This is a genomic window from Micromonospora sp. WMMD754 (genome assembly GCF_049315235.1).
GTDB lineage: Bacteria > Actinomycetota > Actinomycetes > Mycobacteriales > Micromonosporaceae > Micromonospora > Micromonospora sediminicola.
The window spans coordinates 622,568-679,166 of sequence record NZ_CP186058.1; the positions used below are offsets into that span (position 1 = coordinate 622,568).

Here is a 56,599-nt window from a genome sequence, read left to right on the forward strand (position 1 = left end):
CGTGGAAGCCGGAGAACTCCAGCCCCTGCTGCACCATCTGGCCGACGGTGGTGATCGACCGCTCCCGCACCGGACGGGTGATCATGCCGGCCTGGCAGAACCGGCAACCCCGGGTGCAGCCCCGGAAGATCTCCACCGCGTACCGCTCGTGGACCGTCTCGGCGAGCGGGACCAGGGGCTTCTTCGGGTACGGCCAGGCGTCCAGGTCCATGGTCGTGCGCTTGTGCACCCGGAACGGCACGTCCGGGCGGTTCGGCACGACCCGCTGGATCCGGCCGTCGGGCAGGTAGTCGACGTCGTAGAAGCGCGGGACGTAGACGCTCTCGGTGCGGGCCAGCCGCAGCAGCAGCTCGTCCCGGCCACCCGGGGAGCCCTCGGCCTTCCACTCCCGGACGATGGTGGTGATCTCCAGCACCGCCTCCTCGCCGTCGCCGAGCACGGCGGCGTCGACGAAGTCGGCGATCGGCTCCGGGTTGAACGCGGCGTGCCCGCCGGCCACGATCACCGGGTCGGCGTCGGTGCGGTCGGCGGCGAGCAGCGGGATGCCGGCCAGGTCGATCGCGGTGAGCAGGTTGGTGTAGCCCAGCTCGGTGGAGAACGAGACACCGAACACGTCGAAGTCGCGCACCGGCCGGTGGGCGTCGACGGTGAACTGCGGCACGCCGTGGGCGCGCATCAGCTTCTCCAGGTCCGGCCAGACCGCGTACGTGCGCTCGGCCAGCACGTCGGGCAGCTCGTTGAGCACCTCGTAGAGGATCTGCACGCCCTGGTTGGGCAGGCCCACCTCGTACGCGTCCGGGTACATCAGCGCCCAGCGCACGGTCGCCGCGTCCCAGTCCTTGACCACCGCGCCCAGCTCCCCACCCACGTACTGGATGGGTTTGGTCACCTGCGGCAGCAGCGGCTCCAGCCGGGGCCAGACCGAGTTGTCGGCGGTGGGACGTGGGGTCGTGGACGGGGCACTCATGATGCCCAAGGGTACGCGGTCCCCCGCCCCGACCTCCCCCACCGCCACCCTTCCCCCACCCCACACCCGTTGATCAAGGAGTTGGCGCGCCGATCCGCGCTCCCCGCCCACGCGAACTCCTTGGTCACCCGCGGGAGCGGAGGCGGGGGCGAGGGTCGGGGGTGGGCGGGGATTCGGCGGAGGTGGCGGGGCGGTACTAACCTCGCAACGGGCGCGAGAGGAGATTGCCGCGATGTCGCAGCCGCAGCCGGGGGCGGGCCGGCCGGCCGACGGGACCGAGGAACGGGTCGTCGCCGAGCCGCCGTCGCCCGGGCCGAAGCAGGTCGACGCCGAGGGCTCCGCCGAGGCCGCCGGCCAGCTCGCCGACCCCGCCCCGGACAGCTCCGCGCCGGAGCGCGACGCGCCGGGCTCGGAGCCGCCGACGGACGGGGACAGCGACCCGAACGCCGCCACCGCACCCCCGGCCGACACCGCACCACCGGAGCCGAACGCCACCCCTGACCCGCCCGACCCGGACAGCACTGCCCACCCGGACCCGCAGGACACCCCCCGCCCGGGCCCGGAGGACACCGGCCGTCCAGACCCGCAGGACACCGCCCGCCCGGCCCCGCAGGACACCGGCCGGCCCGACCCGGACGACGCCGCCCCGCCGGGAGCGGCCGACGCCGCCGAGGCGCCCGCGGTATCGGCCGACCCCGTCGCCGCGCAGCGGGGGACGGACGCCGACGACACCCCGCCCGCGCCGGCCGGACGCGCCCGGGGCTCCGCCGCCGTGCCGGGCCGCACCGCGCCGACCCCGTCGGCCCCCGACCCGACCCGGGTCGAGGACGCGCCGGCCCCCGCCCGCGCCGAGGACGCGCCGGACCGGACGAAGGTCGAGCACGGGCCGAACCCCACCCGGGTCGAGACCGCGCCCCGCTGGAGCGGCTCCGCCGCGGTCCCGCCCCCGCCGGCCCGGCGCCGTGCCTGGGGCGAGTCGGCCGAGCCCACGCCGGTGCCGCCGGTCGAGTCCCCCGAGCACGCCACCCCGGTCGACCCGTGGGCGGGCGTGGACACCACCGGCTGGGACCTGCACTCGGTCGAGCTTCCGGCGTTGCCGCCGACGCTGCCCTACACCGCGCCCTGGCCGGCCCACCCGGCGCCGCCGCACCCGGCCGCCGCCCACCCGGGGCCGCCGCCGCACCCGGCCGCCGCCCGACCGGTGTCGCCGCCCGCGCACACCCCGCCGTACCCGGGTCCGCCGGCCGCCCGGCCGGTGTCACCGCCGGCACACACCCCGCCGCCGGCCCCGGTCGCCCCGCCGCGGCCACCGAAGCAGGCGCGCCCGCCGAAGCAGCGCCGGGGCAGGACCCCGCCGCCGGTGGCGCCGCCGCCGGGCTGGCAGGCCCCCAAGGGGTACGTGCCGGTGCCGGTACGCCGGCGGCGTCGCTGGCCCTGGCTGTTGCTGCTCTCCGTGGCGTGCTGCTGCGGCGTGCCGCTGTGGTGGGCCCAGCCGCTGTCCAGCCAGTACCCGGCCAGCGCCAGCCTCCCCGACCAGCTCGACTCGATGCGGCTGCGCCAGGACCAGGGCAGCCAGGCGGCGGCCGAGGACCTGAAGAGCCGGGTACGCCAGGCGGACTGGCTCGCCGAGGACACGTTCGCCGGCATCTACACCACGAACGACGGCAAGCGGGTGACGCTGTTCGGCAGCACCGGATTCCGGTTCAGCCCGGAGTCCGACGCCGAGGCCGAGCTGAAGCGCCTCGCCGGCGACTACGACCTGCAACCCTCGGTGACCGTGGACACCGGCGTACGCGGCCGGCACGAGCGCTGCGCGGTGGGCCGGGCGGACGGCGACGCGGTGGTGGTGTGCACCTCGGTCGACCACGGAAGCCTCACCACCGGCGTGTTCACCCGACTGTCGGTGGACGACAGCGGCCGGCTCCTCGACGAGCTGCGCCAGCGGGTCGTGGTCCCGAAGCAGTCCTGAGCGTCTCGCTCAGGCGGCCGCCTCACCCGGCGTCTGCTCGCTGCGCTTCGGGGCGTAGCGCGGGACGTACTCCTGGCCGGTGAGCTTCTGGATCTCCGACATCATCTCGTCGGTCATGGCGCGCAGTGAGGTGCGGTCGTCCGGCCGGCCGGTGAAGTCCAGCGGCTTGCCGAACCTGATGGTGATCTTGGCGCGACCGGGCCGGGGCACCCGCGTACCGATGGGCTGGGCCTTGTCGGTGCCGGTCACGCCGACCGGGATGATCGGCACTCCGGCGGCCACCGCGAGCCGGGCCGCGCCGGTACGCCCGCGGTAGAGCCGCCCGTCCGGGGAGCGCGTGCCCTCCGGGTAGACGGCGACCAGGTCGCCGGCCTTGAGCACCGGGATCGCCGCGTCGAACGCGGACAACGCGGCCCGCCCCCCGGCCCGCTCGACCGGGATGGCGCCGAGCCCGGTCAGCACGAACTTGGAGAAGCCGCCCTTGATCCCGGTGCCGTTGAAGTACTCCGACTTGGCCCAGAACGCCAGGTGCCGGGGGACCACCGTGCCGAGGAGCAGCTCGTCGGCGACGGAGAGGTGGTTGCCCGCGAAGATCGCCCCGCCGGTCGCCGGGATGTGCTCCAACCCCTCCACGTGCGGACGGAAGGCCAACCGGAGCGCGGGCGCCACGGTGAGCTTGCCGATGGTGTAGAGCAGGGGCACGGGTCCTCCGGCGGTCGTACGTGAGACAGGCGCTGTCACGGTAGCCGACGCTGCCACCCCCGGCCGAGCGGGTGGCCCGCAGTCCACCCGCCGGTGCGCGTGTTAGGAAGGGGCCCTTCCTATACCGAAAGCGTTAAGAAGGGCCCCTTCCTTACATCTCACACGCGGCGGACGCTCACCACCACGCGCTCACCGTCGCCCGCCTCGCCGGCGAAGCCCTCGAGCCCCTCGGCGAAGTCGACGGTGTCGGCCAGCACCTCCCGGGCCACGAACCCGGTGTACGCGGCGACCGCCGCGCGCACCTCCTCGGAGGCCGAGACCGCCACCGCGATCCGGTCCGAGACGTCCAGGTCGGCGTCCCGCCGGGCCTGCTGCACCACCCGGACCACGTCCCGGGCCAGCCCCTCGGCGGCCAGTTCCGGGGTGACCTCGGTGTCCAGCACCACCACGCCCTCGCCGCCGGGCAGCGGCGCGGAGTGCTCCGCGTCGGCGGCGACCAGGCGCAGCTCGTACTCGCCCTCGGCCAGGGTGACCCCGGCGGCCACCGGGGCGCCGTCACGCAGCTCCCAGTCCCCCGCCTTGACCGCCTTGATCACCTGCTGGACCGCCTTGCCGACGCGCGGGCCGAGCGCCCGCGGCACCACGGTCAGCACCTGCTGGCAGTAGGCGTCCAGGTCGCCGGCGAGCACGACCTCCTTCACGTTGACCTCGTCGGCGACCAGGTCGGCGAACGGCCGGAGCTGGGCCGCGACCGGCGAGGCCACGGTCAGCTTCGCCAGCGGCAGCCGCACCCGCAGGCCCTTGGCCTTGCGCAGGGACAGCGCCGCGGAGGCGACCGCCCGCACGTTGTCCATCGCCGAGACCAGCTCGTGGTCGGCCGGGAACTCCTCGGCGGACGGCCAGTCGGTCAGGTGCACCGACCGCTCGCCGGTCAGCCCACGCCAGATCTCCTCCGCGGTCAGCGGCGCCAGCGGCGCCACCACCCGGCAGAGCGTCTCCAGCACGGTCCAGAGCGTGTCGAACGCGTCCGCGTCGCCGGCCCAGAACCGGTCCCGCGAGCGGCGCACGTACCAGTTGGTCAGCGCGTCCAGGTAGGACCGCACGGTCGCGCAGGCGCCGGAGATGTCGTACGCGTCCATCTGCGCGCCGACGGTCGCCACCAGCTCGTTCGTCTTCGCCAGCACGTACCGGTCGAGCACGTTCACCGAGTCGGTGCGACGACGCGCGGTGTGGCCGTCGGCGTTGGCGTAGAGCGAGAAGAAGTACCAGACGTTCCACAGCGGCAGGAGCACCTGCCGCACCGCGTCCCGGATCAGCGTCTCGGTCACCGCCATGTCCCCGCCGCGCAGCACCGGCGAGGACATCAGCATCCAGCGCATCGCGTCCGACCCGTAGGAGTCGAACACGTGGTAGACGTCCGGATAGTTGCGCAGGCTCTTGGACATCTTGCGCCCGTCCGAGCCGAGCAGGATGCCGTGGCTCAGGCAGTTGCGGAACGCCGGCCGGTCGAACAGCGCGGTGGCCAGCACGTGCATGGTGTAGAACCAGCCGCGGGTCTGCCCGATGTACTCGACGATGAAGTCACCCGGGTAGTGGTGCTCGAACCACTCGCGGTTCTCGAACGGGTAGTGCACCTGGGCGAACGGCATCGAGCCGGACTCGAACCAGCAGTCCAGCACCTCCGGCACCCGGCGCATCATCGACCGGCCCGTCGGGTCGTCCGGGTTGGGGCGGACCAGGTCGTCCACCGCCGGCCGGTGCAGGTCGGTCAGGCGTACGCCGAAGTCCCGCTCGATGTCGGCGAGTGAGCCGTACACGTCCACGCGCGGGTAGTTCGGGTCGTCCGACTTCCACACCGGGATCGGCGAGCCCCAGAACCGGTTCCGGCTGATCGACCAGTCCCGGGCGTTGGCCAGCCACTTGCCGAACGAGCCGTCCTTGATGTGCCCCGGCGTCCAGTTGATCTGCTGGTTCAGCTCGACCATCCGGTCCCGGAACGACGTCACCGCGACGAACCACGACGACACCGCCTTGTAGACCAGCGGGGTGTCGCAGCGCCAGCAGTGCGGGTACGAGTGGGTGTAGACGTCCTGCCGCAGCACCACCCCCCGCTCCTTCAGCTCCCGGATCACCGGCTTGTTCACGTCGAAGACCTGCTCGCCCTGGTACGGCGGCACCAGCGCGGTGAACCGGGTGTGGTCGTCCACCGTGACCACGGTGGGGATGCCGGCGGCGTTGCAGGTGTTCTGGTCGTCCTCGCCGAAGGCGGGGGCCAGGTGGACGATCCCGGTGCCGTCCTCGGTGGTGACGAAGTCCGCGCCGAGCACCTGGTAGGCGTTCGGCCCGGCCGGCTCGACCAGGAAGTCGTAGAGCGGCGTGTAGCGACGCCCGACCAGGTCGCGGCCGTACACGGTGCCGACCTGCTCGTACCCCTCCAACTCCTTGGCGTACGCGCCGAGCCGGGCGGCGCCGACCACATGGCGGTCACCGTCGCGCTCCAGCACCGCGTACTCGATGTCCGGACCGACGGCGAGTGCCAGGTTCGACGGCAGCGTCCACGGCGTGGTGGTCCAGACGCCGAGCTTGACCGGCCCGCGCAGCGGCTCCGGCGCGCTCTCGTCGGCGGTCAGCTCGAACCAGACGGTGAGCGTCGGGTCGTGCCGGTCCCGGTAGACGTCGTCCATCCGGGTCTCGGTGTTGGACAGCGGCGTCTCGCACCGCCAGCAGTACGCGAGCACCCGGAAGCCCTCGTAGACCAGACCCTTGTCGTGCAGGGTCTTGAAGGCCCACATGACGCTCTCCATGTAGTCCAGGTCGAGCGTCTTGTAGTCGTTGGCGAAGTCGACCCAGCGGGCCTGCCGGGTGACGTACCGCTCCCAGTCGTGGGTGAACTCCAGCACGGAGGTGCGGCAGGCGTCGTTGAACCGGGCCACGCCGAGGTCGAGGATCTCCGCCTTGCTGGTGATGCCGAGCTGCTTCTCGGCCACCACCTCGGCCGGCAGGCCGTGGCAGTCCCAGCCGAACCGGCGCTCGACGTGCCTGCCGCGCATGGTCTGGTAGCGCGGCACCACGTCCTTGACGTAGCCGGTGAACAGGTGGCCGTAGTGCGGCAGGCCGTTGGCGAAGGGCGGGCCGTCGTAGAAGACGTACTCGTTCTCGCCGTTCCGGCCGGCGTCGCGGGCCTCGACGGACGCTTCGAAGGTCTTGTCGGCGGTCCAGTGCTCCAGCACCCGGCGCTCGACCGCGGGCAGGTCCGGGCTCGCCGGGACGCCGACGCCGGTCGGGTCGTGCAACGGATAGGCCATCGGGGGTCGCTCTCCTCGCGCAGCTCACTCGTCGGTGGGTCTGCGAGGACGAACCGTCCGGGGTACGCCTGGAACGGCGCTCCCGGGTGGTCCGCGGTACCACCCCGCTTGGCGGTCAGGATCGACCGCCCGCTCATCGGTCGGCTGTGACGGGCCGTCCCGTCCGGTTCTACTGGGCCGGTTGCCCGGCTGTTCTTCCGGAGGCTCACCGGTGATGGCCGGGTCGTCGCCTGTGCGCCCAAGCTTACCCGCCCCGCCCCCCGCTCCGCCTCCGAGTAAGGACGGGCCCCTTCTTATCGCCTACGCGATAGGAAGGGGCCCCTCCTCACACTCAGCGGCGGGTGGGCGCCGGCAGCGTGGTGCTCCAGAGGGAGGCGCCGGCGCGGTCGCGCAGGTGCACGGTCAACGCGCCCGACTCCCCGTCGATGTCGACCTCGCCGAAGTGCTGGAAGCCCTCCGCCGGCGAGGTGTTCGCGGCCGGCGGGGCGTGCACGAAGACGGCCTTCGGGCCGAAGGTGCCGTCCAACGCGTTCGGGCCGAACGCCCCGGCGTGCGCCGGGCCGGAGACGAACTCCCAGAACGGGCTGAAGTCGCCCACCGCCGCGCGGGCCGGGTCGTAGTGGTGGGCGGCGGTGTAGTGCACGTCGGCGGTGAGGAAGACCAGGCCGGTCACCCCGGCCCGGTGGGCCGCGCGCAGCACCTCGGCGAACTCCAGCTCACGGCCGGCCGGCGCGCCCGGGTCGCCCTGGGCCACCCCCTCCTGCGCGCCCGGGCCGTCCGGCACCACCACACCGATCGGCAGGTCGTTGGCGATCACCTTCCAGGTCGCCCGGGACGCACGCAGCTCCCGGACCAGCCACTCCCGCTGCGCCCGGCCGAGCAGGCCGCGCGCCGGGTCGGCGTACGTGTTGCCGTCGTTCGGGTCCTTCCAGGTGCGCATGTCCAGCACGAAGACGTCCAGCAGCGGCCCGTACGACAGGCGTCGGTACAGCGGCCCGCCGGCCGGCGCCGGCAGCCACTCGTGGAACGCCTGCCGGGCCCGGGCGGCGAGCACGTCCACCCGCTTCTCGGTGTACCGGTCGTCGACCAGGATCTCCCCCGGGTACCAGTTGTTGACCACCTCGTGGTCGTCCCACTGGTTGATCTGGGGCACCTGGGCGGCGAAGGCCCGCAGGTGCTCGTCGAGCAGGTTGTAGGCGAACTGTCCCCGGTACTCCGCCAGCGTCTCGGCGACCTTGCTCTTCGCCGGCGTCACCAGGTTGCGCCAGAGCCGCCCGTCGGGCAGCGTGACGCGCTCGGCGAGCGGGCCGTCGGCGTACACCGTGTCCCCGCTGCACAGGAAGAAGTCGGGACGCCGCTCGCGCATGGCGCGGAAGATCGCCAGGCCGTCGAAGTCCGGGCTGATCCCCCAGCCCTGCCCGACGATGTCACCGGTCCAGACGAACCGCACGTCCCGCCGCTGGTGCCGCCCGGGGGCGGTGGCGAACGAGCCGGTCAGCGGCTCGCTGCACACGCCGTGCCGGTCCAGGCTCTCCACCCGTACCCGGTAGTGCAGCCGCTCGCCCGCCGGCAGGCCGCGCAGCCGGACCCGGCCGGTGAAGTCGCCGTCCGGGTCGACCACCGGGCCGCGCACCAGCCGCGCGCCGCGCAGGTCGGGTCGGCGGCTGACCTCGACGAGCATCCGGCCGGGCCGGTCCGCCCGGGTCCAGACCAGCGCCGAGTCGGCGGTCACGTCACCGCTCTGCACGCCGTGGGTGAGCGACGGCCGCCCGCTCGGCCGCCACGCCGGGGCGGCCGGCGCGCCGGCTCCGCCGAGCAGCGCCCCGCCGGCGGCCCCCGCCCCGGCGACCAGTCCGGCGCGGAGCAGCGTACGTCGGTCGATGTGCGTCATGGGTCCTCCCGGTCTCGACGAACTCGCCAGACCGGTCTACCGGCCCGACATGGCCGGGGACGTGGCCCGAGGTGACCGGCACCTCAACGACGGCTGTCCGGACCCCGGCATGAGCGGCGTCACACCGCGTCACACCCGGCCGGCCGTGGACCGTCCTGTCCGCGTACCCGAATTTCCGAGGAGGCGGCGATGAGCCGGATCGACATGGCGGCGGTGGCGCCGGAGGCGTACCGGGCCGTGCTGGGGCTGGAGAAGTACGTCCGGGCGAACGTGGACCACACGGTGCTGGAGCTGGTCAAGCTCCGGGCGTCGATGCTCAACGGCTGCGCGTTCTGCGTGGACATGCACAGCCGGGAGGCGTTGGAGGCCGGGGAGAACAGCCGGCGGCTGTTCGCCGTCGCGGCGTGGCGGGAGGCGCCGTTCTTCGACGAGCGGGAGCGGACCGCGCTGGCCCTCACCGAGTCGGTGACCCGGCTGGGCGACCACGGCGTGCCGGACGACGTCTGGGACGCCGCGGCGAAGGTCTGGTCGGAGAAGGAACTCGCGGACCTGGTGACGGCGATCGCCACCATCAACGTGTGGAACCGGGTCGCGGTGACCTGCCGGACCCAGCCGCCGGCGCTGGGCTGACGCCGGACGTGCCACGGCCCCGGTCCCGCGAGGTGCGGGCCGGGGCCGTCGGCGGTTCCGGTCAGCCCAGCTCGGGGAACCAGAGGGCGATCTCGCGCTTGGCGCTGTCGGTCGAGTCGGAGGCGTGCACCAGGTTCTCCCGGTTCGACAGCGACAGGTCACCGCGGATGGTGCCGGCGGCGGCCTTGCGGCCGTCGGTGCTGCCGATCATCCCGCGCACCACGTCGATCACCTGGTCGCCGGAGAGCACCAGCGCCACCAGCGGGCCACCGGTCATGAACGTCTTCAGCGGCGGGTAGAACGGCTTGTCGACGTGCTCGGCGTAGTGCTGGTCGGCGAAGTCGCCGTCCATGGTCCGGCTCACCATCGCGTCGATCCGCAGGCCCTTGCGCTCGAAACGGGACAGGATCTCGCCCACCAGACCACGGCGCACCGCGTCGGGCTTGATCAGTACGAGCGTCCGCTCGTCCGGGCTGCTGCTGGACACGCTGGTTTCCTCCTGCGCACTCAAACGGGGTCGGGCTGGGTACGGTCAGCGTAGCGACCCGGTCCCGGCGCCGGCGCGGCGGCTGCGTCTTCCCTGGCCCGCCGCGGCGGCCTAGCCTGGCCCTGGAACCCCTGGGAGGTCCACTGTGGCGAATGGCGGGAACCGCACGATCGCGCCGGTACGCAAACTGATCGGCGCGGTGCTCGGCACCGTGGCCACCTTCGTGACCGTGTTCGGCCTCGGCATGACCAGCTGGGCGATCGTGGCCCTCGGCGTCGCGCTGCTGGTGCTGGCGATCGCCCTGGCCACGGTGCGCGGCGGTGGCCGCACCTGGGTGGTCGGCCTGGGGCACGTGCACAGCGCCTCCGAACCACCCACCCAGTACGCGTTCGGGCGCTGCGAGCTGCAACTGGTGATCGACGCCCCCGGGCTGCCGCCCCGCTCCAAGAAGATCATCGAGCCTCGGGTGCCGGTCGCCAAGTGGCCCTCGCTGGGCCAGGCGCTGCCGGTCCGGGTGGCCCTCGACGACCAGCGGCACGTGCGGGTGCTCTGGGACGAGGTGCCGACCCACGCCGAGACGGCCGCCGCGGTCGCCGACCTCCCGCCCGAGTACGCCGGCCCGGATCCGCTCGACGAGCCGCTCATCGCGCAGGAGGCGCCGCCGTGGGCCGGGCGCGCCCCGGAGGACGAGTTCCGCGACGACTACCCGCCCGCGCCGGACCCGTTCCTGGACGACGTCCCGCCCCGCCCGGAGGACCGCGAGCCGGTGGTGGTGCACCAGCGTCCCGGCGGCCCGGTCGTGCTGGAGGGGCAGCTGGTCGAGCCGGCCGCCGCCAACCCGCTCCCCCGCCGCGCCCCGGTGCCCCGCGCACCGGCCGAGGAGCGCGACACCGTGCCGGTCGGCACCGTGCCGGTCGACCCGATCGACGTTCCGCTGGACGCGCCGGACGAGCCGTCGGACGCGACCGCGCGGGCCGACGCCCCGCCCACGGCCGAGGAGCTGGACGAGGCCATCTTCGGTCCGTCCGCCCACCCGGAGCCGGACGAGCTGGCCAGCCCGATCAGCGGCGTCGGCATCACGCTGCTCGTCACCGACCTGGACCGGTCCCTCGACTTCTATCGCGAGCTGGGCTTCGACGAGCTGGACCGGGGCGAGGGCAACGCCGTGCTCTCCTCCGGGCCGACCCGGCTGGTGCTGCGCCGGGTGACCGGCGCCGCCCCGATCAGCCGCCGGCTGGTGCACGTCAACCTGGAGGTCGACGACATCCAGGCGGCGTACGAGCGGCTGCGCGAGTCCGGGGTGCGGTTCACCTACGCCCCACGCGTGGTCAACCGGGGCACCAAGCTGGAGGTGTGGGCGGCGGCCTTCCGCGACCCGGACGGTCACGGCGTGGCGCTCACCCAGTGGCGCACCCTCGCCGAACCCAAGGAAGGGCCCCTTCTTAACGCCTGAGCGATAGGAAGGGCCCCCTCTTAACGGGAAGCGGACCGCGAACGGCGCTCAGCCGAGGATGACCCGCCGGACGTGCAGCGCGTACGCCCACACCAGCGCGAAGATCACACCGAGCGCGAACAGCGACCAGTGCAGCAGCCCGGAGAGCAGCAGCAGTCCCTGGAGCACGGTTCCGGCGTGCCACGCCCAGGGGCGGCGCATCATGCCGGCCAGCACCACGCAGGCCACCGCCAGCGCGACGATGACGCCGATCGCCGCGCCGCCCAGGTCACCGCCGACCACCCGGATCGGCTGGATGGCGAGCAGCAGCACCAACGCCTCCAGCGAGAGCGTGCCGGCCCCCAGCCCGCGTACCGCCTTGTCCGGGTTGCGCAGACCGGAGCGGCGCCCGCCCTCCGGGGTCGGCCCGCCGGGCTGCTCCGGACCGCCCGGCTGCGCCCCGGCGTCCGGCCGGGACGACCGCCGCGCGTCCGGGCCGGACGGCCGCGGCTCGGCGTCCGGGTGCCGCTGCGGGTCCGTCATCGCTTGAGCAGCCGGCGGGCGTCGGCCACGGTCACCACCGATCCGGTGACCAGCACGCCCACCCCGGACAGTTCGCCCGGCACGTCGGACTCGGCCTCCGCCACGGCCGCCTCGATGGCGTCGGGCATCTCCCGGGCCACCTGGACCCGGTCCGGCCCGAAGACCTCCCGGGCCAGCTCGGCCAGCTCGTCGACCGGCATGGCCCGGGGCGAGCTGTTCTCCGCCACCACGACCGAGTCGAGCACCGGTTCGAGCAGTTCGAGCAGGCTCGCGGCGTCCTTGTCGCCGAGCACCGCCAGCACGCCGACGAGCTTGCTGAACGCGAACTCCTCCTGCACCGCGGCGACCGTCGCGGCCATCCCGTGCGGGTTGTGGGCACCGTCGAGCAGCACCGTCGGCGCGGTGCGGACCCGCTCCAGGCGGCCCGGCGAGCTGGTTGCGGCGAAGCCCTCGCGGACCGCCTCGATGTCCAGCTGCCGCCGCGCCCCGGCGCCGAGGAACGCCTCCACCGCGGCCAGCGCCACGGCGGCGTTCTGCGCCTGGTGCGCCCCGTGCAGCGGGATGAAGATCTCCTCGTACACCCCGCCCAGGCCCTGGATGGTCAACACCTGGCCGCCGACGGCGACCGCCCGGCGCAGCACCCCGAACTCGGCGCCCTCGCGGGCGACGGTGGCGTTGACCTCGGCGCAGCGTTCCAGGATCGGCCGGGCCGCCTCCTCCTCCTGCGCCGCCGCGATCACGGTGGCGCCGGGGTGGATGATGCCCGCCTTGTGCAGCGCGATGTCCTCGATCGTGTCGCCGAGCCACTCGGTGTGGTCCAGCCCGATCGGGGTGATCACGGCGACGCCGGCCTGGATCACGTTGGTCGCGTCCTCCGCGCCGCCGAGCCCGACCTCCACCACCGCGACGTCGACCGGGGCGTCGGCGAACGTGGCGAACGCCAGCGCGGTGGTCATGTCGAAGTAGGTCAGCGGCTCGGCGGACCGCTGGTCGACCAACTCGGCCAGGGGCGCGATCTCGCGGTACGTGGCCACGAACCGCTCCTCGCTCACCGGCTCGCCGTCCAGGCTGATCCGTTCCCGGACGGTCTCCAGGTGCGGGCTGGTGTAGCGGCCGGTGTGCAACCCGAACGCCCGCAGCAGCGAGTCGATCATGCGGGCCGTCGAGGTCTTGCCGTTGGTGCCGGTCAGGTGGATCGACGGGTAGGCCCGCTGCGGGCTGCCGAGCAGGTCGAGCAGGCTCTCGATCTTCTCCAGCTCGAAGTGCATCCGGGTGAAGCCGCGCGCGTTGAGCGCGGCCTCCACCTCGGCGAACGCGGAGCGGTCGGCGCGGTCGCTCATGAGGGCAGCGCCTCCAGGGCGGCGTCGATCCGGACCAGGTCCGCCTCGGCCACCGCCAGTCGCTCACGGATCTTGGCCACCACCGGCTCGGGCGCCTTGCCGACGAAGGCCGGATTGTCCAGCTTCGCCCTCGCCTGGGTGGCCTCCTTCTCGGCCGCCGCCCGGTCCTTGGCCAGCCGGGCACGCTCGGCGGCCACGTCGATCGAGCCACGGGTGTCCAGCGCGACGCTCACCGCACCGGGCATCGCCAGCGTGGCGCTGGCCTGGAAGTCGTCACCGGGCGCGTCGAGCCGGGCCAGCGAGCGGACCAGCGGCTCGTGCGCCGCGATGCCCGCGCCGGCCAGGCCGTCGAGCCGCGCCGCGACCCGCTGCGTCGGCCGCAGGCCCTGGTCCGACCGGAACCGCCGGACCTCGGTCACCACCCGCTGGAGGGTGCCGACCTCGCCCTCCGCGGCGTCGTCGACCAGGGTACGGTCGGCGACCGGCCAGGCCGACGTCAACACCGTCTCGCCGCCGTTGAGCGCGACCCACAGCTCGTCGGTGACGAACGGGATCACCGGGTGCAGCAGCCGCAGGAGCTGGTCCAGCACGTGCCCGAGCACCCGGCGGGTGGCGTCCGCCGCCGGGCCGCCCTCGGCCAGCACCGGCTTGCTCAGCTCCACGTACCAGTCGCAGACGTCGTCCCAGGCGAAGTGGTAGAGCAGGTCGCAGACCTTCGCGAACTCGTACGCCTCGAACTGCTCGTCGACCTCGGCGGTGACGTGCGCCAGCCGGGACAGGATCCACCGGTCGACGGTGGAGAGGTCAGCGGCGGCCGGCAGCGGCCCGTCGGTGTGCGCGCCGTTGAGCAACGCGAACCGGGTGGCGTTCCAGAGCTTGTTGCAGAAGTTGCGGGAGCCCTGGCACCACTCCTCGCTGACCGGCACGTCCTGGCCGGGGTTGGCGCCGCGGGCCAGCGTGAACCGGGTGGCGTCGGCGCCGAACCGGTCGATCCAGTCCAGCGGGTCGACCACGTTGCCGAACGACTTCGACATCTTCTTGCCGTGCTCGTCGCGCACCATGCCGTGCAGCGCCACCACGTCGAACGGCTGCACGCCGTCCATCGCGTACAGGCCGAACATCATCATCCGGGCGACCCAGAAGAACAGGATGTCGTAGCCGGTGACCAGCACGCTGGTCGGATAGAACTTCGCCAGGTCCGGAGTGTGCTCCGGCCAGCCGAGGGTGGAGAACGGCCAGAGACCGCTGGAGAACCAGGTGTCCAGCACGTCCTCGTCCTGCCGCCAGCCCTCGCCGGTCGGCGGCGTCTCGTCCGGGCCGACGCAGACGATCTCGCCGGCCGGGCCGTACCAGACCGGGATGCGGTGGCCCCACCACAGCTGGCGGGAGATGCACCAGTCGTGCATGTTGTCGACCCAGGCGAAGTAGCGCTTGGCCAGCTCGGCCGGCTCGATCTTCACCCGGCCGTCGCGCACCGCGTCGCCGGCGGCCTTGGCCAGCGGCCCGGTGTTGACGAACCACTGCAGCGACAGCCGCGGCTCGACCGTCGTCTTGCACCGCGAGCAGTGCCCCACCGCGTGCAGGTACGGCCGCTTCTCGGCCACGATCCGGCCCTGCTCACGCAGCGCCGCCACGATCGCGGGCCGGGCCTCGTACCGGTCCAGGCCCTCGAACGGCCCGGGCGCGGTGATCACGCCGCGCTCGTCCATGATCGTCAGCGAGGGCAGGTCGTGCCGCTGGCCGATCTCGAAGTCGTTCGGGTCGTGCGCCGGGGTCACCTTGACCATGCCGGTGCCGAACGCGGGGTCGACGTGCTCGTCGGCGACGATCGGGATGCGCCGGTCGGTGAGCGGCAGGGCCACCTCGGTGCCGATCAGGTGCCGGTAGCGCTCGTCGTCCGGGTGCACCGCGACCGCGGTGTCGCCGAGCATCGTCTCGGCCCGGGTGGTGGCCACCACGACCTCGTCGCCGTAGCGGATCGAGATCAGCTCGCCCTCGTCGTCGGTGTGCTCGACCTCGATGTCGGAGAGCGCGGTGAGGCAGCGCGGGCACCAGTTGATGATCCGGTTGGCCCGGTAGATCAGGCCGTCGTCGAAGAGCTTCTTGAACATGGTCTGCACGGCCCGGGAGAGGCCCTCGTCCATGGTGAAGCGCTCACGGTCCCAGTCGACCGCGTCGCCGAGCCGGCGCATCTGGCCCAGGATCGCGCCACCGGACTCGGCCTTCCACTGCCAGACCCGCTCGACGAACTTCTCCCGCCCCAGGTCGTGCCGGGACAGCCCCTCACCGGCGAGCTGCCGCTCGACCAGGTTCTGGGTGGCGATGCCGGCGTGGTCCATGCCGGGCAGCCACAGGGCCTCGTATCCCTGCATCTTCTTGCGCCGGGTGAGCGCGTCCATCAGCGTGTGCTCGAACGCGTGGCCCATGTGCAGCGAGCCGGTGACGTTCGGCGGCGGGATGACGATCGCGAACGGCGGCTTGTCGCTGCTCGCCGACGCCCGGAAGTGCCCGCCGGCCACCCACTGCTCGTACCGTCGCTGCTCTACCTCGCCGGGCTGGTACTGGCCGGCAAGGGTCGGGGCGTCGGGGCGGTGGGCATCCAGTCTCTCGGTCACCCTGAAAGTCTACGGAGCGCTTTCGGAGACCTGACGTGCGCCACCGGTGATTCGCGTACGGTGGCGGGCATGTCCGACGCGCATCTCACCGAGCGTCCGGTCGACGGGGGTCACGGTCCGGTCGAACTGACCGAGGAGCCGATCCAACTGAGCCGCCGCGACCCCGCGCTGGAGCCCGAACGGCGGCCCGTGTCACGGCGCCGGAAGATCGTGCTGGCCGCCCTGCTGGCGGCCGGCCTCGCCGGCGCCGGCGCCCTCGGGCTGGGCGGCTGGCGAGTGGTCCAGGAGAAGGACACCCGGCTGACCCAGCCCGCGGACGTGGCCGGGCTCACCCGCGACGACAGCGACCGGGCCCGCAGCACCGCCGACTACCTGCGCGACGGGTTCGCCGCCGACATCGAGCTGGACCGCAGCTTCGGCGTGGTCTACACCGATCCGGGCGACGCCAAGCGGTCCGTGCTGCTCTTCGGCGGCACCACCCTGCTCTGGCAACCCGAGCGGGACCTGGACACGCTCTTCGGGCTGATGGCCGACGAGACCGGCAAGGTCGCCGGGCTGCGTGAGGTGGACGCGGGCCGGCTGGGCGGCGTGATGAAGTGCGGTACGACCAGCGGCGACGGCGGCGACTTCGCGGTGTGCGGCTGGGCCGACCACGGCAGCGTGGTGATGGGGATGTTCCCCGGCCGCGCGGTGGACGACTCCGCGACGCTGTTCCGCCGGCTCCGCGAGGGCATCCAGACCCGCTGACCCGAGAAGGGGTCGGGCCAGCTCTCCGGCAGCCCGACCTCTCGCCGGCCCGTCTCCCCACTTCGGAGGTCGCGGTATCGGTGCCCAGAAATGCGTCAGGGCCACCCCGTGCGGGGTGGCCCTGAGCTGAAGATTGTCCGGCGGTGTCCTACTCTCCCACACCCTCCCGAGTGCAGTACCATCGGCGCTGGAGGGCTTAGCTTCCGGGTTCGGAATGTGACCGGGCGTTTCCCCTCCGCCATGACCGCCGTAACTCTATGAACATGTCAACCAACCCACGTCGGGTGGTGTTTGTTCAGAGTTGCACAGTGGACGCGTAGCAGCTTGGTAGTCAAGTCCTCGGCCTATTAGTACCGGTCAACTGAACCCGTTACCGGGCTTACATTTCCGGCCTATCAACCCAGTCGTCTAGCTGGGGGCCTTACCCCACAAAGTGGGTGGGATACCTCATCTTGAAGCGAGCTTCCCGCTTAGATGCTTTCAGCGGTTATCCCTTCCGAACGTAGCTAACCAGCCGTGCCCCTGGCGGGACAACTGGCACACCAGAGGTTCGTCCGTCCCGGTCCTCTCGTACTAGGGACAGCCCTTCTCAAGTATCCTACGCGCACGGCGGATAGGGACCGAACTGTCTCACGACGTTCTAAACCCAGCTCGCGTACCGCTTTAATGGGCGAACAGCCCAACCCTTGGGACCTGCTACAGCCCCAGGATGCGACGAGCCGACATCGAGGTGCCAAACCATCCCGTCGATATGGACTCTTGGGGAAGATCAGCCTGTTATCCCCGGGGTACCTTTTATCCGTTGAGCGACACCGCTTCCACATGCCAGTGCCGGATCACTAGTCCCGACTTTCGTCCCTGCTCGACCTGTCAGTCTCACAGTCAAGCTCCCTTGTGCACTTGCACTCAACACCTGATTGCCAACCAGGCTGAGGGAACCTTTGGGCGCCTCCGTTACCCTTTAGGAGGCAACCGCCCCAGTTAAACTACCCACCAGACACTGTCCCTGAACCGGATAACGGTCCGAAGTTAGATACCCAAATCAACCAGAGTGGTATTTCAAGATTGCCTCCACCCATACTGGCGTATGGACTTCACCGGCTCCCACCTATCCTACACAAGCTAATTCAGATACCAATGTCAAGCTATAGTAAAGGTCCCGGGGTCTTTCCGTCCTGCCGCGCGTAACGAGCATCTTTACTCGTAATGCAATTTCGCCGGGCCTGTGGTTGAGACAGTGGGGAAGTCGTTACGCCATTCGTGCAGGTCGGAACTTACCCGACAAGGAATTTCGCTACCTTAGGATGGTTATAGTTACCACCGCCGTTTACTGGCGCTTAAGTTCTCCGCTTCGCCCCGAAGAGCTAACAGGTCCCCTTAACGTTCCAGCACCGGGCAGGCGTCAGTCCATATACATCGAATTACTTCTTCGCATGGACCTGTGTTTTTAGTAAACAGTCGCTTCCCCCTGCTCTCTGCGGCCATACAACGCTCCACCCGCGCGGGGCTTCACGTCTCCGGCCCCCCTTCTCCCTAAGTTACGGGGGCAATTTGCCGAGTTCCTTAACCACAGTTCGCCCGATCGCCTCGGTATTCTCTACCTGACCACCTGTGTCGGTTTGGGGTACGGGCCGCTCAGAACTCGCTAGAGGCTTTTCTCGGCAGCATAGGATCACTGACTTCACCTGAATCGGCTCGGCATCACGTCTCAGCCTACATGCACCGCGGATTTGCCTACGGTACGGCCTACACGCTTACCCCGGCACAACCACCGGCCGGGATCAGCTACCTTCCTGCGTCACCCCATCGCTTGACTACTACCCGCCAGGTTCCCACGCTCACCACCATCAGTCCGAAGACCTCCAGCAGCTCGGGTGGTTAGCACAACGAGGTTCATCAGGGTCGCTCTTTCGCGGGTACGGGAATATCAACCCGTTGTCCATCGACTACGCCTCTCGGCCTCGCCTTAGGTCCCGACTCACCCAGGGCGGATTAGCCTGGCCCTGGAACCCTTGGTCATCCGGCGGAAGGGTTTCTCACCCTTCTTTCGCTACTCATGCCTGCATTCTCACTCGTGCCGCGTCCACAGCTGGGTCACCCCGCTGCTTCACCCCCGGCACGACGCTCCCCTACCCATCCACACACCTGCACAAGGAATCAAGTCCAAGCGAGGTTGAAATGTGAATGCCACAGCTTCGGCGGTGTGCTTGAGCCCCGCTACATTGTCGGCGCGGAACCACTTGACCAGTGAGCTATTACGCACTCTTTAAAGGGTGGCTGCTTCTAAGCCAACCTCCTGGTTGTCTATGCGACCCCACATCCTTTTCCACTTAGCACACGCTTAGGGGCCTTAGCTGGTGATCTGGGCTGTTTCCCTCTCGACTACGAAGCTTATCCCCCGCAGTCTCACTGCCGCGCTCTCACTTACCGGCATTCGGAGTTTGGCTGATTTCGGTAAGCTTGTGGGCCCCCTAGACCATCCAGTGCTCTACCTCCGGCAAGAAACACGCGACGCTGCACCTAAATGCATTTCGGGGAGAACCAGCTATCACGGAGTTTGATTGGCCTTTCACCCCTAACCACAGGTCATCCCCCAACTTTTCAACGTTGGTGGGTTCGGCCCTCCACGCGGTCTTACCCGCGCTTCAGCCTGCCCATGGCTAGATCACTCCGCTTCGGGTCTAGAGCATGCGACTGAATACGCCCTATTCAGACTCGCTTTCGCTACGGCTCCCCCACACGGGTTAACCTCGCCACATGCCACTAACTCGCAGGCTCATTCTTCAAAAGGCACGCCGTCACCCCGCAAGGCTCCGACGGATTGTAGGCGAACGGTTTCAGGTACTATTTCACTCCCCTCCCGGGGTACTTTTCACCATTCCCTCACGGTACTCGTCCGCTATCGGTCACCAGGAAGTATTTAGGCTTACCAGGTGGTCCTGGCAGATTCACGGCAGATTTCAGGAGTCCGCCGCTACTCGGGAACACCCACAGAAGACTGGCAACTTTCACCTACCGGACTATCACCGTCTACGGTCAGCCATTCCAGACTGTTCGACTAGCCACCAGCTTTGTAACTCCTCGAGTGCGTGTCAGCACACTCAGCAGGGTCCCACAACCCCAACCACGCAACCCCTGACAGGTATCACACGCAGCCGGTTTAGCCTCAATCCGCTTTCGCTCGCCACTACTCACGGAATCACTATTTGTTTTCTCTTCCTACGGGTACTGAGATGTTTCACTTCCCCGCGTTCCCCCCACACACCCTATGTGTTCAGGTGCGGGTGACATCACATGACTGATGCCGGGTTTCCCCATTCGGACACCCTGGGATCACAGCTTGGTTGACAGCTCCCCCAGGCCTATCGCGGCCTCCCACGTCCTTCATCGGCTCCTGGTGCCAAGGCATCCACCGTTCGCCCTTGACAACTTGACCACAAAGATGCTCGCGTCCACTGTGCAATTCTCAACAAACAACCAACCCACAACCCACAGCCCCACACCAAACCCGACCACCGCCGGCGGTATGCAAGACCAGGCCATGCCTGGCGCCTCGACAAGCTTCCGCTCATCATCAAGGCTCTGAAAGACAACCACCACGGGTTGTTCCTTCAGGACCCAACAGGGTGCTTACATCAGTCACCAGCCGCACCACGAACTCGTTCCCACCACCCCCCAAAAGGGGCAGCTGTACTAGAAGATCCGCAGCCGTTGCCGGCACCCGACTTGCCAGTGTCTCCGCCATCTGAGCACCCCGCCACCACATTCGGGCAGCGCGGGCTCCATGCCACCTTTCAGTGGATGGTGCTCCTTAGAAAGGAGGTGATCCAGCCGCACCTTCCGGTACGGCTACCTTGTTACGACTTCGTCCCAATCGCCAGCCCCACCTTCGACGGCTCCCTCCACAAGGGTTGGGCCACCGGCTTCGGGTGTTGCCGACTTTCGTGACGTGACGGGCGGTGTGTACAAGGCCCGGGAACGTATTCACCGCAGCGTTGCTGATCTGCGATTACTAGCGACTCCGACTTCACGGGGTCGAGTTGCAGACCCCGATCCGAACTGAGACCGGCTTTTTGGGATTCGCTCCACCTCACGGTATCGCAGCCCATTGTACCGGCCATTGTAGCATGCGTGAAGCCCTGGACATAAGGGGCATGATGACTTGACGTCATCCCCACCTTCCTCCGAGTTGACCCCGGCAGTCTTCGATGAGTCCCCGCCATAACGCGCTGGCAACATCGAACGAGGGTTGCGCTCGTTGCGGGACTTAACCCAACATCTCACGACACGAGCTGACGACAGCCATGCACCACCTGTGACCGCCCCCGAAGGACCTGCCATCTCTGACAGTTTTGCGGCCATGTCAAACCCAGGTAAGGTTCTTCGCGTTGCATCGAATTAATCCGCATGCTCCGCCGCTTGTGCGGGCCCCCGTCAATTCCTTTGAGTTTTAGCCTTGCGGCCGTACTCCCCAGGCGGGGCGCTTAATGCGTTAGCTGCGGCACAGGGAACCGGAGAGGCCCCCCACACCTAGCGCCCAACGTTTACAGCGTGGACTACCAGGGTATCTAATCCTGTTCGCTCCCCACGCTTTCGCTCCTCAGCGTCAGTATCGGCCCAGAGACCCGCCTTCGCCACCGGTGTTCCTCCTGATATCTGCGCATTTCACCGCTACACCAGGAATTCCAGTCTCCCCTACCGAACTCTAGCCTGCCCGTATCGACCGCAGGCCTGGGGTTGAGCCCCAGGTTTTCACGGTCGACGCGACAAGCCGCCTACGAGCTCTTTACGCCCAATAAATCCGGACAACGCTCGCGCCCTACGTCTTACCGCGGCTGCTGGCACGTAGTTGGCCGGCGCTTCTTCTGCAGGTACCGTCACTTACGCTTCGTCCCTGCTGAAAGAGGTTTACAACCCGAAGGCCGTCATCCCTCACGCGGCGTCGCTGCATCAGGCTTCCGCCCATTGTGCAATATTCCCCACTGCTGCCTCCCGTAGGAGTCTGGGCCGTGTCTCAGTCCCAGTGTGGCCGGTCGCCCTCTCAGGCCGGCTACCCGTCGTCGCCTTGGTAGGCCATCACCCCACCAACAAGCTGATAGGCCGCGAGCCCATCCCAGGCCGAAAAACTTTCCACCACCAACCATGCGATCGGAGGTCATATTCGGTATTAGCCCCGGTTTCCCGGGGTTATCCCAAAGCCTAGGGCAGGTTGCTCACGTGTTACTCACCCGTTCGCCGCTCGAGTACCCCGAAGGGCCTTTCCGCTCGACTTGCATGTGTTAAGCACGCCGCCAGCGTTCGTCCTGAGCCAGGATCAAACTCTCCAACAAAAATCATTTGTCGGACACAATGTCCTGGCAACAAAAGTGTTGCCAAAGGAATCCCAACCAGCCAAACCAAACGGTCCGACCAGTCCGGGGTATAAAACAATTGGCACTGGCTTTACAAGCACCCTGTTGAGTTCTCAAAGAACAACCACACACCAACCAGAAGCCCCACACCCGTGGAACCCCGCTTGGGGCAACCTCTCTAACTTACCCGGTTCGACTTTCGCTGTCAACCTCAGGTTCGAGGTGATCAACTTGGTTCGACCCGACCCACGCTGACGCTCACCGTTTCCGGTGCTCGTTTCTCCCGTGGTTTCCGGCGGACCGGCCGGCGCCGCTCTCGCAGCCACCCGCCCGGCTCCCTGCCGGCTTTCGAACTCTACCCGGTCGGCTTCGCATTCGCAACCCCGTGTTCCCGGAGTGTCGAGCACCGCCCGAATCCTCAGTCTGGCTCGGCGTTCCCGCCACCAGCCTGGCGCCCGCTCTCGGCCGGTTTGCCCCGGCCTCCCGCGTGCAGAGAGAAAGTTACGCGGACCGCCCCGGGAAGGCAAATCAATGATCGTGACTACCCCGCGCGCGGTCGCCGGATTCCGACCCGGCGGAGGGATCCGCGTAGGGACCTGCCGTGCCAGAGTGGTCGGCATGGCTGACCTGACCCGGCACCCGGTGCTCGCCGAAGAGGCTCTGCTCGGGCTCCTGCTGCCGTTCTGGCAGTTGGTGATCGGCGCCTTCGTCCTCGCCGTGCTGCTGCTGTCGGTGGGCCGCCTGATCCGGCGGGGGCCGTCGCGGATGACCACCGCCCTCCTGATCTGCGCGGCGGCGATCGCCGGCTTCACGGTGGTGGGCGTGCTCCTGGGGAGCTGACCGTTCAGAGCCGGCGGTTCGCGAGGCTCGGCAGCTCGGCGCGGATCGTCCGCAGCCGGTCCAGGTCCAGCTCGGTGACCGCCAGCCCGGGGCCGTCCGGAACCTGGCTCAGCACCGTCCCCCACGGGTCCACCACCATGCTGCGCCCGAAACACGTCCGCCCGGGGTCGTGGTCACCGGTCTGGCCGGCCGCCGCCACGAAGCACTGGTTCTCGATCGCCCGGGCCCGGAGCAGCACCTCCCAGTGGTCCCGCCCGGTGTGCGCCATGAACGCCGCCGGCACGACCAGCAGCTCGGCCCGGCCGTCGGCGGCGAGCAGCCGGTAGAGCTCGGGGAACCGGAGGTCGTAGCAGACGGACAGACCGACCCGGAGTCCCTCGACGTCGACGACGACCGGCTTCTCCCCCGGCGCGACCGTGGCCGACTCCTGGTAGGACACCCGACCGGGGATCTCCACGTCGTACAGGTGAATCTTGCGGTAGGCGGCGGCGAGCGCGCCCTCGCGGTCGAAGACCAGCGAGGTGTTCCAGGTGTGTTCCGGATCCGGCCCGGCCTCGTGGAACGAGCCGGCGATCACCCACATGCCGAGCCGTCGGGCAGCCTCGGCGAAGAACCGCCCCACCGTGCCGTCCACCGGCTCGGCCGGTGGCATCCGGTCGGCGTGGCCGAGGTAGTCCACGTACTCCGGCAGGACGGCGAGGTCGGCGCCGGCCGCCGCGGCCCGGACCAGCAGGGCCTCGGCGGCGGCGAGGTTCGCCGCCCGGTCGTCGCGGGCGTTGAGCTGGCAGACGGCGACGCGCATGACCCCGAGGGTACGGGGGCAGGCGGATGGGCGACAGGGCTCAGACGCTGGCCAGCACGAGCGCGGCGGCGGCGAATCCGAGCCCGGCCAGCTGCACCGGCCGCAGCCGTTCCCGGTCCACGGCGAGCGCCAGCAGGACCGTGCTCGCGGGGTAGAGCGAGGCGATCGCGGCCACCACGCTGAGGTGCCCCCGACCGGCGGCGGCGAGGAAGAGCGCGTTCGCCGCGGAGTCGAGCAGGCCGGCGGCGGCCGCCCAGCCGAGCACCCGCCGGCCGAGTCCCAGGCGGGCGCCGGTGCGGGCGACGAGCGCGAGGCCGAAGGCGATCGAGCTGACGCGTACCGCCAGCACCGGCCACATGCCGGCGCTCTCGTCGGCCTGGCCGAGCAGGGCGAAGAAGATGCCGAAGAGCAGACCGGCGGCGAGGGCGGTCCCGATCACCCGGCCGGAGAGGCGGCCGGCGCCACCCCGCTCCCCCAGGCTGACGAGCGCGATGGCCACCACGGCGAGCCCGGCACCGCCCAGCGCCAGGGTGCCCGGGGAGTGGGCCAGGAGCAGGCCCGCGACGATCGGCACGACCGCGGCGGTGATCGCGGTGACCGGTGCCACGACCGCCATGACGCCGGTGGCCAACGCGCGGTAGAGCAGCATGACGCCGGCGGCGCCGGCCACCCCTGCGAGCAGGCCCCAGGCCAGGTCGAGCGGCAGCGGTCTGCCGGGCACGACGAGCACGAGGACGAGCAGCAGCGGCAGGCTGAGCAGCTGCGAGACGACGGTCACGGCGATCGGGTGGGCGTGCCGGGACGCCTTGCCCCCGGAGAAGTCGGCCGTGCCGAACGCGATCGCGGACGCCGCGGCGAGCACAATGGGAAGCACCCGACAGTCGTACCATAATATTGACCGCGAAGGACAGTGTGATGACCGATACCGGCGGACGCGTGAGCGCGGTGACCTCCGCGGTCGCCCGACAGGTACGCGAACTGCGGGCCGCCCGGGGTTGGTCCTTCGACGAGCTGGCCGGCCGGTCCGGCGTCAGCAAGGGCATGCTCGTGCAGATCGAGGGCGCCCGGACCAACCCGAGCATCGGCACCCTCTGCCGGGTGGCCGACGCGTTCGGCGTCAACATCGCCCGGTTGCTGGAGCCGGCGGAGGAGAAGGCGGTACGGGTCACCACGGCGGACGAGGCGCCGGTGCTGTGGCGCGGCGCGCACGGCGGCACCGCGCAGCTGCTCAGCGGCATCGGCGAACCCGACCTGGTGGAACTCTGGGACTGGCGGATGCGGCCCGGTGAGGAGTTGCGTTCCGCCGACCACGCGCACGGCACCCGCGAGGTCCTGTACGTGCTGGACGGCGCCGTCACGGTCACCGTCGACGGCGCCGACCACGAGGTACGCGCCGGCCAGACGGTGGAGTTCCACGCCGACCGGGAGCACGGCTACCGCGCCGCCGGCGACGAACCGGTACGCCTCGTGATGGTGGTGGTCACCCCGTCGGGCGAGTGGGACCGGCGGACCCGGTCACGCGGACCGCGCCCGAGCTGACCCGGGCGCGGTCGCGACGGCGGTCAGGCCGACTTCTCCTCGCGGTCCCGCCGGCGCCGGCCGGTGAACTCGCGGGGCACGATCGTCGGGTTGACGTTCTCCAGGACGACCTCGCGGGTGATCAGCACTCGGGCGGCGTCGGGGTTGCTCGGCACCTCGTACATCACGGAGAGGAGCACCTCTTCCATGATCGCCCGCAGGCCGCGGGCGCCGGTGCCGCGGAGCATGGCCTGGTCGGCGATGGCCTCCAGCGCCGGCTGCTCGAACTCCAGCTCGACGCCGTCCAGCTCGAACAGGCGCTGGTATTGCCGGACCAGGGCATTGCGCGGCTCGGTGAGGATCTTCACCAGGGCGCCCCGGTCGAGGCTGCGCACGTTGGTGATCACCGGGAGCCGGCCGATGAACTCGGGGATCAGCCCGAACTTCAACATGTCTTCCGGCATGACCTGGCTGAAGATGTCGTCGGTGGACCGCTCCGACACCGACCGGAGTCGGGCGCCGAAGCCGGTGCCGCCGGAGCCGGTGCGGGCCTCGATGATCTGGTCGAGGCCGGCGAACGCGCCACCGCAGATGAACAGCACGTTCGTGGTGTCGATCTGGATGAACTCCTGGTGCGGGTGCTTCCGGCCGCCCTGGGGCGGCACGTTGGCGACCGTGCCCTCCAGCATCTTGAGCAGCGCCTGCTGCACGCCCTCGCCGGAGACGTCGCGCGTGATCGACGGGTTCTCCGACTTGCGGGCGATCTTGTCGACCTCGTCGATGTAGATGATGCCGGTCTCGGCGCGCTTGATGTCGTAGTCGGCGGCCTGGATCAGCTTGAGGAGGATGTTCTCCACGTCCTCGCCGACGTAGCCCGCCTCGGTGAGCGCGGTGGCGTCGGCGATCGCGAACGGGACGTTGAGCATCCGGGCCAGCGTCTGCGCCAGGTGGGTCTTACCGCAGCCGGTCGGGCCGAGCAGCATGATGTTGGACTTGGCCAGTTCGACGCCGTCGCTGCCCGAGCCGGGCGCGCCGGCGGCCTCCGCCTGGATCCGCTTGTAGTGGTTGTAGACCGCGACGGCGAGCGCCTTCTTGGCCTGCTCCTGGCCGACGACGTAGTTGTCGAGGAACTGGCAGATCTCCATCGGCTTGGGAAGCTCTTCCCACTTCACCTCGCCGGACTCGGCCAGCTCCTCCTCGATGATCTCGTTACAGAGATCGATGCACTCGTCGCAGATGTAGACGCCGGGGCCCGCGATGAGTTTCTTGACCTGCTTCTGGGACTTGCCACAGAAGGAGCACTTCAGTAGGTCGCCGCCGTCACCGATCCGTGCCACCTACGTTCTCCCTGCACTCATCGGCCGGAGCGCCGGCCCTGACCTGCGAGCGCCCGAGGCGCTCGTCCGTCCTGTCGTTCCACCATGCTGTCGGCTCCACCCGATCCGACCCGCGGAGCGGTACAGACCCGACGTTACCCGGTGGCCGGGTTTTCTCCGACCCCCAAAACGGGTGTGTCAGAGGTCGGCCGGGAACGATGCCCCGACCGACCTCCGACCCCGCGTCGCTCAGCCCGCGGCGTGGGACGCCAGCAGACCCTTCTTGCGGCTGGTCAGGATCGTGTCGACCAGCCCGTACTCCTTGGACTCCTCGGCCGTCATGATCTTGTCACGGTCGATGTCCTTGCGAACCTGCTCGATCGGGCGGTTGCAGTGCCGGGACAGCATGTCCTCCAGCTGCGTCCGCATCCGCAGGATCTCCCGCGCCTGGATCTCGATGTCCGAGCCCTGCCCGTAGCCGCCCTCGGTGGCCGGCTGGTGGATGATGATCCGGGAGTTCGGCAGCGCCATCCGCTTGCCCGGGGTGCCCGCGGAGAGCAGCACCGCCGCCGCGCTGGCCGCCTGCCCGAGGCAGACGGTCTGGATGTCGGGGCGGACGTACTGCATGGTGTCGTAGATCGCCGTCATGGCGGTGAAGGAACCGCCGGGCGAGTTGATGTACATGATGATGTCGCGGTCCGGGTCGGTGCCCTCCAGCGTCAGCAGCTGGGCCATCACGTCGTTGGCCGACGCGTCGTCCACCTGGACGCCGAGGAAGATGATCCGGTCCTCGAAGAGCTTGTTGTACGGGTTGGACTCCTTCATCCCGTACGACGTGCGCTCGACGAACGACGGCAGCACGTAGCGGTTGTGCACGGCCGCGAACTGGGGCGGCAGGCTCAGGTCGGTCATCGTCAGCTCCTCGCTCAGCTCAGGGTCCCGGCGCCATCCGGAACCTGGGCGGCTCCGATGATCACCTTGTCGATGAAGCCGTAGTCCATGGCCTCCTGGGCGGTGAACCAACGGTCGCGGTCCGAGTCGGCCTCGATCTGCTCCTGGGACTGGCCGGTGTGGTGCGCGACCCGCTCCTGGAACATCCGCTTGGTGTAGAGCATCTGCTCGGCCTGGATCGCGATGTCCGACGCGGTGCCGCCGAGGCCGCCGGAGGGCTGGTGCATCATGATCCGCGCGTGCGGCAGGGCGTAGCGCTTGCCCTTGGTGCCCGCGCAGAGCAGGAGCTGGCCCATCGAGGCGGCCATGCCCATGGCCACCGTCGACACGTCGTTGTCGATGTACTGCATCGTGTCGTAGATCGCCATGCCGGAGTAGACCGAGCCACCCGGCGAGTTGATCCAGAGGAAGATGTCGCGGTCCGGGTCCTCCGCCGCGAGCAGCAGCAGCTGCGCGCAGATGCGGTTGGCCACCTGGTCGTTCACCTCGCTGCCCAGGAAGATGATCCGTTCCTTGAGCAACCGGTTGTAGACCGAGTCGTCGAGGTTGCCAATGGAGTCGCCACCGCGGGCCTCGATCGCCCGGAGCGACTTCTTGGGGATGTGCATGTCGGTCATGGCAGCCCTTCGCTCTCCGTACCGTCCTACCCGACACTAACCGCTCTGCCGGGAGGCGTACTCCCGGTCGGGGCACTGTTCGCTCTCAGCGCAGTCACCCGCTCGGCGTACCCCGGAAAGGGTTTCGGCCGCCGCCCGGCGCGCAACGCGGGACGACGGCCGACGCCCTGACGATCAGTGCTGGTGGTCGTGCTCGGCCTCGTTCTGGGCCCGCAGCGCGTCGAGGGAGACCTCGTTGCCCGCCGCGTCCTTGATCGTGATCTTCTCCATCACCGCGGCGAGCGCCTTGCCCCGGCGGACGTCACCGAAGACGGCCGCGGCGGCGCCGGAGCGGACCAGCTGGTCGTAGTACTGCTGGGGAGCCATGCCGGCACGCTGGGCGCGGTGCACGATCTCGTGCCCGAACTCGTCGTCGGAGACCTGCACGTCCTCGGCGTCGGCCAGGGTGTCCAGCAGGAGCTGGATCTTGACGCCGTCGGTCGCCGCCTCGGTCAGCTCGGCGTCGATCTGCTCCTCGGTCTTCTCCTCGGCGGCGAGGTATTCCTCCAGGGAGGCGCCGATGCGCTCGAGCTGGTCGACCATCGCGGCCTTGCGGCTCTCGACCTCTTCCTTGACGACACCCTCCGGCGCCGGCACCTCGGCGGCGGCGACCATCTGCTCGAGGGCCTTGTCGCGGGCGGCGTAGATCTGCTCGACCTGCTTGCCCCGGGTGACCCGCTCCCGCAGGTCGCCGCGCAGCTCCTCGATGGTGTCGAACTCGCTGGCCATCTGCGCGAAGTCGTCGTCGAGCTCGGGGAGCTCCTTCTCCTTCACCGTGCGGACGGTCACCGCCACGTCGGCGTCGCGGCCGGCGTAGTCGCCGCCGACGAGCTGGGTGGTGAAGGTGGTGCTCTCGCCGGCGGCCAGGCCGACCAGCGCCTCGTCCAGACCCGGCAGCAGCTGCTTGCTGCCCACCTCGTGCGAGATGTTGCTCGCCGAGCCGCCCGGCACCTCCTCGCCGTCGACCGTGGCGTTCAGGTCGATCTGCACGAAGTCGCCCTCCTGGGCGGCCCGCTCGACGGTCTTCAGCGTGGCGAAGCGCTCGCGCAGGCTGTTGACCTGGTCGTCGATCTCGCTGTCGGCGATCTCGATCTCGTCGACGGTCACCTCGATGGTGGCCGGGTCCGGCAGCGTGATCTCCGGACGGACGTCGACCTCGGCGGTGAAGTTGAGCGAGTCACCGTCGTTGAACTCGGTGATGTCCACCTCGGGGCGGCCGAGCGTCTTGAGGTCGTGCTCGCGGACCGCGGCGAGGATGTTCTGCGGGATGGCCTCCTGGATCGCCTCGTTGAGGACGGTTCCCCGGCCCACCCGCTGGTCGATCACCGCGCTGGGAACCTTGCCCCGGCGGAAGCCGGGAACCTGGACCTGCTGGCCGATCTCCCGGTACGCCTTCTTGAGGCTCGGCTCGAGCTCGACGAACGGCACCTCGATGGCGAGCCGCACGCGCGTCGGGCTCAGAGTCTCGACGGTGCTCTTCACAGGCGTACTCCTTGACGGATCTGGGTGTTGAGTCTGGGGCGTGATTGCGCGCATCGAGTGTAGGCGAGCCGGGCTGCGGCACGGGCAGCGCCCGGGTGCCGCGCGGAAAAACCGGCGGTTCCCGGGACGATCCGGTCGCGTACGACAGTCGGGGTGGCGGGATTTGAACCCACGGCCCCTCGCTCCCAAAGCGAGTGCGCTACCAAGCTGCGCCACACCCCGTGGCGACGAAGAGTGTATGCCGTCCGACCCCCCGAGCGGGTGACCGGGGCGCGCCGCGTCGCCCGGCGGGGCCTGCCGGCCGGTGGCCGTGCCCCGCCACCTCACCGAGGTGGCGGAATCGTCCTGCCCCGAACCCCGCCACCTCGCCGAGGTGGCGTCGATCATGGAGGTCGACGACGACGCGGTATACCGCCGCGCGTCCGGATCGGGGATTCGGTAGGCTGTCGGGCGCGCCCCGCTGCTGTGGGGTGCACGCGGGCGTAGCTCAATGGTAGAGCTTCAGTCTTCCAAACTGACTACGCGGGTTCGATTCCCGTCGCCCGCTCCAACACCCTCCGGCCCAGGTCAGAGGCTGCATCCCCCGATCCTGGGCCGGTCGGCCACTCCCCCGCTCCGATCTTGCGGGCCATCCGTGGGCCATTAGCTGTTCTGGCCGCCCTTGCCTCGGGTGTGCCGGACGATCCGCCGGTCCATGGCCGAGGCGATCTCGCGGTCCCGCTCGCTGGTTGCGTGCTGATAGATCAACGCCGCTCGCATGCTTGCGTGCCCCATTCGCTGCATCAGCTCGCGAGTGCTCGCGCCAGAGGCTGCGGCGAGGGTGTTCCCGGTGTGCCGCAGGTCATGGAAGTGGAAGCCAGGAAGGCCCACCGAGGCGAGCCCATCTATGTCGGCCCGAGTGACATGGAGCCGGCTCAGATCTTCTCAGGCCCCGCGCTCACCCTTCGACCCGACCGTGGCTCCTTTTTGCCCTGGGATTGGCTCCTGGAGGGTGAGGGGGCGAGCCAGGCGAGCGGTCAGTGTCGGGTCAGGGTGTCTCGGTACCAGCGTGACCGCGAACCGCGGGATAGCTGGAAGCTGTCCGCTGGCGAGCGCGCTCTCGTGACGTCAGGCCGTTTGGCAATCCTCGCTCTGTGGGTGGGCTGCGAGCGCGACCCCCACTGACAGAGCGATCGTGAGGAACCCTGCCGGGCCATCCACGGGCCAGTAACCGTGGCGCGCAGCGGTCATGAGAGGGCACGAGTGGCTTCCGGCCCTGCCGCCGGCCGCAGGCGTTTCGGGCATCACGGCCGGTTGATCGCGCTCTTCCAAACTGACTAAGCGGGTTCGATTCCCGTCGCCCGCTCCACCTACGAAGGGCCAGGTGGCCCGCGTGATCGCGGCACCTGAGCCCGTCCACCACTCCCCCTGGCCGATCGTGCGTGCCGCTCACCGCCGACGGCGGCCCTGCCCGGAAGGGTTCCGGCTCGGTCGCAGCCAGGGCGAGGTGCCCGAGCTGCGGACCGACGCGCCGGGAGATCAGGTGCCCGGGGAGCGAGACCGTCAGTCGAGGGCCGAGCGGGCTGCGGCGAGGAACGCATCGCGCAGGTCGTCGAGCGCGGGGTAGAGGGCCTCCAGATCGGGCACGCCGTCCCAGACCGCCCGATTGATCCGCTGGAAGTAGACGCGCGCGGAGCTGTGCACGTCGGGCGGGAAGAGCACCTGGAGCATGCTGCCGGCGACCCAGAGCTGTTTCATCGCCTCCTGGGCAGCACGGGGCCAGGAATCACCGGGAGCCCAGTCGGCGGGGCGTTCGAAGGCGAGGCGCTCCGCATCGGCAGCCACGGCGACGAACCGTTCCAGACAGGTGAGCCGTTCGGCCCGTCGGGCGTCGGCCCGGGCGACGTCCTGCCTGCGCTGCTCGGTGCGGGCGCTCATGCGTTGCGTGCTGGACTGCACGAGCCAGGAGAAGCCGCCGCCGAGCACGACCCCGCTGAGCGAGATGATCGCCGTAGCGAACTGGCCGTCCACTGTGCTCACAGTAGCCGCCTGGACCCGACATGCCGATCGCCACCGCGCCCGGTGATCCCGATCAGCCGGTGCGGCGTCTCGGCAACGGCCGGTGGTGGGTCGAGTAGCCGCGCGCCCGGCCCGACGCTCCCGTCGGGCCGGGCGCGCCGCGCGAGCTAGGCGACGAAGCGGGAGCGGCGCCGACGCCCGATCAGGTAGCCGACGGCCCCGAGGAGCAGGAGCGCACCGCCGACCCCGGCCACGGCCGCGGTGTTCGCACCGGTCACGGGCAGCCCACCGCCCTCGCCGCCGGGAGCAGCGGGGCTGTCGGAGGGAACCGCCGTCGGCGCGACGGTCGACGTGGCGCTCGGCGTGGCGCTCGGCGTCGACGTGGGCGTGGCGGTCGGCGTCGCGGTGGGCTGGGACGCGCAGTCGAGCGCCCGCGCGTCGTACACGCCCTCGTTCAGGTAGGCCAGGTAGACGTCGATGCCGGGGGCGTCGAGCACCTTCTGGGCGGCCGCCTTCACGTTGGCACCGGCATCCACCAACGTCCGGGCCACCGAGATCCGCAGATCTGTCGCCCACGCCTTCTGCATGTCCGTCTTGAGGAAGGCGCGCAGGTCGTCCGCGGTGCCGTCCAGTCGCTCCTGGATGGCGCGCGGCAGCACGGGCAGCGACTCCGCGTTCGCTTCGGCCAGGAGCTGGTTCGCCAACAGGCGTACCTGGGTGTTGGTGGCGGTGTCCAGGTCGATGGTGACGAACTCGCGCAGGTCCTTGAACACCTTGCGCTCCACCGTCTGGCAGGCCGCGTCCAGCCCCGGCGTCGCGGCTCGCGCCGTCGCCGGCGACGCCGGAATCAGAAAGGCCAGCGCCATGACGACGCCGACCGACAACTTCCATCGCATATGGACTTTTCCTCCCCGTGACGACAAAAAGCAGAGGGATACTACCGTCGATGGGCGGGAGGCGAGGGACGTCGGCACCCACCCGCCCGGACGGCGGGCACGCCGGTCCGGCCGACCGACGCGAGCGGATCAGATGCGCCGGGGGCGGATCCGGTGGCCGGCCAGGCGCCCGCCCTCGGCCAGCAGCGCGTCCACCGCGGCGAGCGCGGCCTGCCAGGCGGCGTCGGCGCCCGGGTCCTGGCGTCGGGTCAGCCGCTCCACGGCTGCCAGGTGGTGCCGGACCTGCTCCAGGTGCGCGTCGAGGGCCGAGGGCCGGCTCCAGCGCAGGTAGCGGGGTGTCACGTAGAGCCGCACGTAGGCGGCGTCCCGGTAGCGCGGGTTGCGCAGCGAGCGCCGGCGAAGGTAGGCCAGCTCGCCGAGCGCCAGCGCGTCGGCAAGCGGCAGTTCCTGGCCGGCCATGCCGGCATCCTGCCCGGTGTGCCGGCCCAGGGCGAACGGGATTCGGCACTGGTGAACGGGACCACCGCCACGGAGGCTTGCCTCGTGACGAGCGCGGACGGACCTAGTAGTGGTCCTCGATCGGCCGGCGCGCCTCGTCGAACAGTGCCGGCCCCTCGTAGCGCACCGGGGGCGGCGCCGGGGTGGCCGGCTTCACCGCGGCGAACTGCTCGCTGGACAGCGCGTACACCACCCGGCCGAGGCCGGACACGCCGATCGCGGTCGCGCACATCGGGCAGGGCTGGCAACTGGTGTACATGGTGGTGCCGGCGGCCACGTCGGGGGCCAGTTCCCGGGCGGCCCAGCGGGCCAGCTTGAGTTCGGGGTGGGCGGTGATGTCCGAGTCGGACACCACGGTGTTGTGGTCCTCGATCAGGACCGAGCCGTCCGGACCCACCAGCAGCGAGCCGAACGGCCGCTCGCCGGACGCTCCGGCCCGGTCGGCGAGGTCCACGGCGTGGCGCAGGAACGCTTCGTCGTCGGGTGTCATCGGCCCTCCCCGGGTCGGTCGTGGGCCGCCCCGGCCACGGGCATGCCGAGTCGGCGTCGGATCCATTCCCTGGTGTCCTCGGCCAGCGCGTCGGCCACGAGCAGCCGGGGCAGCAGCTCCGGCTCCAGTGTGCCCGCGCGGAAGGTCAACGCCACGGTCACGTCGTGGTCGGGCCGGTGCACGACCTCGAGCGGATCCCCGGCCTGGACCGAGCCCGGCTCGATCACCCGCAGGTACGCCCCGGGCCGCGCCGCCCGCGTGAACCGTTTGATCCACCCGTGCTCGCCCAGCCACCCCTGGAACGTGCCGCACGGGATGCGCGGGCAGGACACCTCCAGCACCAGGTCCGCGCCGACCCGCCACCGTTCCCCGATCAGCGCGTCGTCGACGTCGACGCCGGAGGTGGTCAGGTTCTCCCCGAAGGCGCCGTTGCGCAACGCCCGGCCCAGCTCGGCCTCCCAGCGGTCCAGGGCCTCCCGGGCGTACGCGTAGACCGCCTGGTCGGGGCCGCCGTGGTGGGCCACGTCGTAGACCCGGTCGCCCGCCAGCCCGACCTGGCCGGTGCCCTTGGGGCCGGGCGCGGTGACCAGGACGGGACCGTCGACGGGCCGCTTGTCGATGCCGGTGGCCTCGATTCCCTTCCACGGGTTGGGTCGCGGCCGGCCGACGTTGACCGAGAGCACCTTCATGGCGGCGACGGTAGGCGCTGACGGCCGACCGGGCCACCCCATTCCCGCACCGGGGCGGGAAGCGCGGCGGCGCGGGCTGCGTACGATGCGGGGCCGGACATCGGCTCGTCGGGTGGAGGTAGCGACGGATGTCAGGCCAGCAGGACGGTTTCGCGCTCGCCGTGGACCTCGGCACCTCGAACACCGTGGCGGTGCTGCGCCGGCCCGACGGGCGTACCCGGCCGTTGCTGGTGGACGGTCACCCGATCCTGCCGTCCGGTGTGTACGCCGACGCCGACGGTCACCTGCACGTCGGCCGGGACGCGCAGCGCCTGGCCCAGGCCGACCCGGCCGGCTACGAGCCGAACCCGAAGCGGCGGGTCGACGAGGAGACGGTCGAGCTGCGCGGGCGCGCGTACCGGCCGGCGGAGCTGCTGGCCGCGACGCTGCGGGCGGTCGCGGACGCGGCGGTGGCCGTGGTCGGCCTGTTGCCCCCGGCGGTGGTGACCCATCCGGCGGCCTGGGCGGCGCCCCGGCGACAGGTGCTGCACGACGCGCTGGAGCTGGCCGGGTGGCCGGCGGCGGCCGAGCACACCCTCGCCGGGCCGATCGCGCCCGGCACCCGCCTGCTGCGCGAGCCGGTGGCCGCGGCCCGCTACTACACCCAGGTGCTGCGCCGGCCGGTGCCGGTGGGCGGCGTGGTGGCGGTCTTCGACTTCGGCGGGGGGACGCTCGACGTCGCCGTGCTCCGCAACGAGGGCGCCGACCCGTGGGGCGACTCCGGCTTCCCGCTCGTCGCCACCGGCGGGATCGCCGACCTCGGCGGCCTCGACCTGGACGCGGCCCTGCTGGGCCGGCTCGGCGAGCTGGTGCGACCGGCCCATCCCGAGCGGTGGGCCCGGTTGACCGACCCGACGACGACCGCCGAGCGGCGGGACCGTCAGCAGCTCTGGGACAACGTGCGCGGCGCCAAGGAGATGCTCTCCCGGGCCGTGGTCGCGCCGGTCGCCGTACCGGGGGTGGAGGAGGCCGTCCCGCTGACCCGGGAGGACTTCGAGCGGCTCGCCGCGCCGCTGCTCGCCCGCGCGGTCGCCGAGACCCGGAACGTGACCGCCGCCGCCGGCCTGCGCCCGGACCAGCTCTCCGGTCTCTTCCTGGTCGGCGGCTCGACCCGGGTGCCGCTGGTGGCCCGGCTGCTGCACGCCGAGCTGGGGATCGCGCCGACCGTGCTGGAGCAGCCGGAGCTGCCGGTCGCCGAGGGCGCGCTGACCGACCTGCCGCTGCCCCGCGCGGCCCGGCGTCCCGGGGCGCCGGCGGCGCCACCGGAGCCCGGACCGCCGGCGCCGGCCGGACACGAGGCGACCACCGCCCCCGCGGCCCGCGTCGGCGAGGGCCCCGCCTCGGTGCGCGGACCGCACGGCACCGTCCCCGAGGCGGCGGCCCCGGTGCCCGCCGGCCCGCACGGCACGCTGGTCGCCGACGCGCCCGAGCAGAACCCGGTGGGCACGGCCCGTCCGGCGCCCCCGCCGCCGGGGAACGCGCCGCCGCACGCCGGCGCGTTCACGCCGGGGTACGCGTCGGCGTACGCCGCCCCTGCGACGACCGAACAGGCGCGGCCGGCCGATGGCGGCTGGCCGAGCGCGGCGCCGGTTGCCGGCGTACCCGGATCGCCGCTCCCGCCGACCCCGGACGCCGCACCGCCGGGCGGCGGGGGTCGGGGACGCGGCCGGCGGGGCCGGTGGATCGCGCTGGGCGCCGGTGTGGTGGTGGTCGGCCTGGTGGCCGCGACGCTGCTCTGGGTGTTCCGGGACCGGCACCCGGCGCTGGACTTCCAGGCGCCGGTGCTGGTCGGAACGGTGGCCGTCGGCGACGAACGGCCGGGTGAGATGTTCACCGCGACCCTGGCCGACCGCGCCTACCTGGCCTGGTCGCGGCCGGACGACCGCCTCACCGTGCGGGCGGTCGACACCGCCACCGGAAAGAAGATCTGGGAGCAGCAGACCGGGGTAGGCGCGGACCGGTGGGCCGGGATCCGGGCGCTGCCCGACGGCGTCGCCGTCCTCGCCGAGGCGTCCGGCTCCGCCACGCCCCGCCCCCTGCTGGTGCTCGACGGCGGGAACGGCGACCAGCGGTGGAAGATCGACATCCGGGGCGACGACGAGATCTTCCTCGGCGCCGACCGGGTGGTGTGGTTGGACCGGACCGGCAACCGGCTGGTCGGGCTGCGGCTCGACGACGGCCGGCAGCGCTGGGTGCAGGACAATCCGCGCAGCGAGTACGGCGACGCCCGGACCGTGGTGGTCCCGGTCGGCACCGCCGAGGCGCTCGACGGGGCCGGATATCCGGACGGCTCGCCGCGCGCGCCGTGGGCGGGGAAGGCCGACCGGCTGGTGCAGGTCGGCGCGGACCGGTCGGTGCGGGTGCTCGCCATGAGCAGCGGCGAGATCCTGAAGAGCCGGGGCAACGTGGCCGACCTCGACGACCCGGTGACCGCCCGCGACGACCGGCTGTACGTGGCGGAGACCGACCGGGGCCTGCGCCTGGTCTCCTACGACCTGGGCAGCCTGGGCGTGCCCGACGTGCTGTACGCCTCGGAGCCGGGCAGCCGGGCGAAGGACCTGGTCACCTGCGGGGAACACCGCGCCTGCCTGCTGGAGGTGCCGGAGGCCGGCGCGGACGGCACCCGGGTGGTCGCGGTGACCGAGGGCGAGGACAGCCGGCAGTGGCCCGCCCCCCAGGCGGAACGGCTGGTCCCGCTCGGCGAGCACCTGCTCGCCGAGCGGGACACGCCGCGCGACGCGGTGACCCTGTTCGGGCCGGACGGCGCCGCTCCGGTCCTGCGCGACCGCGACGGCGTGGCGGTCCGGCTGGACGCCGGCAACCTGCTGCTGTTCAGCGAGGCGCCGAGCGGCTACGAGGACGACCGCAGCCTCGCCGGGCTGGCGGTGGCCGGAAAGCCGTTCGAGATGGGGCTGGTCAAGCAGATCCGCAGCGAGTCCTGCTCGTGGAACACCGAGACGCTCGTGTGCGGCGCGGACAAGGAGTTCCGGCTGTACCGGTTCGCCGGGTGAGGGCGTCCGGACGGCGGACCGAAAGTGAGCTTGACAGCGATCGATGTCTCGGCTGGTGTGGACGGCAGTGACATCGACGTCCGTCAGGAGGCCCCGTGTTCGTCCGACGACGGTGGACCGCGCTCGCCGCCACCAGCATCCTGATCACCGCCGCCCTGTCCCATCCGGATCCCGGCGCGGCCGCGCCGGCCGCACCCACGATCACCCTCGCCCCCACCGAGACCGCGCTGGTCCGGGTGCGCCTGGCCGACCAGGGGCAGCTCGACCGCCTGGTGGCCGGCGGCGCCGACCTGGCCAACCGGCCGCGCTCGCGCGACGGCCGGCCGGTCGCCGACCTCGTCCTCACCGGCCGGCAACTCGCCGACCTCACCCGGCAGGGCGCGAGCGCGGTGCAGGTCGTGCAACGCGCCGACGACGGCGCCCGGCGACTCGCCGAGAGCGTCCGGACCGCCGAGGCCCGCACCCGCGGCGGCCTGCGCGCCGCCGACGGGGCGGACACCCTCCAGTTCCTCCAGGCCTACTGGTGGACCACCGGCGGGCGGACGTTCCTCCAGGCCCAGGTGGCCACCACCGCGACCGACGACCCGGACGTGGAGATCACGGTGAGCTGGCGGACGGCCGACGGCGCCACCGGCTCCTTCCCGCTCTACCGGTTCGAGGACTCGGGCGAGTACCAGTACCACTACGCGCTCCCCCAGCCGGTGCCCGCCCGGCCGGTGCAGCTGACCGCCACCTCCAGCCTGGGCGGGACGAGCCGGCCGGTCACGCCCGCGCTCTGGCCGGACGCCGCACCCCCACCGCAGCCGGCCGGCTACCAGAAGGACTTCATCGACGCCTACCTCACGCCCATCGACATCAAGGCGCGGATCGCCCGGCTGGGTCGCCAGTACCGCGACCTGGTCGACGTGATCGACCTGCCCAACCGCACCCAGGGCTACCGGCGCACCGCCGCCGCCTACCTGGGTGATCCGGCCGCCGCCGCGGTGGTGGTGGAGTCGGTCCGCTTCGGCGACCAGGGCATGAACGGTGTCCAGGTGCGCACCGTCGACCCGGGTCGGGCGAACCGGCCGCTGACCGTCCGGTACCGCGACCGGGTGCTCACGGTCTCCCTGGCCACCGACGTCGCCGGCAAGGTGACCAGCAGCACCGACGACGTCGCGGCCGCGATCAACGCCCGGCAGGGGGCGCGGTTCCGGGCCACCGTGGAGGACGGCTCGGCCGGACTGCCGATGCCGGTGGCCGGGCCGGTACGCCTCGACGACGGGTTGCAGGGCACCGAGGTGCCGGCCCGACCGTGGACCGTGCAGGCGCTGCGCATCGGCAGGCACCGGGACGGCTCCCGGGTCGGGGTGCTCGCCTACTCGCAGGAACACGCCCGGGAGTGGGCGACGCCGCTGGTCACGCTGGAGTTCGCCGAGCGGCTGCTGGCCAACGCCCGCACCGACGCGGCGACCCGGCAGCTGCTGGAGCAGGTGGACGTGTTCGTGATCCCGACCGTCAACCCGGACGGCGCGAACTACTCGTTCCACGACTACAACTTCCAGCGCAAGAACCTGGTCAACCACTGCGCCGGCACGGCACGCGACCCGAAATACCGCACCAGCTGGGGCGTGGACGTCAACCGCAACTACACCGTCGGGTCCCTGTTCGACGGGTACGTGGGCGCGAGCGCCAACTGCCTGTCCGGGAACTACGCGGGCACCGCCGAGCTGTCCGAGGCGGAGAGCCGCAACGTGATCGACCTGGCCAAGGCCCACCCGAACATCAGGTTCGCGATGAACGTGCACTCCTACGGCGGCTACTTCATGTGGCCGCCCGGGGCGTACAAGGCGGACGGGCGGGTCACGCTGCCGCGCCCGTCGATCGACGAGTCGACCCTGTTCCTGGCCAGCGCCCGGCGGATCGTCGGGGCCATCGCGGCCGAGCGGGGCACGGTCACCTGGCCGTCGCAGACCGGCCCGGTCGCCGACGTGCTCTACTCGGCGGCCGGCAACTCGGCCGACCAGCTCTACTACGAGCTGGGCATCTTCGCCTGGGACTTCGAGGTGGGCAACGACCGCTGGAACGAGGCCACCGGGCAGTGGGAGGGCGTCGGCTTCCAGCCGCCCTTCGACGAGGCGCACGGCGAGTCGCAGGAGTATGCCGGCGGCCTGGTGGAGCTGGTCCGGGTGGCCCGCGACTACGCGGCCCGCAACCCGGTCCGGCGCTGATCCGAGGGTCCCCGGCCGGCGCGTCCGGCCGGGGACCTCGGCGTCAGTCCGTGGCCCCGAGGTCCCGGAAGACCGCGAGCGCGCCCGGGTCGTCGATGGTCGGGGGCACCGGCTCGTCCCGCCCCTCTACCAGGCCACGCATGGTGCGACGGAGGATCTTGCCGGACCGGGTCTTCGGCAGGGCCGGCACCACGGCCACCCGGCGGAACGCCGCGACCGGGCCGATCCGCTGCCGGACCAGGGCGACCAGCTCACCGGCGAGCGCCTCCGGGTCCACCTCGGCGCCGGCCTTGAGCACCACGTACCCGCTGGGCACCTGGCCCTTGAGCGCGTCGGCCACCCCGATCACCGCGCACTCGGCCACCGCCGGGTGGGCCGCCAGCACCTCCTCCATCGCCCCGGTGGAGAGCCGGTGCCCGGCCACGTTGATCACGTCGTCGGTGCGGCCCATCACGTAGAGGTAGCCGTCGTCGTCGAACCGGCCGCCGTCGCCGGTCAGGTAGTGGCCGGGGAAGGTGGCGAGGTAGGAGCGGACGAACCGCTCGTCGTCGCCCCACAGCGTGGGCAGGCAGCCGGGCGGCAGGGGCAGCCGGATCACGATCGAGCCGTCGACGCCGGCCGGCACCTCCCGGCCCGCGCCGTCGACCACCCGCACGTCGTAGCCGGGGACCGGCACGGACGGTGAGCCGGCCTTGATCGGCAGCGGCTCCAGGCCGCGCGGGTTGGCCGCCACCGGCCAGCCGGTCTCCGTCTGCCACCAGTTGTCCACCACCGGTACGCCGAGCCGCTCGCCCGCCCAGGCCCAGGTGTCCGGGTCCAGGCGTTCACCGGCCAGGAAGAGGGTGCGCAGCGCGCCGAGGTCGTACCGGGAGAGGTGCGCGCCGTCCGGGTCCTGCCGGCGGATCGCCCGGATCGCGGTGGGCGCGGTGAACAGCGCGGCCACCCGGTGCTCGGCGGCGACCCGCCAGAACGCCCCGGCGTCCGGGGTGCCGACCGGCTTGCCCTCGTAGAGCACGGTGGTCGCGCCGGTGAGCAGCGGCGCGTAGACGATGTAGGAGTGGCCGACCACCCAGCCCACGTCGGAGGCGGCCCAGAACACGTCGCCCGGCTCGATCCCGTAGACGTTGCGCATCGACCAGCGCAGCGCCACCGCGTGCCCGCCGTTGTCCCGCACGACGCCCTTCGGGCGGCCGGTGGTGCCGGAGGTGTAGAGGATGTAGAGCGGGTCGGTGGCGGCGACCGGCACGCACTCCGCCGGCTCGGCGTCCGCCATCGCGTCGTCCCAGGTGAGGTCGCGGCCGGCGACCAGCGGCGCCGGCTCCTGCGGGCGCTGTACCACCACGCAGTGCCGCGGCGCGTGGTCGGCCTCGTCGAGCGCGGCGGCGAGGATCGGGTGGTACGGCACCACCCGGTCGACCTCGATGCCGCACGAGGTGGCCACCACCACCGTCGGCCGGGCGTCGTCGATCCGCACGGCCAGCTCGTGCGCGGCGAAGCCGCCGAAGACCACCGAGTGCACCGCGCCGATCCGGGCGCAGGCCAGCATGGCGATCACCGCCTCCGGCACCATGGCCAGGTAGAGCAGCACCCGGTCACCGGGCCGGACGCCGAGCCGGCGCAGCGCCCCGGCGAACCGGGCGGTCTCGGCGAGCAGCTCGGCGTACGTGAGGGTGCGGACCGTGCCGGTGACCGGGCTGTCGTGGATCAGCGCCGGCTGGTCGCCCCGGCCGGCGGCGACGTGCCGGTCGAGCGCGTTGTGGCAGGTGTTGAGCCGCCCGTCCGGAAACCACCGGTACAGCGGCGCGGCCGAGTCGTCGAGGATCCGCTCCGGGGGCGTGAACCAGTCGATGTCCCCGGCCGCGTCCCGCCAGAAGCCGGTCGGGTCGGCGATGCTCCGCTCGTACGCTGATCGATACGCGCCCATGCCGCCATGCTGACCCGGGTCGGGTCCGGGCACGACGGTCGACCGGGGCCGGTGCGCCGGAAGCGCGTCCCGGCTCGGTGAGCGGCCCGGAGCCGCCGACGGGCGGTCGCCCGTCGGCCCGGCTGGCTCATCCCGACGGGCGACGGATGAACCGGGCGGCGCCGGGTAATGCCAACGCCGTCCTGGTGGAGTGACGACCGGCGTCGCGGCGTACCGCGACCCCGCGGGCGGACGGTGACACGCCGTCCGCCCGCGTGCCGCCGGATTTTTTGATCAAGAGGGTTCCGTCGACTAGCGTGCGCCCACGTGAAATCGATGCGCATTTTCCCTGTCGTGCTGGCCTGCGTCGCGGTCACGGCGCTGAGCGCCTGCGGCGGCGAGGACAGCTCCACCCGGGCCGACTCCGCCGCCACTTCCGCCGCGCCGACGCCCGCCTCGTCGACCCCCTCCACCGCCCCGACCTCGGCGGCCGCCGCGGCCACCGTCGGCGAGAAGGACCTCTGCACCTCCGCCAAGAAGATCAACGACGAGATGAAGGCGAAGCTCGTCGCGGCCATGCAGTCCAGCGGCGACACGAACGCCCAGCTCGCGAAGATCCTCAAGGAGCTGGGCGGAAAGGTCAGCGCACTGGTCGCGACCGCCGGCGACGGCCCGGCGGCCACCGCCCTGCGGCAGTTCAGCGTGGAGGTCACCAAGGCCGCGGCGGCCCCCGACCCGGTCACCGCCGCCGACAACCCGACCATGGCCAAGGCCGGCGAGGACTTCAACGCCGCCTGCAAGGCGGTCGGCGTCACCACCGTCTTCTGAGCGACGCCGGGACGCGCGGGCGGGCTGCCGCCCGCGCGTCCTGCGGTGATCAGTTGCCGGTGACCCAGTTCCAGGCGGAGACCACCCACTCGGTCTGCTGGAGGTAGGCCACCCCGACCCCGACCAGGAACAGCGCGGTGATCAGGTGGGCGCCGCGGGCGCCGCGGCGCACCCGGCCGAGCTGCCGCTCCAGGATCAACCGGCCGAGCAGCCGGGAAAGCGCGAACAGGCCGACCGCGGTGAGCAGGCTGAGGACGAACGTGAGCAGCGGAGCGATCAGGTTGCCCCGACCGGAGATCGCCCAGATGCCCCAGCAGACGAACGCGAACAGGGCGCCGGCGGCGCTCCACTCACCTCCCCGGCGGGCCTGGGTGAGGTGCCAGCTCATCGACCGGCGCGGCGCCGGCTCGCCGGACCAGTCGGCGTGCTCGACGGTCGGGAACTGCTCGGTGCGGGGCGTACGCGGTCGGCCGACCGCCGCCACCCCGCGCCGGAACGCGTCCCGCTGCTCGGGCACCGGCTGGGGCGGCACCTCCACGGTGCGCTCCGCCCACGGCTGTGTCTGGTCCGCCATCTTCCGTCCTCCCCCTCGACCGACGTCGGCCACGGTTCCGAGGGTAGCCACCCGGCAAATAGGGTGCCGACCCCCACGGTGATGGGGTACACACGGGCGATGACCGACGCGGTGGTGCCCCGGGCCGACGACTTCGACGAGATCGCCGCGCTCCTCGCGCTGGCCTTCCACGGCGACCTCAACCCCGAGCTCCAGGCGGTCGAGCGCCCGATCTTCGAGCCGGAACGCTCGCTCCTGGTCCGCGACGCCGGCACGGCGGTGGCGCACGCCGCCGCGTTCAGCCGCGACCTGACCGTACCCGGGGCGACCGTGCCGGCGGCACACGTCACCATGGTCGCGGTCGCCCCCACGCACCGCCGGCGGGGTCTGCTCAGCGGGCTCATGCGCCGGCAGCTGCGCGAGGTCCGCGACGCCCGGCACGAGCCGGTCGCGGTGCTCTGGGCCAGCGAGGGACGGATCTACCCCCGGTTCGGCTACGGCTCGGCCGCGCAACGGCTGATCCTGAGCGCCGACACCACCGGGCTGCGACTGCCCGCCCCGACGGCCGCCGAGGGCACGCTGCGCCTGGACCGCCCGGTCGCGCACCGCGACGAGCTGGCCCGACTGTACGAGCGGGCGCGCGCCGACCGGCCCGGCTGGTCCCGACGCGACGAGCGCTGGTGGACGTACGTGCTGGCGGACGTGACGAGCCGGCGGCAGGGCGCGACCGAGCGGCGGGTGCTGCGGCACGACGGACCGGAAGGGCTCGACGGGTACGCGCTCTACCGGACGAAGGAGGAGTGGGTCGGCGAGGTCCCCCGCGGCGAGGTACGGGTCGACGAGGTCGTCGCGGTCACGCCGGAGGCGTACCTGGCGCTGTGGCGGCTGCTGCTCTCGGTCGACCTGACCCGTCGGTTGTCGTTCCCGATCGCGGCCGTCGACGAGCCGCTGCTGCGCCTGGTCGACGAGCCGCGTCAGCTCGCCCCGCAGCTCGTCGACGGGCTCTGGGTGCGGGTGGTGGACGTGCCGGCCGCGCTCGCCGCCCGTCGCTGGGCCACCGACGTGGACGTGGTGATCGAGGTCACCGACGAGCTGCTGCCGGAGAACACCGGCCGGTGGCGGCTCGTCGGCGGGCCGGGCGGGGCGGAGTGCGCCGCCACCACCGCACCGGCGGGGCTGGCCTGCGACGTGCGCGCGCTCGGCGAGCTGTACCTGGGCGGCACCACCCCGGCCGCGCTGGCCGGCACCGGCCGCGTCCGCGAACTGGTCCCGCACACCCTCCGTACCGTCTCGCCGGCCTTCACCTGGCACCGCGCCCCCGCCCCGATGGAGAACTTCTGACGGGTCCCGGGGCGGTACGGTCGGGGAATGGGTGAGGCGGAGCGACGGCGACGGCGACTGCGGCATCAGTCCGAGGCGGTCGACACCGGCGCGGCGAGCGCGCACCCGACCCGCGAGACGGGCGCCGACACGTCCGGGGCGGCGGGCGCGGCCGTGGAGACGAGCGCGAGCACGTCCGGGGTGCACGACGACGTCGCGCCCCGCCCACCGCACGGCCCCCGGCGGGCCGAGCACGGGCCCCCGGACGGCGGCTCGCGATCGCCGCGCGGCACCCGACGTGCCGAGCCGGAGTCGGAACCACGGGGCCGGCGCGCCGGCCCCACCGCAGACGAAGGCGAGCGCGGGCTGCGCGGTCTGGTCGGTTCGGGGTCGTCGCAGGTGAGCGTGACCGCGGCGATGCGGGCCCGGGACGCCGCCCGCCCCACCGACGACGACCTCGCCGAGGCCGAGGAACGGATGGTGCTGGTCCGCCGCAACTGGGTGCCCCGCGAGGAGCTGCCGCGCGGCGGACGCTGACGGCCGCACCCGGGCGGGTGCGGCCGGAGGCGGATCAGGCGGGCAGCTCGGGCAGCCGGCGGCTCTGCTCGTAGTCGGCCACCTGGGCGATCCGCCGGCTGTGCCGGGGGTTGCCGGAGAACGGCGTGGTCAGGAACGCCTCGACCAGGGCGGTGGCCTCGTCCAGCGTGTGCTGCCGGGCGCCGATCGCGACGATGTTGGCGTCGTTGTGCTCCCGCGAGAGCTGGGCGGTGTCCACGTTCCAGGCGAGCGCCGCCCGGACGCCGGCCACCTTGTTCGCGGCGATCTGCTCGCCGTTGCCCGAGCCGCCGATCACCACGCCCAGGCTGCCCGGGTCGCCGACCACCCGGTCACCGGTGTGCAGGCAGAACGCCGGGTAGTCGTCGTCCGGGTCGAAGGCGTGCGGACCGACGTCCACCACCTCGTAGCCCTGCTTGGCCAGGTGGTTGGCCAGGTGCACCTTCAACTCGAAGCCGGCGTGGTCGGATCCCAGGTAGACGCGCATACCGCGCAGTCTGACAGGCCCGCCTCGCAGCCGGCGCGCGGGCGGCGGCTGCGAGGCGGATTCGTCACACGGTCAGTGGGGCAGCTCGGCCACCACCAGGCCGGCCCGCGCCTTCGGGGTGAACCAGGTGCTCTTGCGCGGCATCTTCTCCCGGGCCAGGTTGACCGCGACGAAGTCGTCCACGGTCACCGGCGCCACCAGCACGGCCAGCTCGGCACGGCCGGCGTCGACCTCGCCGGTCAGCCAGCTCGCCGGGTAGTCGCCGCCCACGTACGTGATCCGCTTGTCGCCCGGGTCGAGACCGAGCGCGTCGCGCAGCAGCAGCCGCTCGACCAGCGCGTGGTCGAGGTTCTCCAGCCGGCCGGCGCCGACGTGCGGCAGCGTCACCGCGTACCCCCGGCCGGCGAGGTGCAGGTGCACGGCGCCGCCGGTGGCCGGGACGCCGAGGGGGCCGTCCGCCTGGGTGACCTCCGCGCCGGCGGCGCGGAGCCGGTCGAGCAGCTCCTCCGGGGTTGTGGTCAGCTCGCTGACCAGCCGGTTGTAGGGCTGGATGGCGACCGACGCGGGCGTGGTGACCACCGCCAGGAAGCGCGGGAAACCGCCGGTCTGCGCGGCCAGGCTGCGGTGGTTGCCGTCCGCCACCACCAGCTCGCCGCCGCCGGCCAGGGCGGTCAGCTCGTCCTGCGTCCGGCCGGGGCCGACCAGCCAGATGGCGTGGGTGCGGCCGGACTGGTCGACGTCGGTCGCGGCGGGCGCGCCGGCCGTCTCGGTCGCCGCCGCGAGCGCGGCGTGCAGCTCGTCGCCCCGCCCGGTCTGGAGCAGGAGTACGGGTGAGAGCAGGTGACCGAGCGCCTCGGCCAACGCGACGCGCTCGCGCACCTTGGCGATGAACACGTCCTCGTTGCGGATCACCAGACCCGGCTCGTCGGCCCGGGTGGAGATCTGGTCGGTGTCGACCATCGCCCACAGCCCGTACGCGCTCTCCTCACCGGGCGCGCTGATCCGGTAGAGCACCACGACCTGCTCGGCCGGGGTGTAACTGCCGTCCGCCTTGGCCTCGCCGAGGCGGGCCACCGCGTCCGGCAGCGCGTCGAGGAAGGACTTCCCCAGGCTGCCCGGCGCCCGGTGGGGCATCTCGATGCCCAGGGCACTGTGCGGGTTCGCCTCGACGATGGCGGTGATCTCCGCGTCGTCGGCGAACTCGTCGTAGTTCTGCGCGCCGGTGCCGCCAGTGGTGATCCAGGCCCGGGCGATCGGATGCACGACCGTCATGCCCGCTGACGCTACCCGGGCCCGCTCCGCCGCCGCCGCCGGACTCGCTCCCTTCCACCAGGTGAAAGGAAGGGCCCCCTGTTAACGCCTGCGGTAGAGGAGGGGCCCCTGCTTAACAGCGGTCGGGGTCAGGCGGTGGGGTTGCGGTGCCGGCCGGGCGTCGCGGGACGGCGGGTCGGCGCAGCCGGACGGGAGCCGGCGTTGAGGCGTACCGTCGTCGCCCCCGCGGTGGCCGGGAGGCCGGCGGCGCCGGACCGGGCCGGGGCACGGCCGGGGCGGTCGGCCTCGGGCGGGGTCATCCGCGAGGTGGCCACCACCCGGGCCACGCCGACCACGATCGGCGGGGCCAGCAAATCGGCCAGGTCGGCCGGGCCGGCCGGCCAGTCGCCCTCGGCCACGGACCAGTACGTCGCACCGGAGTCCTCGGTCGCCGGCTGCGGCGCGTCGTCGGACATGCGGCGGTGCTTACCCATGGGAACGCCTCCAGGAGCTGCCGTGGTGCGGCCTCGTTCGGGCCGCCGGCTGGGACACCCGGTGAAACGAGCCCCGCGCCGACCCGGTGACGGGCGGCGCGGGGCTCGGCGCGCTGCGGCGCGGGTTGTTAATAAGGGGCCCCGCCTCTACCAGAGGCGTTAAGAGGGGGCCCTTCCTTACCCCTCAGTCGAAGATGGGGCCCTGGGTGCGGGTGCGCTTGAGCTCGTAGAAGCCCGGCGTCGCGGAGACCAGCAGCACGCCGTCCCAGAGGCGGCCGGCCGCCTCCCCCTTCGGCGCCGGCGTGATCACCGGACCGAAGAACGCCACCTGCCGGCCGTCCGGCCCCGGGGCGTGGACCACCGGGGTGCCCACCTCGGTGCCGACCGGCCGCATGCCCGCCTCGTGGCTGGCCCGCAGCGCGTCGTCGTACTGCGTCGACTCGGCGGCGTCGGCGAGCGCCGGGTCCAGGCCGACGTCGGTGAGCGCGCCCACCAGCATGTCCCGACCCAACTCCTCCTTGCCGAGGTGGATCCGGGTGCCCATGGCGGTGTAGAGCTTCGCCAGCGCCTCGGCCCCGTGGGCCTGCTCGACGGCGATGCACACCCGCACCGGACCCCACCCCTTGCGCATCAGGTCCTGGTACTCCTCGGGCAGGTCCCGGCCCTCGTTGAGCACGGCCAGGCTCATCACGTGGAACCGGATGTCCACGTCCCGGACCTGCTCGACCTCCAGCAGCCAGCGGGAGGTGATCCACGCCCACGGGCACAGCGGGTCGAACCACATGTCCGCGGTGACACGTTCGGTCACGGTGTCATCCCTTCACGACTTTCCCCGCGCCGGGAGCCCGGCGCCTTCACCTCCGATCCTCACCCCGCGCCGCATCGACCGGTACCGGAATGAGAGCGTGACCTCGGCCACCGAAAGCGGTGTGTGCATGGAAGACTCGGTTTCGGCCGGCCGCCACGAGCGGACCGGGGCGAGGCCGGTGCCGCGGGGCGCGGCGAGACGAGTGGGATGGAGACGAACAGTGCCGGGAGTGCGCAACCTGACCCAGGTCGAGGCGACCGAGCGGGCCCGCCTGCTCGAGGTGACCGGGTACGACATCAGCCTTGACCTGTCGACCGCCGTGCAGCCCACCGGCCGCACGTTCCGCTCGGTGACCGAGGTCCGGTTCCACTGCACCGAGCCGGGCGCGACCACCTTCATCGAGACGGCCGCCGAGTCGGTGCGCTCGGCCACGCTCAACGGCGATCCGGTCGACCTGTCCGACTGGTCCGCCGAGAAGGGCCTCACGCTGACCGGCCTGGCCGCCGAGAACGTGCTCGTGGTGGACGCCGACTTCGGCTACTCGAACAGCGGGCAGGGTCTGCACCGCACGGTCGACCCGGTGGACGGCGAGACCTACCTCTACAGCCAGTTCGAGACCGCCGACGCGCAGAAGGTCTACGCCTGCTTCGACCAGCCCGACCTGAAGAGCGTCTACACCTGGCACGCCACCGTCCCGGACCACTGGCGGGTCGTGTCGAACATGCCGGTGGAGCGCGAGGAGGCCGCCGGTGAGGGCCTGAAGACCGTGCACTTCACCGTGTCGGAGCGGATGAGCACCTACATCACCGCGCTCTGCGCCGGGCCGTACCACGAGGTGCGCCACACCCACGACGGCATCGACATGGGCTACTTCTGCCGGGCCAGCATGGCGCCGCACCTGGACGCCGACGACCTGCACCTGATCACCACGCAGGGTTTCGACTTCTTCCAGGAGAAGTTCGGCGTCCGCTACCCGCTGCCCAAGTACGACCAGCTCTGGGTGCCCGACTTCAACGCCGGCGCGATGGAGAACTTCGGCTGCGTCACGCACGCCGAGTCGCACTACATCTTCCGCTCCCAGGTCACCGACTTCGAGTACGAGCAGCGCGCCAACACGGTCCTGCACGAGCTGGCGCACATGTGGTTCGGCGACCTGGTCACCATGCGCTGGTGGAACGACCTGTGGCTGAACGAGTCGTTCGCCGAGTGGGCCAGCCACTGGTGCAACACCAACGCCACCCGATTCACCGACGCCTGGACGACGTTCCTGTCCATCCGCAAGAACTGGGGCTACCGGCAGGACCAGCTCTCCTCCACCCACCCGGTCTACTGCGAGATGCCGGACCTGGAGGCCGTCGAGGTCAACTTCGACGGCATCACGTACGCCAAGGGCGCCAGCGTGCTCAAGCAGCTCGTCGCGTACGTGGGTGAGGAGCCGTTCCTGGCCGGCCTGCGCGCCTACTTCGGCAAGCACGCCTGGGGCAACGCCACCTTCGACGACCTGCTCTCCGAGCTGGAGGCGGCCTCCGGCCGGGAGCTGCGCAAGTTCGCCGCCCAGTGGCTGGAGACGGCGCAGGTCAACACGCTGCGCCCGGAGGTGACGATCGGCGCCGACGGTGCGTACGAGCGGGTGCTGGTCCGACAGGAGGCGCCGGCCGGGTACCCGACGCTGCGTACCCACCGGATCGGGGTGGGTCTCTACGACCTGACCGACGGCCGCCTGGTCCGCCGCGAGCTGGTCGAGACGGACGTGACCGGTGAGGTGACCGAGCTGTCCGCGCTGCACGGCAAGCCCGCCGCGGACGTGCTGCTGCTCAACGACGAGGACCTCACCTACACCAAGCTGCGCCTGGACGAGCGGTCCATGTCGACGGTGGTGCAGCACATCTCCGGTTTCGACTCGTCGCTGGCCCGGGCGCTGTGCTGGACGGCCGCCTGGGACATGACCCGCGACGCCGAGCTGTCCGCCCGCGACTACGTGGCGCTGGTGCTGGCCGGGCTGACCGCCGAGACCGACATCAACCTGGTGACCGCCACGCTGCGGCAGGCCACCACGGCGCTCACCTTCTACGCCGACCCGGCGTGGGCGCCGACCGGCTGGGCGGACCTGGCCCGCACCGCGCGGACCGCGCTCGCCGCGGCCGAGCCGGGCAGCGGCTTCCAGCTCGCCTGGGCCCGGGCGTACGCCTCCGCGGCCCGCTCCAGCGAGGACCTGGCGACGCTGCGCGGCTGGCTGGACGGCAACGGCGTGCCGGACGGGCTGACCGTCGACACCGAGCTGCGCTGGGCCGTGCTGCAGGCGCTCGTCGCCAACGGTGCGGCGGGTCCGGCCGAGGTGGACGCCGAGCTGGCGGGCGACCGCACGGCCAGCGGCGAGCGGGAGGCCGCCTACGCGTACGCGCTGGTGCCGACCGAGGCGAACAAGGCCGCGGTCTGGGCGCAGCTCACCGGCCCGGACGCGCTGCCCAACTGGCGCAACCGGGCGCTGCTGCAGGGCTTCACCCACCCGGCGCAGGTCGAGCTGACCGCGCCCTACCGGGAGCGCTACTTCGCCACCGTCGACCAGGTGTGGGCGCAGCGGGACAGCGAGCCGGCGCAGGAGTTCGTGCAGCTCGCCTACCCGGCCTACCTGGTCGACGAGGACACGGTCGCGGCGACCGACGCCTGGCTGGCCCGGGACGGCCAGCCGGCGTCGCTGCGCCGCCTGGTGGCCGAGGGACGCGACGGCGTGGTCCGCGCGCTGAAGGCCCGGGAGCGGGACGCCCGCAGCGCCTGAGCAGGGAGCACGACGGCCGGGGCCGGCGTGGGTGGGAGCCCGCGCCGACCCCGGCCGTTTATCGTGTACGGAGGAGGTGGACGTGATGGCACAGCCGATCTACGAGTGGCGGCCACCCGAGCGCGACTGGCGGGAGCAGGATCTCTTCGACCTGCCCGAGGACGGTAACCGCTACGAGATCATCGACGGGAGCCTGCACGTGACCCCACCCCCGGGGTTCGCCCACCAGGAGTTGGCGGACGATCTGCGCATGGCCCTCCGCCTCGCCGCGCCTGCCGGATGGCGGGTCATCCGGGAAGCCGGCCTGCGCGCGCCTGGCAGCAATCTCATTCCCGACATCAGCGTGGTCAAGCCGGACGCCCCCCGCGACGGCCTGTGGCTGCACGCGGCGGACGTGGCGCTGGTGGTGGAGGTGGAGTCGCCGAGCAGCCGGCGGCACGACCGTTTCACCAAGCCCTCCGTCTACGCCGAGGCCGGCATCCCGCACTACTGGCGGGTGGAGCGGGGCGAGTTCGGGCCGGTGATCTACCGCTACCAGCTGACCAAGGGCGTGCACTACGAATCGCTCGGCACGGTTGGCCCCGACGATCCGGTGCAGGTCGACGAGCCGTGGCCGATGCGGCTCGACCCTTCCGCCTGGCCGCGCTGAGACCACGAGAAAGCCCGGCCCACGCGTACGCGGGCCGGGCTTCGTCGTGCGGGTGGGCGGGCGCTCAGCCCTTGCCGGCGTGGCTGGCGAGCTGGTCGAGGCCCTGGATGACGCCGCCGGCCAGGTCGCCGCCGCCGAAGGCGGCCACCATGGAGAGCGCGGCCAGCTTGGCGTACGTGTCCGGGATGCGCTTGCGCGCGTACTTGCCGGTGACGATCTCCAGCTGCCGCTGGTTGGGCGACACGGCGATCAGCACCGACTTGTCCGGCTCGGCGAGCTGCCGGTGCAGCCGCTCGGCGTGCTCCCGGATCGGCTCGTCGAGGCCGCCCACGTAGACCGAGAAGACCAGGCCGGTGCCCTGGTCGGCCAGGCGGAGCGCCTCGTCGATGCGGAGCAGCTGCCGGGTCGAGAACGGCCCGTCCAGCACGTCGGGCGGGGTGCCCGTCCCGGTCATGGGCCGCGCTTCACCAACGGTCACTTGCGCCTCCGGTTCCACCGGCCGGCGCCTCCCGGCCGGCCTGCTCCTGCTTGCGGCTGGTCAGCGCCGGGGCCTGCGCCCCGGCGGTCAGCGCCGTGCCGGCCGAGTCGGCCAGCTGCTCCGGACGGCCCAGGAACCAGACCGGAGTGAAGTCGAAGGGCCGGCCCGGCCGGTAGCGCTTGGCGCCGCCACCGCTGCCACGGTTGCCGACGGCCGCCAGCCCGGCGATCACCAGCACCGCGGCGAGCGGGATGCCGACGAAGACCACCAACGTCTCGGTAACAGACAATCCCAACGCCCCCAGGCGGAAAGAGAGACCAGGAATGTTCCGGGTCGGGTGGACGGTCACGACGGGCCGCGCCCGACCTCGCTTGTGATGTTCACGTTAGCGGAGTCGGCGGCCCGCCAGATTGCGGGGTGCTGATCCCATCCGCCACAGCAGTGCTCCAGTTGCGCGGCAGTGGCGATCAATGTCGCGTCGTCGCCGTACCGGCCGGTGAGCAGCACCCCGACCGGCAGGCCCTCGGCGGTCCGGCCGACCGGCAGCGAAACGGACGGGTCGCCGGTGACGTTGAAGACGGCGCAGTACGGCGAGAAGCGTCGCTGCCGGTCGAAATCCTCGGCCGGGTCGAGCGCGGCGAACGCGCCGACCGGCGCCTGCGGAGCCGCCAGCGTGGGGCAGAGCAGCAGGTCGCAGCCGGCGGTGCGGCGCACCCCGCGGCGCACCTGGGCCTGGAGTTCGCCGAGCGCGGCCATCAGCCGGGCGGCGCCGAGCGCCTCGCCCCGCTCGCGCAGGAACCGGGTCAGCGGCAGCAGGTCGTCTTCGCGGTCGGCGGGCACCGGGGCGAGCGCCAGCGCGTACCAGACGGTTTCGAACATCGGCCAGGCCTCCGGGCCGAGCGGCGCGGGGACCTCGACCACCTCGTGGCCGGCCTCGGTGAGCAGCGCGGCGGCCCGGTCGACGGCGGCGACGCAGTCGGGGTGGACCGGCTCGTCGGCGAGCATCGGCGTGGTGAAGCGACCGATCCGCAGCCGGCCGGGGACGGTGCGGGCGACGCCGAGGTAGCCGCCCGCCGGGGCGGCCGGTGGGAGGTAGGGCTCCCCGGGCACCGGTTGCGCCAGCACGTCGAGCAGCGCCGCCACGTCGGTGACGGTGCGCCCGAGCGGGCCGTTGGTGGGCAGCCCGAACGCGCCGAAGCCGAGCGGACCGCCGGAGACCAGGCCGCGGCTCGGCTTGTAGCCGACCAGGCCGCAGAGCGCGGCCGGGATGCGCAGCGAGCCGCCGCCGTCGGAGCCCTGCGCCACCGGCGCCAGCCCGGCGGCGACCGCGGCGGCCGCGCCGCCGCTGGACCCGCCCGCCGTGTACGCCAGGTCCCACGGGTTGCGGGCCGGCGGCGCCACCCGCCCCTCGGAGTAGAGCGAGCAGCCCAGCTCGGAGGTGGTGGTCTTGCCGAGGCTGACCAGCCCGGCGGCGGTCAGGAAGCGGACCACGTCGGCATCGACCGGCGGGACGAACTCGGCGAAGGCGGCGGAGCCGAAGGTGGTCCGCACCCCGGCGGTCAACGTGAGGTCCTTGATCGCGGTCGGCACCCCGTGCAGCGGCCCGCGCGCGTCGGCGGGGGCGGCGTCGGCGGCCCGGGCCGCCGCGCGGGCCCGCTCTGCGGTGACCGTGACGAACGCGCCGACGGTGTCGGCGAGCGCGTCGACCCGGCGCAGGTGGTGGTCGACCAGCTCCAGGCTGGACAGCTCACCCCGCCGGATCGCGGCGGCCTGCTCCAGCGCGGTCAGGTCGTGCGGCTCGGCCATCCCGCCATCCTGCCCGCTGTTCGGTCGGACGGCCGGACGACACGACCGAGGTGACCCCGACCGAGCCGCGCACCCTGCGCCTTCGCACCGACCCGTCCTGACAGACGCCCCCGAGGCCGCCGGGTCAGCGGCCGAGCGCGGTCAGGACAGGGTCCCGGGCGGGGCCACCCACTCCGATCGGGGGCCACCGACGTCCGCCAGCAGGTCGAAGTCCCGGTCACAGTGGAGGACGGTCGCGGAGTATTCCGCCGCGACCGCCGCCACCGTGAGGTCAACCGGGCTCGCCGCCCGGTGATGGCCCCGCGCGGTGAGCGCGAGTTGCAGGTCCCGGGCACGGGTGGAGACGGCCTCGGTCACCGGCAGGTCGACCATGACCTGAGCGCGACGGGCGCGGATGGTCATCGCGTCCCGGAAGTCCCGCGCGCTGCGACCGTCCTCGAGATCGAGTGGCAGACATGTCGCGGCCAAGCCCTCCTCCAGGATGGCGCTCACCCGCTTGGCCACGACGGGCAGTCGGAGTCGAGCCCACGCCGAGGTGTCGATGAGATAGAGCCCGCCCGCGACGCTCACGCCGCGTCCTTCTCGCTGGCGGGCACCTTGTCGTCGCCGACGATGCCGGTCCAGTCGCGATCGACCGACAGGAGTTCCCGGATCGCCTCCATCCGCTCGCTGCGCTCGGCGACCAGCCGCAACGCCGCGTGGATCGTGTCCTTCTTGCTCTTTGTGCCGAGTTCACGCCGGGCGCGTTCGAGCAGTTCGTCGTCAAGATCGATGACAGTCTTCACGGAGCGACTATATACTCTTCTAAGCTATTTATATATCGGTTCGGCCGAGGAAGCGCAGGGCGTTGCCGCCGAGCAGCGCGGCCCGCTGGTCGTCGGTGAGGAAGTCGGACCGGTGCACCACCTGCCCGACCGGCCGCTCCCCCAGCGGGTACGGGTAGTCGCTGCCGAGCAGCACCCGGTCGGCGCCCATGGTGTCCACCAGCAGCCGCAGCGCGGCCGGGTCGAACACCACCGAGTCGACGCTGAACCGGTCGACGTAGGAGCTGGGCGGCGCGGTGGACGCCCCGCGTACCAGGTCACCACGGCGGTGCCAGGCGTTGTCGGCGCGCCCCAGCCAGAACGGGAAGCTGCCGCCGCCGTGCGCGAAGCAGATCCGCAGCGTCTCCGGCACCCGGTCGAACACCCCGCCGAGGATCAGCGCCAGCACCGACAGGTGCGTCTCCGCCGGCATCCCGGTCAGCCAGCGGGCCATCCACCGGTCCAGCCGGGGCCCTCCGGGCATGTCCCACGGATGCACGAAGACCGGCGCCCCGACCTCGGCGCAGTGGGTCAGGAACGCCACGATGCCGGCGTCGTCGAGGTCCCGGTCGCCGACGTGGTTGCCGATCTCCACGCCGGCGTGCCCGGCCGCCAGGCAGCGGTCCAGCTCGGCACAGGCGGCGTCCGGGTCCTGCAACGGCACCTGGCAGAACGGCACCAGCCGGTCGCCGTCGGCGGCGGTGACCTCCAGGGTGAGGTCGTTGAAGATCCGGGCCACCTTGACCGCCTGGTCGGCCGGGCGGTCGTAGCTGAAGAAGACCGGGGTGGGCGAGACGACCTGCACGTCGACGCCGTCGGCGGTCATGTCGGCCAGCCGAGTGGGTGCGTCCCAGCACGGCGCGCCGACCGGCCGGAACTCCGTCTCCCCCACCATGATCATGGCCGCGCGCTCGGAGTCCACCCGCAGCCAGGGCCAGCCGGACCCGCCGCACGCCGCGGCGAGGTCCGGCCACCCCTTCGGTACGACGTGCGTGTGCACGTCCACCACCGGCACCGGCATCAGCCCTTGCCCGGGTGCAGCGCGCCGCAGTTGTCGCAGGTGCGGGCCTTCTCGTCGGCGTAGAACGCGGCGAAGACCGGGGGCAGGTCGGCGGCGATGTCGCGCACCTGCAACTCGACCTCGTGCACCTTGTGGTGGCACTCGGCGCAGTACCACTGGAACTTCTCCAGCGTGCCCTCCTCGCGGACCCGCTCGATCACCATGCCGATCGAACCGGCCTCGGGGCGCTGCGGCGAGTGCGGGGTGTTACGCGGGAGCATCCACATCTGACCCTCGCGCACGTGCACCGTACGCGGGCCCTCGGGCAGCATCAGGTTGATGTGCATGTTGCCCTTGACCTGGTAGAAGAACTCCTCGTACGGGTCGACGTGGAAGTCGGTGCGCTGGTTCGGGCCACCCACCACCATGACGATGAAGTCGTCGCTGCCGGGCAGCATCTCCTTGTTGCCCACCGGGGGCTTGAGCAGGTGCTGGTTCTCCCCGATCCAGCCGGAGAAGCTGAACGGCTCGGCGATCTCACTCATGGGGACCTCCCGACGGAAGTAGGGCGACGGCCTGCATCTCGATCAGCAGGTGCGGGTGCGGAAGCTGGTGCACGGCCACCGTGGTCCGGGTCGGCCCGGTGGCGTCGAAGAACTCCGCCCACACCTCGTTGTAGCCACCGAAGTCGTTCATGTTGACCAGGTAGCTGGTGACCTGCACCAGGTCGCTCAGATCGGCGCCGACCGAGCGGAGCAGGTCGCGGATGTTCCCGACCACGGCCCGGGTCTGCTCCCGGATGTCCAGGTCGGTGGTGCCGAACTCGTCCACCGACACCCCGGCGAACGTGTTGTCCGGCCGGCGCGACGACGTACCGGAGACGTAGACGAACCCGCCGGCCACCTTGACGTGCGGGAACGCACCCCGCGGCACGGCCTTGCCGGCCACCACGCGGGCGGTCACGGGAGCGCCTTGAGGGAGGCGGAACCGAGCTTCTCCACTGTGGCGCGGACGTGCGCGCCCGGGCGCAACGGCACCGCGGCGGTGGCCGCGCCGGCCAGGAACACCCAGCCCTTGCGCAGCCGTACGCCGTGCCGGCCGGCCAGCCGCAGGCCCTCGTCCAGCGCCCGGCGCGGGTCGCCGAGGATGGCGGCGGTCGAGCCGACCTGCGCCACCCGCCCGTCGATCTCCAGCAGCACGCCGAGGTTGTCCAGCCCGTCCGGCACCGGCGACCAGGGACCGACCACGAACGCGGCGGCCGAGGTGTTGTCGGCGATCACGTCCGGCAGCGAGAAGGTGAAGTTCGCGTACCGGGAGTCGATCAGCTCGATCGCCGGGGCGACCGCGCGCACCGCCCGGGTGAACGAGCCGACCGGTTCGCCCGGGTCGGGCAGCCGGTCCAGCAGGAACGCCACCTCCGGCTCGACCCGGGGGTGGATGAAGTCGCCCACGTCGACGCCGCCGCCGTCGGGCACCCGCATCACGTCGGTCAGCCGGCCCCAGATCACCTCGT

General features: G+C 71.8%; 48 protein-coding genes, 2 tRNA genes and 3 rRNA genes (2 of these 53 cut by a window edge). 14 read left to right on the plus strand and 39 right to left on the minus strand.

What is annotated here, in order from left to right:
• On the minus strand, positions 1 to 967 hold the beginning of the coding sequence (locus ACN27B_RS02900) for a TIGR03960 family B12-binding radical SAM protein (RefSeq protein ID WP_091571887.1). Its footprint begins 1,019 nt before the window's first position; 967 of the gene's 1,986 nt are visible here — the first part of the coding sequence; its start codon is at positions 965 to 967; its stop codon lies off the left edge, out of view.
• Positions 968 to 1,199: 232 nt separating this feature from the next.
• On the opposite strand from ACN27B_RS02900, the gene ACN27B_RS02905 reads away from it, so the two are divergent.
• A complete protein-coding gene (locus ACN27B_RS02905; RefSeq protein WP_422743383.1) occupies positions 1,200 to 2,936 on the plus strand; it encodes a hypothetical protein in 1,737 nt (578 codons plus the stop codon).
• Positions 2,937 to 2,945: 9 nt separating this feature from the next.
• Here the strand turns inward: ACN27B_RS02905 and ACN27B_RS02910 are convergent, their stop codons facing one another.
• The 3 genes from ACN27B_RS02910 to ACN27B_RS02920 all read right to left on the minus strand — a co-directional run bounded on the left by ACN27B_RS02910 (position 2,946) and on the right by ACN27B_RS02920 (position 8,834).
• Positions 2,946 to 3,638 (minus strand): lysophospholipid acyltransferase family protein, encoded by a 693-nt coding sequence (locus ACN27B_RS02910; protein WP_091571880.1) that lies wholly within the window; start codon positions 3,636 to 3,638, stop codon positions 2,946 to 2,948.
• A gap of 158 nt (positions 3,639 to 3,796) precedes the next feature.
• Positions 3,797 to 6,943, minus strand: coding sequence for an isoleucine--tRNA ligase (gene ileS / locus ACN27B_RS02915; RefSeq protein WP_422743385.1), 3,147 nt, complete (start codon positions 6,941 to 6,943; stop codon positions 3,797 to 3,799).
• 331 nt (positions 6,944 to 7,274) lie between these two features.
• Positions 7,275 to 8,834 (minus strand): alkaline phosphatase D family protein, encoded by a 1,560-nt coding sequence (locus ACN27B_RS02920; protein ID WP_099163999.1) that lies wholly within the window; start codon positions 8,832 to 8,834, stop codon positions 7,275 to 7,277.
• A 189-nt stretch (positions 8,835 to 9,023) separates the two neighbouring features.
• On the opposite strand from ACN27B_RS02920, the gene ACN27B_RS02925 reads away from it, so the two are divergent.
• Entirely contained in the window at positions 9,024 to 9,464 is a 441-nt protein-coding gene (locus tag ACN27B_RS02925) for a carboxymuconolactone decarboxylase family protein (protein WP_422743387.1), read from the plus strand.
• 61 nt (positions 9,465 to 9,525) lie between these two features.
• Here ACN27B_RS02925 and ndk read toward each other — a convergent pair whose 3' ends face one another.
• A complete protein-coding gene (gene ndk, locus ACN27B_RS02930) occupies positions 9,526 to 9,951 on the minus strand; it encodes a nucleoside-diphosphate kinase (protein WP_091571867.1) in 426 nt (141 codons plus the stop codon).
• 145 nt (positions 9,952 to 10,096) lie between these two features.
• Here ndk and ACN27B_RS02935 point away from each other — a divergent pair, with 145 nt between their 5' ends.
• On the plus strand, positions 10,097 to 11,404 hold the full coding sequence (locus tag ACN27B_RS02935) for a VOC family protein (protein ID WP_422743389.1): 1,308 nt from the start codon (positions 10,097 to 10,099) through the stop codon (positions 11,402 to 11,404).
• Positions 11,405 to 11,452: 48 nt separating this feature from the next.
• Here the strand turns inward: ACN27B_RS02935 and ACN27B_RS02940 are convergent, their stop codons facing one another.
• Genes ACN27B_RS02940 through ACN27B_RS02950 form a run of 3 tightly spaced genes read right to left on the minus strand, consistent with a single transcriptional unit; the run spans position 11,453 to position 15,881 of the window.
• Positions 11,453 to 11,926, minus strand: a complete 474-nt coding sequence (locus tag ACN27B_RS02940) for a DUF4233 domain-containing protein (protein ID WP_422743391.1) — start codon at positions 11,924 to 11,926, stop codon at positions 11,453 to 11,455.
• Entirely contained in the window at positions 11,923 to 13,266 is a 1,344-nt protein-coding gene (locus ACN27B_RS02945; RefSeq protein WP_099163996.1) for a bifunctional folylpolyglutamate synthase/dihydrofolate synthase, read from the minus strand. The genes ACN27B_RS02940 and ACN27B_RS02945 overlap by 4 nt, the downstream gene beginning before the upstream one ends.
• Positions 13,263 to 15,881: a valine--tRNA ligase gene (locus ACN27B_RS02950; RefSeq protein ID WP_355525355.1), complete on the minus strand. Its 2,619-nt coding sequence runs from the start codon at positions 15,879 to 15,881 to the stop codon at positions 13,263 to 13,265. The genes ACN27B_RS02945 and ACN27B_RS02950 overlap by 4 nt, the downstream gene beginning before the upstream one ends.
• 69 nt (positions 15,882 to 15,950) lie before the next feature.
• Here ACN27B_RS02950 and ACN27B_RS02955 point away from each other — a divergent pair, with 69 nt between their 5' ends.
• Positions 15,951 to 16,628 carry a hypothetical protein gene (locus ACN27B_RS02955; protein ID WP_099163994.1) on the plus strand — a complete coding sequence of 226 codons (678 nt, stop codon included), beginning with the start codon at positions 15,951 to 15,953 and terminating at the stop codon, positions 16,626 to 16,628.
• 135 nt (positions 16,629 to 16,763) lie between these two features.
• Here ACN27B_RS02955 and rrf read toward each other — a convergent pair.
• The 3 genes from rrf to ACN27B_RS02970 form a co-directional block, all read right to left on the minus strand.
• Positions 16,764 to 16,880: ribosomal RNA gene (rrf, locus tag ACN27B_RS02960) — 5S ribosomal RNA — on the minus strand.
• Positions 16,881 to 16,955: 75 nt separating this feature from the next.
• Positions 16,956 to 20,064, minus strand: a 23S ribosomal RNA gene (locus ACN27B_RS02965).
• Positions 20,065 to 20,443: 379 nt separating this feature from the next.
• Positions 20,444 to 21,958: ribosomal RNA gene (locus ACN27B_RS02970) — 16S ribosomal RNA — on the minus strand.
• Together the 16S, 23S and 5S rRNA genes form the textbook arrangement of a ribosomal RNA operon.
• A gap of 639 nt (positions 21,959 to 22,597) precedes the next feature.
• On the opposite strand from ACN27B_RS02970, the gene ACN27B_RS02975 reads away from it, so the two are divergent.
• Positions 22,598 to 22,819: a hypothetical protein gene (locus tag ACN27B_RS02975; RefSeq protein ID WP_099164944.1), complete on the plus strand. Its 222-nt coding sequence runs from the start codon at positions 22,598 to 22,600 to the stop codon at positions 22,817 to 22,819.
• 4 nt (positions 22,820 to 22,823) lie between these two features.
• Here the strand turns inward: ACN27B_RS02975 and ACN27B_RS02980 are convergent, their stop codons facing one another.
• The gene (locus ACN27B_RS02980) at positions 22,824 to 23,621 is read right to left on the minus strand and encodes a carbon-nitrogen hydrolase family protein (protein ID WP_357629820.1); all 798 of its coding nucleotides are present in this window, start codon (positions 23,619 to 23,621) and stop codon (positions 22,824 to 22,826) included.
• A gap of 40 nt (positions 23,622 to 23,661) precedes the next feature.
• A complete protein-coding gene (locus ACN27B_RS02985; protein ID WP_422743395.1) occupies positions 23,662 to 24,495 on the minus strand; it encodes an EamA family transporter in 834 nt (277 codons plus the stop codon).
• A 41-nt stretch (positions 24,496 to 24,536) separates the two neighbouring features.
• Here ACN27B_RS02985 and ACN27B_RS02990 point away from each other — a divergent pair, with 41 nt between their 5' ends.
• Positions 24,537 to 25,160 carry a helix-turn-helix domain-containing protein gene (locus tag ACN27B_RS02990; protein WP_422743397.1) on the plus strand — a complete coding sequence of 208 codons (624 nt, stop codon included), beginning with the start codon at positions 24,537 to 24,539 and terminating at the stop codon, positions 25,158 to 25,160.
• A 23-nt stretch (positions 25,161 to 25,183) separates the two neighbouring features.
• On the opposite strand, the gene clpX is transcribed toward ACN27B_RS02990, so the two are convergent.
• From clpX to ACN27B_RS03015, 5 genes are all read right to left on the minus strand, one after another.
• Positions 25,184 to 26,476 carry an ATP-dependent Clp protease ATP-binding subunit ClpX gene (gene clpX / locus ACN27B_RS02995; protein ID WP_089158259.1) on the minus strand — a complete coding sequence of 431 codons (1,293 nt, stop codon included), beginning with the start codon at positions 26,474 to 26,476 and terminating at the stop codon, positions 25,184 to 25,186.
• A gap of 228 nt (positions 26,477 to 26,704) precedes the next feature.
• Positions 26,705 to 27,367, minus strand: a complete 663-nt coding sequence (locus ACN27B_RS03000) for an ATP-dependent Clp protease proteolytic subunit (protein ID WP_013288034.1) — start codon at positions 27,365 to 27,367, stop codon at positions 26,705 to 26,707.
• Positions 27,368 to 27,381: 14 nt separating this feature from the next.
• Positions 27,382 to 28,023, minus strand: a complete 642-nt coding sequence (locus ACN27B_RS03005) for an ATP-dependent Clp protease proteolytic subunit (protein ID WP_091571833.1) — start codon at positions 28,021 to 28,023, stop codon at positions 27,382 to 27,384.
• Positions 28,024 to 28,197: 174 nt separating this feature from the next.
• Entirely contained in the window at positions 28,198 to 29,544 is a 1,347-nt protein-coding gene (gene tig, locus ACN27B_RS03010) for a trigger factor (protein ID WP_157779179.1), read from the minus strand.
• Positions 29,545 to 29,692: 148 nt separating this feature from the next.
• Positions 29,693 to 29,766, minus strand: a tRNA-Pro gene (locus tag ACN27B_RS03015).
• Positions 29,767 to 30,020: 254 nt separating this feature from the next.
• On the opposite strand from ACN27B_RS03015, the gene ACN27B_RS03020 reads away from it, so the two are divergent.
• Positions 30,021 to 30,094: transfer RNA gene (locus tag ACN27B_RS03020), tRNA-Gly, on the plus strand.
• Between the two features lie 92 nt (positions 30,095 to 30,186).
• Here the strand turns inward: ACN27B_RS03020 and ACN27B_RS03025 are convergent.
• The 6 genes from ACN27B_RS03025 to ACN27B_RS03050 all read right to left on the minus strand — a co-directional run bounded on the left by ACN27B_RS03025 (position 30,187) and on the right by ACN27B_RS03050 (position 34,115).
• A complete protein-coding gene (locus ACN27B_RS03025) occupies positions 30,187 to 30,414 on the minus strand; it encodes a tyrosine-type recombinase/integrase (RefSeq protein WP_422743401.1) in 228 nt (75 codons plus the stop codon).
• Positions 30,415 to 31,086: 672 nt separating this feature from the next.
• A complete protein-coding gene (locus ACN27B_RS03030; protein ID WP_422743403.1) occupies positions 31,087 to 31,554 on the minus strand; it encodes a hypothetical protein in 468 nt (155 codons plus the stop codon).
• A gap of 155 nt (positions 31,555 to 31,709) precedes the next feature.
• The gene (locus ACN27B_RS03035) at positions 31,710 to 32,438 is read right to left on the minus strand and encodes an LPXTG cell wall anchor domain-containing protein (protein WP_396821959.1); all 729 of its coding nucleotides are present in this window, start codon (positions 32,436 to 32,438) and stop codon (positions 31,710 to 31,712) included.
• A gap of 129 nt (positions 32,439 to 32,567) precedes the next feature.
• Positions 32,568 to 32,897 carry a hypothetical protein gene (locus tag ACN27B_RS03040; protein WP_396821958.1) on the minus strand — a complete coding sequence of 110 codons (330 nt, stop codon included), beginning with the start codon at positions 32,895 to 32,897 and terminating at the stop codon, positions 32,568 to 32,570.
• Between the two features lie 103 nt (positions 32,898 to 33,000).
• A complete protein-coding gene (locus ACN27B_RS03045) occupies positions 33,001 to 33,426 on the minus strand; it encodes a nucleoside deaminase (protein WP_099163988.1) in 426 nt (141 codons plus the stop codon).
• The gene (locus ACN27B_RS03050) at positions 33,423 to 34,115 is read right to left on the minus strand and encodes an MOSC domain-containing protein (RefSeq protein ID WP_422743406.1); all 693 of its coding nucleotides are present in this window, start codon (positions 34,113 to 34,115) and stop codon (positions 33,423 to 33,425) included. The genes ACN27B_RS03045 and ACN27B_RS03050 overlap by 4 nt, the downstream gene beginning before the upstream one ends.
• A 128-nt stretch (positions 34,116 to 34,243) precedes the next feature.
• Here ACN27B_RS03050 and ACN27B_RS03055 point away from each other — a divergent pair, with 128 nt between their 5' ends.
• Together ACN27B_RS03055 and ACN27B_RS03060 are read left to right on the plus strand one after the other, a co-directional pair.
• The gene (locus tag ACN27B_RS03055; RefSeq protein WP_422743408.1) at positions 34,244 to 37,165 is read left to right on the plus strand and encodes an Hsp70 family protein; all 2,922 of its coding nucleotides are present in this window, start codon (positions 34,244 to 34,246) and stop codon (positions 37,163 to 37,165) included.
• A gap of 95 nt (positions 37,166 to 37,260) precedes the next feature.
• Complete coding sequence (locus tag ACN27B_RS03060; protein WP_099163985.1) at positions 37,261 to 39,375, plus strand: M14 family zinc carboxypeptidase; 2,115 nt, start codon at positions 37,261 to 37,263, stop codon at positions 39,373 to 39,375.
• Positions 39,376 to 39,418: 43 nt separating this feature from the next.
• Here ACN27B_RS03060 and ACN27B_RS03065 read toward each other — a convergent pair whose 3' ends face one another.
• Positions 39,419 to 41,299: a propionyl-CoA synthetase gene (locus ACN27B_RS03065; protein ID WP_099163984.1), complete on the minus strand. Its 1,881-nt coding sequence runs from the start codon at positions 41,297 to 41,299 to the stop codon at positions 39,419 to 39,421.
• 315 nt (positions 41,300 to 41,614) lie between these two features.
• Here ACN27B_RS03065 and ACN27B_RS03070 point away from each other — a divergent pair, with 315 nt between their 5' ends.
• A complete protein-coding gene (locus tag ACN27B_RS03070) occupies positions 41,615 to 42,106 on the plus strand; it encodes a hypothetical protein (RefSeq protein ID WP_422743411.1) in 492 nt (163 codons plus the stop codon).
• A gap of 49 nt (positions 42,107 to 42,155) precedes the next feature.
• Here the strand turns inward: ACN27B_RS03070 and ACN27B_RS03075 are convergent, their stop codons facing one another.
• Positions 42,156 to 42,680, minus strand: coding sequence for a hypothetical protein (locus tag ACN27B_RS03075; RefSeq protein WP_099163982.1), 525 nt, complete (start codon positions 42,678 to 42,680; stop codon positions 42,156 to 42,158).
• 99 nt (positions 42,681 to 42,779) lie between these two features.
• On the opposite strand from ACN27B_RS03075, the gene ACN27B_RS03080 reads away from it, so the two are divergent.
• Both ACN27B_RS03080 and ACN27B_RS03085 read left to right on the plus strand, forming a co-directional pair.
• Positions 42,780 to 44,000 (plus strand): GNAT family N-acetyltransferase, encoded by a 1,221-nt coding sequence (locus ACN27B_RS03080; protein WP_172967939.1) that lies wholly within the window; start codon positions 42,780 to 42,782, stop codon positions 43,998 to 44,000.
• A gap of 180 nt (positions 44,001 to 44,180) precedes the next feature.
• Positions 44,181 to 44,516 carry a hypothetical protein gene (locus ACN27B_RS03085; protein ID WP_422745824.1) on the plus strand — a complete coding sequence of 112 codons (336 nt, stop codon included), beginning with the start codon at positions 44,181 to 44,183 and terminating at the stop codon, positions 44,514 to 44,516.
• 34 nt (positions 44,517 to 44,550) lie between these two features.
• Here ACN27B_RS03085 and ACN27B_RS03090 read toward each other — a convergent pair whose 3' ends face one another.
• The 4 genes from ACN27B_RS03090 to ACN27B_RS03105 form a co-directional block, all read right to left on the minus strand.
• Positions 44,551 to 45,021 carry a ribose-5-phosphate isomerase gene (locus ACN27B_RS03090; RefSeq protein WP_091571788.1) on the minus strand — a complete coding sequence of 157 codons (471 nt, stop codon included), beginning with the start codon at positions 45,019 to 45,021 and terminating at the stop codon, positions 44,551 to 44,553.
• Between the two features lie 72 nt (positions 45,022 to 45,093).
• A complete protein-coding gene (locus tag ACN27B_RS03095) occupies positions 45,094 to 46,293 on the minus strand; it encodes a DUF1015 family protein (RefSeq protein ID WP_422743414.1) in 1,200 nt (399 codons plus the stop codon).
• 128 nt (positions 46,294 to 46,421) lie between these two features.
• Positions 46,422 to 46,748, minus strand: a complete 327-nt coding sequence (locus tag ACN27B_RS03100; protein ID WP_253866192.1) for a hypothetical protein — start codon at positions 46,746 to 46,748, stop codon at positions 46,422 to 46,424.
• 202 nt (positions 46,749 to 46,950) lie between these two features.
• Positions 46,951 to 47,574: a disulfide bond formation protein DsbA gene (locus tag ACN27B_RS03105; RefSeq protein ID WP_091571778.1), complete on the minus strand. Its 624-nt coding sequence runs from the start codon at positions 47,572 to 47,574 to the stop codon at positions 46,951 to 46,953.
• A 229-nt stretch (positions 47,575 to 47,803) separates the two neighbouring features.
• Between ACN27B_RS03105 and pepN the strand changes: the two genes are divergently transcribed.
• Both pepN and ACN27B_RS03115 read left to right on the plus strand, forming a co-directional pair.
• Positions 47,804 to 50,350, plus strand: coding sequence for an aminopeptidase N (gene pepN / locus ACN27B_RS03110; RefSeq protein WP_422743416.1), 2,547 nt, complete (start codon positions 47,804 to 47,806; stop codon positions 50,348 to 50,350).
• 85 nt (positions 50,351 to 50,435) lie between these two features.
• Positions 50,436 to 50,999 carry a Uma2 family endonuclease gene (locus ACN27B_RS03115; RefSeq protein ID WP_422743418.1) on the plus strand — a complete coding sequence of 188 codons (564 nt, stop codon included), beginning with the start codon at positions 50,436 to 50,438 and terminating at the stop codon, positions 50,997 to 50,999.
• A gap of 64 nt (positions 51,000 to 51,063) precedes the next feature.
• On the opposite strand, the gene ACN27B_RS03120 is transcribed toward ACN27B_RS03115, so the two are convergent.
• The 9 genes from ACN27B_RS03120 to ACN27B_RS03160 form a co-directional block, all read right to left on the minus strand.
• Complete coding sequence (locus ACN27B_RS03120; protein WP_099163976.1) at positions 51,064 to 51,477, minus strand: DUF5130 family protein; 414 nt, start codon at positions 51,475 to 51,477, stop codon at positions 51,064 to 51,066.
• Positions 51,464 to 51,748: a hypothetical protein gene (locus ACN27B_RS03125; RefSeq protein ID WP_091571767.1), complete on the minus strand. Its 285-nt coding sequence runs from the start codon at positions 51,746 to 51,748 to the stop codon at positions 51,464 to 51,466. The genes ACN27B_RS03120 and ACN27B_RS03125 overlap by 14 nt, the downstream gene beginning before the upstream one ends.
• Positions 51,749 to 51,822: 74 nt before the next feature.
• Complete coding sequence (locus tag ACN27B_RS03130; protein ID WP_422743420.1) at positions 51,823 to 53,283, minus strand: amidase; 1,461 nt, start codon at positions 53,281 to 53,283, stop codon at positions 51,823 to 51,825.
• Positions 53,284 to 53,424: 141 nt separating this feature from the next.
• Positions 53,425 to 53,853 (minus strand): PIN domain-containing protein, encoded by a 429-nt coding sequence (locus ACN27B_RS03135; protein WP_099163974.1) that lies wholly within the window; start codon positions 53,851 to 53,853, stop codon positions 53,425 to 53,427.
• Entirely contained in the window at positions 53,850 to 54,068 is a 219-nt protein-coding gene (locus ACN27B_RS03140) for a type II toxin-antitoxin system VapB family antitoxin (protein ID WP_091571753.1), read from the minus strand. Before ACN27B_RS03140 ends, ACN27B_RS03135 begins: the two co-directional genes overlap by 4 nt.
• 28 nt (positions 54,069 to 54,096) lie before the next feature.
• On the minus strand, positions 54,097 to 55,107 hold the full coding sequence (locus tag ACN27B_RS03145; protein ID WP_099163973.1) for an amidohydrolase family protein: 1,011 nt from the start codon (positions 55,105 to 55,107) through the stop codon (positions 54,097 to 54,099).
• Positions 55,107 to 55,631: a 3-hydroxyanthranilate 3,4-dioxygenase gene (locus ACN27B_RS03150; RefSeq protein ID WP_091571745.1), complete on the minus strand. Its 525-nt coding sequence runs from the start codon at positions 55,629 to 55,631 to the stop codon at positions 55,107 to 55,109. Before ACN27B_RS03150 ends, ACN27B_RS03145 begins: the two co-directional genes overlap by 1 nt.
• Entirely contained in the window at positions 55,624 to 56,049 is a 426-nt protein-coding gene (locus ACN27B_RS03155) for a RidA family protein (protein ID WP_422743424.1), read from the minus strand. The genes ACN27B_RS03150 and ACN27B_RS03155 overlap by 8 nt, the downstream gene beginning before the upstream one ends.
• On the minus strand, positions 56,046 to 56,599 hold the 3' portion of the coding sequence (locus tag ACN27B_RS03160; protein WP_099163971.1) for a 2-keto-4-pentenoate hydratase. Its footprint extends 220 nt past the window's final position; 554 of the gene's 774 nt are visible here — the last part of the coding sequence; the start codon falls outside the window, past its right edge; the stop codon is at positions 56,046 to 56,048. The genes ACN27B_RS03155 and ACN27B_RS03160 overlap by 4 nt, the downstream gene beginning before the upstream one ends.

Excerpts from the sequence above, each read along its gene's own strand:
- ACN27B_RS02905 (WP_422743383.1), top strand. The coding sequence starts at position 1,200 with ATGTCGCAGCCGCAGCCGGGGGCGGGCCGGCCGGCCGACGGGACCGAG.
- ileS (WP_422743385.1), bottom strand. The coding sequence starts at position 6,943 with ATGGCCTATCCGTTGCACGACCCGACCGGCGTCGGCGTCCCGGCGAGC.
- ACN27B_RS02920 (WP_099163999.1), bottom strand. The coding sequence starts at position 8,834 with ATGACGCACATCGACCGACGTACGCTGCTCCGCGCCGGACTGGTCGCC.
- ACN27B_RS02925 (WP_422743387.1), top strand. The coding sequence starts at position 9,024 with ATGAGCCGGATCGACATGGCGGCGGTGGCGCCGGAGGCGTACCGGGCC.
- ACN27B_RS02940 (WP_422743391.1), bottom strand. The coding sequence starts at position 11,926 with ATGACGGACCCGCAGCGGCACCCGGACGCCGAGCCGCGGCCGTCCGGC.
- ACN27B_RS02945 (WP_099163996.1), bottom strand. The coding sequence starts at position 13,266 with ATGAGCGACCGCGCCGACCGCTCCGCGTTCGCCGAGGTGGAGGCCGCG.
- ACN27B_RS02955 (WP_099163994.1), top strand. The coding sequence starts at position 15,951 with ATGTCCGACGCGCATCTCACCGAGCGTCCGGTCGACGGGGGTCACGGT.
- ACN27B_RS02975 (WP_099164944.1), top strand. The coding sequence starts at position 22,598 with ATGGCTGACCTGACCCGGCACCCGGTGCTCGCCGAAGAGGCTCTGCTC.
- ACN27B_RS02980 (WP_357629820.1), bottom strand. The coding sequence starts at position 23,621 with ATGCGCGTCGCCGTCTGCCAGCTCAACGCCCGCGACGACCGGGCGGCG.
- ACN27B_RS02990 (WP_422743397.1), top strand. The coding sequence starts at position 24,537 with ATGACCGATACCGGCGGACGCGTGAGCGCGGTGACCTCCGCGGTCGCC.
- ACN27B_RS03000 (WP_013288034.1), bottom strand. The coding sequence starts at position 27,367 with ATGACCGACCTGAGCCTGCCGCCCCAGTTCGCGGCCGTGCACAACCGC.
- ACN27B_RS03005 (WP_091571833.1), bottom strand. The coding sequence starts at position 28,023 with ATGACCGACATGCACATCCCCAAGAAGTCGCTCCGGGCGATCGAGGCC.
- ACN27B_RS03035 (WP_396821959.1), bottom strand. The coding sequence starts at position 32,438 with ATGCGATGGAAGTTGTCGGTCGGCGTCGTCATGGCGCTGGCCTTTCTG.
- ACN27B_RS03040 (WP_396821958.1), bottom strand. The coding sequence starts at position 32,897 with ATGGCCGGCCAGGAACTGCCGCTTGCCGACGCGCTGGCGCTCGGCGAG.
- ACN27B_RS03045 (WP_099163988.1), bottom strand. The coding sequence starts at position 33,426 with ATGACACCCGACGACGAAGCGTTCCTGCGCCACGCCGTGGACCTCGCC.
- ACN27B_RS03050 (WP_422743406.1), bottom strand. The coding sequence starts at position 34,115 with ATGAAGGTGCTCTCGGTCAACGTCGGCCGGCCGCGACCCAACCCGTGG.
- ACN27B_RS03055 (WP_422743408.1), top strand. The coding sequence starts at position 34,244 with ATGTCAGGCCAGCAGGACGGTTTCGCGCTCGCCGTGGACCTCGGCACC.
- ACN27B_RS03065 (WP_099163984.1), bottom strand. The coding sequence starts at position 41,299 with ATGGGCGCGTATCGATCAGCGTACGAGCGGAGCATCGCCGACCCGACC.
- ACN27B_RS03070 (WP_422743411.1), top strand. The coding sequence starts at position 41,615 with ATGCGCATTTTCCCTGTCGTGCTGGCCTGCGTCGCGGTCACGGCGCTG.
- ACN27B_RS03075 (WP_099163982.1), bottom strand. The coding sequence starts at position 42,680 with ATGGCGGACCAGACACAGCCGTGGGCGGAGCGCACCGTGGAGGTGCCG.
- ACN27B_RS03080 (WP_172967939.1), top strand. The coding sequence starts at position 42,780 with ATGACCGACGCGGTGGTGCCCCGGGCCGACGACTTCGACGAGATCGCC.
- ACN27B_RS03090 (WP_091571788.1), bottom strand. The coding sequence starts at position 45,021 with ATGCGCGTCTACCTGGGATCCGACCACGCCGGCTTCGAGTTGAAGGTG.
- ACN27B_RS03095 (WP_422743414.1), bottom strand. The coding sequence starts at position 46,293 with ATGACGGTCGTGCATCCGATCGCCCGGGCCTGGATCACCACTGGCGGC.
- ACN27B_RS03100 (WP_253866192.1), bottom strand. The coding sequence starts at position 46,748 with ATGTCCGACGACGCGCCGCAGCCGGCGACCGAGGACTCCGGTGCGACG.
- ACN27B_RS03115 (WP_422743418.1), top strand. The coding sequence starts at position 50,436 with ATGGCACAGCCGATCTACGAGTGGCGGCCACCCGAGCGCGACTGGCGG.
- ACN27B_RS03130 (WP_422743420.1), bottom strand. The coding sequence starts at position 53,283 with ATGGCCGAGCCGCACGACCTGACCGCGCTGGAGCAGGCCGCCGCGATC.
- ACN27B_RS03145 (WP_099163973.1), bottom strand. The coding sequence starts at position 55,107 with ATGCCGGTGCCGGTGGTGGACGTGCACACGCACGTCGTACCGAAGGGG.
- ACN27B_RS03150 (WP_091571745.1), bottom strand. The coding sequence starts at position 55,631 with ATGAGTGAGATCGCCGAGCCGTTCAGCTTCTCCGGCTGGATCGGGGAG.